The 55,382-nt window shown below is 54.4% G+C and carries 56 protein-coding genes and 1 pseudogene (1 of these 57 only partly in view); 31 read left to right on the top strand and 26 right to left on the bottom strand.

The genetic code is table 11. From position 1 onward, the window contains the following. Window positions 1-4: 4 nt before the first annotated feature. The 7 genes from AADEFJLK_RS19005 to AADEFJLK_RS19035 form a co-directional block, all read right to left on the bottom strand. Window positions 5-571 (bottom strand): IS1595 family transposase, encoded by a 567-nt coding sequence (locus AADEFJLK_RS19005; protein ID WP_088619416.1) that lies wholly within the window; start codon window positions 569-571, stop codon window positions 5-7. Window positions 572-582: 11 nt separating this feature from the next. Next, window positions 583-963 (bottom strand): transposase, encoded by a 381-nt coding sequence (locus AADEFJLK_RS19010; protein ID WP_103975375.1) that lies wholly within the window; start codon window positions 961-963, stop codon window positions 583-585. 146 nt (window positions 964-1,109) lie between these two features. After that, on the bottom strand, window positions 1,110-1,490 hold the full coding sequence (locus tag AADEFJLK_RS19015) for a hypothetical protein (RefSeq protein ID WP_103975376.1): 381 nt from the start codon (window positions 1,488-1,490) through the stop codon (window positions 1,110-1,112). Between the two features lie 58 nt (window positions 1,491-1,548). Next, complete coding sequence (locus AADEFJLK_RS19020) at window positions 1,549-1,761, bottom strand: hypothetical protein (protein WP_103975377.1); 213 nt, start codon at window positions 1,759-1,761, stop codon at window positions 1,549-1,551. 406 nt (window positions 1,762-2,167) lie between these two features. Beyond that, entirely contained in the window at window positions 2,168-2,611 is a 444-nt protein-coding gene (locus AADEFJLK_RS19025) for a hypothetical protein (protein WP_103975378.1), read from the bottom strand. 228 nt (window positions 2,612-2,839) lie between these two features. Further along, window positions 2,840-3,463, bottom strand: coding sequence for an SMI1/KNR4 family protein (locus AADEFJLK_RS19030; RefSeq protein ID WP_103975379.1), 624 nt, complete (start codon window positions 3,461-3,463; stop codon window positions 2,840-2,842). A gap of 34 nt (window positions 3,464-3,497) precedes the next feature. Then, entirely contained in the window at window positions 3,498-3,665 is a 168-nt protein-coding gene (locus AADEFJLK_RS19035; protein WP_103975380.1) for a DUF2281 domain-containing protein, read from the bottom strand. Window positions 3,666-3,928: 263 nt separating this feature from the next. Here AADEFJLK_RS19035 and AADEFJLK_RS19040 point away from each other — a divergent pair, with 263 nt between their 5' ends. Next, window positions 3,929-4,480 (top strand): hypothetical protein, encoded by a 552-nt coding sequence (locus AADEFJLK_RS19040; RefSeq protein WP_146054667.1) that lies wholly within the window; start codon window positions 3,929-3,931, stop codon window positions 4,478-4,480. A gap of 196 nt (window positions 4,481-4,676) precedes the next feature. Here AADEFJLK_RS19040 and AADEFJLK_RS19050 read toward each other — a convergent pair whose 3' ends face one another. Then, window positions 4,677-7,523, bottom strand: coding sequence for a hypothetical protein (locus tag AADEFJLK_RS19050; RefSeq protein WP_103975383.1), 2,847 nt, complete (start codon window positions 7,521-7,523; stop codon window positions 4,677-4,679). Window positions 7,524-8,162: 639 nt separating this feature from the next. On the opposite strand from AADEFJLK_RS19050, the gene AADEFJLK_RS19055 reads away from it, so the two are divergent. Continuing rightward, entirely contained in the window at window positions 8,163-8,468 is a 306-nt protein-coding gene (locus AADEFJLK_RS19055) for a DUF3240 family protein (RefSeq protein WP_088621643.1), read from the top strand. Window positions 8,469-8,695: 227 nt separating this feature from the next. On the opposite strand, the gene AADEFJLK_RS19060 is transcribed toward AADEFJLK_RS19055, so the two are convergent. The 3 genes from AADEFJLK_RS19060 to AADEFJLK_RS19070 form a co-directional block, all read right to left on the bottom strand. After that, complete coding sequence (locus AADEFJLK_RS19060; protein WP_103975384.1) at window positions 8,696-9,742, bottom strand: NAD(P)-dependent alcohol dehydrogenase; 1,047 nt, start codon at window positions 9,740-9,742, stop codon at window positions 8,696-8,698. A gap of 145 nt (window positions 9,743-9,887) precedes the next feature. Continuing rightward, window positions 9,888-10,865, bottom strand: coding sequence for a tRNA 5-methoxyuridine(34)/uridine 5-oxyacetic acid(34) synthase CmoB (gene cmoB / locus AADEFJLK_RS19065; RefSeq protein WP_088620169.1), 978 nt, complete (start codon window positions 10,863-10,865; stop codon window positions 9,888-9,890). 321 nt (window positions 10,866-11,186) lie between these two features. After that, the gene (locus AADEFJLK_RS19070; protein ID WP_088620170.1) at window positions 11,187-11,831 is read right to left on the bottom strand and encodes an MlaC/ttg2D family ABC transporter substrate-binding protein; all 645 of its coding nucleotides are present in this window, start codon (window positions 11,829-11,831) and stop codon (window positions 11,187-11,189) included. Between the two features lie 242 nt (window positions 11,832-12,073). Between AADEFJLK_RS19070 and hemB the strand changes: the two genes are divergently transcribed. From hemB to AADEFJLK_RS19090, 3 genes are read left to right on the top strand one after another with little or no spacing between them, the layout of a single operon-like run. Further along, window positions 12,074-13,081: a porphobilinogen synthase gene (hemB, locus tag AADEFJLK_RS19080; RefSeq protein ID WP_088620171.1), complete on the top strand. Its 1,008-nt coding sequence runs from the start codon at window positions 12,074-12,076 to the stop codon at window positions 13,079-13,081. Next, complete coding sequence (gene aroE, locus AADEFJLK_RS19085; protein WP_103975386.1) at window positions 13,078-13,908, top strand: shikimate dehydrogenase; 831 nt, start codon at window positions 13,078-13,080, stop codon at window positions 13,906-13,908. Before hemB ends, aroE begins: the two co-directional genes overlap by 4 nt. Then, complete coding sequence (locus tag AADEFJLK_RS19090; RefSeq protein WP_103975387.1) at window positions 13,905-14,399, top strand: SixA phosphatase family protein; 495 nt, start codon at window positions 13,905-13,907, stop codon at window positions 14,397-14,399. Before aroE ends, AADEFJLK_RS19090 begins: the two co-directional genes overlap by 4 nt. 185 nt (window positions 14,400-14,584) lie before the next feature. On the opposite strand, the gene AADEFJLK_RS19095 is transcribed toward AADEFJLK_RS19090, so the two are convergent. Beyond that, entirely contained in the window at window positions 14,585-15,301 is a 717-nt protein-coding gene (locus AADEFJLK_RS19095) for a YebC/PmpR family DNA-binding transcriptional regulator (protein ID WP_088620174.1), read from the bottom strand. 121 nt (window positions 15,302-15,422) lie between these two features. Beyond that, entirely contained in the window at window positions 15,423-15,833 is a 411-nt protein-coding gene (locus AADEFJLK_RS19100; RefSeq protein ID WP_103975388.1) for a hypothetical protein, read from the bottom strand. Window positions 15,834-16,128: 295 nt separating this feature from the next. Between AADEFJLK_RS19100 and AADEFJLK_RS19105 the strand changes: the two genes are divergently transcribed. Beyond that, window positions 16,129-17,100 carry a type II secretion system F family protein gene (locus AADEFJLK_RS19105; protein WP_103975389.1) on the top strand — a complete coding sequence of 324 codons (972 nt, stop codon included), beginning with the start codon at window positions 16,129-16,131 and terminating at the stop codon, window positions 17,098-17,100. Window positions 17,101-17,158: 58 nt separating this feature from the next. On the opposite strand, the gene AADEFJLK_RS19110 is transcribed toward AADEFJLK_RS19105, so the two are convergent. Further along, a complete protein-coding gene (locus AADEFJLK_RS19110; RefSeq protein ID WP_146054668.1) occupies window positions 17,159-18,289 on the bottom strand; it encodes an FG-GAP repeat domain-containing protein in 1,131 nt (376 codons plus the stop codon). 170 nt (window positions 18,290-18,459) lie between these two features. On the opposite strand from AADEFJLK_RS19110, the pseudogene AADEFJLK_RS25685 reads away from it, so the two are divergent. Both AADEFJLK_RS25685 and AADEFJLK_RS19125 read left to right on the top strand, forming a co-directional pair. Further along, a pseudogene (locus AADEFJLK_RS25685) lies at window positions 18,460-19,731 on the top strand (IS1634 family transposase). Between the two features lie 69 nt (window positions 19,732-19,800). Beyond that, window positions 19,801-20,040 (top strand): hypothetical protein, encoded by a 240-nt coding sequence (locus tag AADEFJLK_RS19125; protein ID WP_103974467.1) that lies wholly within the window; start codon window positions 19,801-19,803, stop codon window positions 20,038-20,040. A gap of 51 nt (window positions 20,041-20,091) precedes the next feature. On the opposite strand, the gene AADEFJLK_RS19130 is transcribed toward AADEFJLK_RS19125, so the two are convergent. Further along, window positions 20,092-20,982, bottom strand: a complete 891-nt coding sequence (locus AADEFJLK_RS19130) for an IS982 family transposase (protein ID WP_103974466.1) — start codon at window positions 20,980-20,982, stop codon at window positions 20,092-20,094. A 697-nt stretch (window positions 20,983-21,679) separates the two neighbouring features. On the opposite strand from AADEFJLK_RS19130, the gene nhaD reads away from it, so the two are divergent. From nhaD to mtnC, 11 genes are all read left to right on the top strand, one after another. Further along, window positions 21,680-23,137 carry a sodium:proton antiporter NhaD gene (gene nhaD, locus AADEFJLK_RS19140; protein ID WP_103975392.1) on the top strand — a complete coding sequence of 486 codons (1,458 nt, stop codon included), beginning with the start codon at window positions 21,680-21,682 and terminating at the stop codon, window positions 23,135-23,137. Continuing rightward, the gene (locus tag AADEFJLK_RS19145) at window positions 23,137-24,306 is read left to right on the top strand and encodes a porin (protein ID WP_103975393.1); all 1,170 of its coding nucleotides are present in this window, start codon (window positions 23,137-23,139) and stop codon (window positions 24,304-24,306) included. Before nhaD ends, AADEFJLK_RS19145 begins: the two co-directional genes overlap by 1 nt. 102 nt (window positions 24,307-24,408) lie before the next feature. Further along, window positions 24,409-25,422 (top strand): FAD:protein FMN transferase, encoded by a 1,014-nt coding sequence (locus AADEFJLK_RS19150; protein WP_170065185.1) that lies wholly within the window; start codon window positions 24,409-24,411, stop codon window positions 25,420-25,422. Continuing rightward, the gene (locus AADEFJLK_RS19155) at window positions 25,422-26,984 is read left to right on the top strand and encodes an ATP-binding protein (protein ID WP_103975394.1); all 1,563 of its coding nucleotides are present in this window, start codon (window positions 25,422-25,424) and stop codon (window positions 26,982-26,984) included. Before AADEFJLK_RS19150 ends, AADEFJLK_RS19155 begins: the two co-directional genes overlap by 1 nt. Beyond that, on the top strand, window positions 26,981-27,685 hold the full coding sequence (locus AADEFJLK_RS19160) for a response regulator (protein ID WP_103975395.1): 705 nt from the start codon (window positions 26,981-26,983) through the stop codon (window positions 27,683-27,685). Before AADEFJLK_RS19155 ends, AADEFJLK_RS19160 begins: the two co-directional genes overlap by 4 nt. Next, on the top strand, window positions 27,682-28,095 hold the full coding sequence (locus AADEFJLK_RS19165; RefSeq protein WP_103975396.1) for a hypothetical protein: 414 nt from the start codon (window positions 27,682-27,684) through the stop codon (window positions 28,093-28,095). Before AADEFJLK_RS19160 ends, AADEFJLK_RS19165 begins: the two co-directional genes overlap by 4 nt. 281 nt (window positions 28,096-28,376) lie before the next feature. Next, complete coding sequence (locus AADEFJLK_RS25255; RefSeq protein WP_103975397.1) at window positions 28,377-28,598, top strand: hypothetical protein; 222 nt, start codon at window positions 28,377-28,379, stop codon at window positions 28,596-28,598. 495 nt (window positions 28,599-29,093) lie between these two features. Next, a complete protein-coding gene (locus AADEFJLK_RS19175) occupies window positions 29,094-30,764 on the top strand; it encodes an ATP-binding protein (RefSeq protein ID WP_103975398.1) in 1,671 nt (556 codons plus the stop codon). Between the two features lie 259 nt (window positions 30,765-31,023). After that, window positions 31,024-31,644, top strand: a complete 621-nt coding sequence (locus AADEFJLK_RS19180) for a methylthioribulose 1-phosphate dehydratase (RefSeq protein WP_103975399.1) — start codon at window positions 31,024-31,026, stop codon at window positions 31,642-31,644. A gap of 95 nt (window positions 31,645-31,739) precedes the next feature. Further along, complete coding sequence (locus tag AADEFJLK_RS19185; RefSeq protein WP_103975400.1) at window positions 31,740-32,300, top strand: 1,2-dihydroxy-3-keto-5-methylthiopentene dioxygenase; 561 nt, start codon at window positions 31,740-31,742, stop codon at window positions 32,298-32,300. Further along, window positions 32,297-32,986 (top strand): acireductone synthase, encoded by a 690-nt coding sequence (gene mtnC, locus AADEFJLK_RS19190; RefSeq protein WP_103975401.1) that lies wholly within the window; start codon window positions 32,297-32,299, stop codon window positions 32,984-32,986. Before AADEFJLK_RS19185 ends, mtnC begins: the two co-directional genes overlap by 4 nt. A 6-nt stretch (window positions 32,987-32,992) precedes the next feature. Here the strand turns inward: mtnC and AADEFJLK_RS19195 are convergent, their stop codons facing one another. Further along, complete coding sequence (locus tag AADEFJLK_RS19195; RefSeq protein WP_088621087.1) at window positions 32,993-33,217, bottom strand: hypothetical protein; 225 nt, start codon at window positions 33,215-33,217, stop codon at window positions 32,993-32,995. A 626-nt stretch (window positions 33,218-33,843) separates the two neighbouring features. On the opposite strand from AADEFJLK_RS19195, the gene AADEFJLK_RS19205 reads away from it, so the two are divergent. Genes AADEFJLK_RS19205 through AADEFJLK_RS19220 form a run of 4 tightly spaced genes read left to right on the top strand, consistent with a single transcriptional unit; the run spans window position 33,844 to window position 36,644 of the window. Beyond that, window positions 33,844-34,353, top strand: a complete 510-nt coding sequence (locus tag AADEFJLK_RS19205; protein WP_103975403.1) for a hypothetical protein — start codon at window positions 33,844-33,846, stop codon at window positions 34,351-34,353. A gap of 15 nt (window positions 34,354-34,368) precedes the next feature. Then, a complete protein-coding gene (locus AADEFJLK_RS19210) occupies window positions 34,369-34,662 on the top strand; it encodes an HPr-rel-A system PqqD family peptide chaperone (protein WP_103975404.1) in 294 nt (97 codons plus the stop codon). Window positions 34,663-34,665: 3 nt separating this feature from the next. Next, window positions 34,666-35,580: an HprK-related kinase A gene (locus AADEFJLK_RS19215; protein ID WP_103975405.1), complete on the top strand. Its 915-nt coding sequence runs from the start codon at window positions 34,666-34,668 to the stop codon at window positions 35,578-35,580. After that, the gene (locus tag AADEFJLK_RS19220) at window positions 35,577-36,644 is read left to right on the top strand and encodes a nucleotidyltransferase domain-containing protein (protein WP_103975406.1); all 1,068 of its coding nucleotides are present in this window, start codon (window positions 35,577-35,579) and stop codon (window positions 36,642-36,644) included. Before AADEFJLK_RS19215 ends, AADEFJLK_RS19220 begins: the two co-directional genes overlap by 4 nt. A 69-nt stretch (window positions 36,645-36,713) precedes the next feature. Here AADEFJLK_RS19220 and AADEFJLK_RS19225 read toward each other — a convergent pair whose 3' ends face one another. Continuing rightward, complete coding sequence (locus AADEFJLK_RS19225) at window positions 36,714-37,442, bottom strand: hypothetical protein (RefSeq protein ID WP_103975407.1); 729 nt, start codon at window positions 37,440-37,442, stop codon at window positions 36,714-36,716. Then, complete coding sequence (locus tag AADEFJLK_RS19230; RefSeq protein ID WP_103975408.1) at window positions 37,439-38,278, bottom strand: DUF2167 domain-containing protein; 840 nt, start codon at window positions 38,276-38,278, stop codon at window positions 37,439-37,441. The genes AADEFJLK_RS19225 and AADEFJLK_RS19230 overlap by 4 nt, the downstream gene beginning before the upstream one ends. A gap of 949 nt (window positions 38,279-39,227) precedes the next feature. On the opposite strand from AADEFJLK_RS19230, the gene AADEFJLK_RS19235 reads away from it, so the two are divergent. Next, window positions 39,228-40,790, top strand: a complete 1,563-nt coding sequence (locus AADEFJLK_RS19235; protein ID WP_103975409.1) for a tyrosinase family protein — start codon at window positions 39,228-39,230, stop codon at window positions 40,788-40,790. Here AADEFJLK_RS19235 and AADEFJLK_RS25260 read toward each other — a convergent pair. Further along, window positions 40,783-40,971: a hypothetical protein gene (locus AADEFJLK_RS25260; RefSeq protein WP_146054669.1), complete on the bottom strand. Its 189-nt coding sequence runs from the start codon at window positions 40,969-40,971 to the stop codon at window positions 40,783-40,785. The two genes, AADEFJLK_RS19235 and AADEFJLK_RS25260, sit on opposite strands and share 8 nt — an antisense overlap. Before the next feature lie 242 nt (window positions 40,972-41,213). Between AADEFJLK_RS25260 and AADEFJLK_RS19245 the strand changes: the two genes are divergently transcribed. Beyond that, complete coding sequence (locus tag AADEFJLK_RS19245) at window positions 41,214-42,188, top strand: endonuclease/exonuclease/phosphatase family protein (RefSeq protein ID WP_249028087.1); 975 nt, start codon at window positions 41,214-41,216, stop codon at window positions 42,186-42,188. A gap of 267 nt (window positions 42,189-42,455) precedes the next feature. On the opposite strand, the gene AADEFJLK_RS19250 is transcribed toward AADEFJLK_RS19245, so the two are convergent. Beyond that, window positions 42,456-42,851, bottom strand: coding sequence for a winged helix-turn-helix transcriptional regulator (locus AADEFJLK_RS19250; protein ID WP_103975412.1), 396 nt, complete (start codon window positions 42,849-42,851; stop codon window positions 42,456-42,458). A 91-nt stretch (window positions 42,852-42,942) separates the two neighbouring features. On the opposite strand from AADEFJLK_RS19250, the gene AADEFJLK_RS19255 reads away from it, so the two are divergent. After that, window positions 42,943-43,794 (top strand): SDR family oxidoreductase, encoded by an 852-nt coding sequence (locus tag AADEFJLK_RS19255; protein WP_103975413.1) that lies wholly within the window; start codon window positions 42,943-42,945, stop codon window positions 43,792-43,794. Between the two features lie 102 nt (window positions 43,795-43,896). Here AADEFJLK_RS19255 and AADEFJLK_RS19260 read toward each other — a convergent pair whose 3' ends face one another. Beyond that, on the bottom strand, window positions 43,897-44,331 hold the full coding sequence (locus AADEFJLK_RS19260; protein ID WP_088621139.1) for a hypothetical protein: 435 nt from the start codon (window positions 44,329-44,331) through the stop codon (window positions 43,897-43,899). Between the two features lie 225 nt (window positions 44,332-44,556). Further along, on the bottom strand, window positions 44,557-45,291 hold the full coding sequence (locus AADEFJLK_RS19265; protein ID WP_103975414.1) for a hypothetical protein: 735 nt from the start codon (window positions 45,289-45,291) through the stop codon (window positions 44,557-44,559). Window positions 45,292-45,927: 636 nt separating this feature from the next. On the opposite strand from AADEFJLK_RS19265, the gene AADEFJLK_RS19275 reads away from it, so the two are divergent. From AADEFJLK_RS19275 to AADEFJLK_RS19290, 4 genes are all read left to right on the top strand, one after another. Then, window positions 45,928-47,256: a cytochrome P450 gene (locus AADEFJLK_RS19275; protein WP_103975415.1), complete on the top strand. Its 1,329-nt coding sequence runs from the start codon at window positions 45,928-45,930 to the stop codon at window positions 47,254-47,256. A 122-nt stretch (window positions 47,257-47,378) separates the two neighbouring features. Further along, window positions 47,379-49,073 (top strand): multicopper oxidase family protein, encoded by a 1,695-nt coding sequence (locus AADEFJLK_RS19280; RefSeq protein WP_103975416.1) that lies wholly within the window; start codon window positions 47,379-47,381, stop codon window positions 49,071-49,073. Window positions 49,074-49,264: 191 nt separating this feature from the next. Further along, window positions 49,265-49,561, top strand: coding sequence for a type II toxin-antitoxin system Phd/YefM family antitoxin (locus tag AADEFJLK_RS19285; RefSeq protein WP_249028085.1), 297 nt, complete (start codon window positions 49,265-49,267; stop codon window positions 49,559-49,561). Further along, the gene (locus tag AADEFJLK_RS19290; protein ID WP_249028086.1) at window positions 49,558-49,935 is read left to right on the top strand and encodes a type II toxin-antitoxin system RelE/ParE family toxin; all 378 of its coding nucleotides are present in this window, start codon (window positions 49,558-49,560) and stop codon (window positions 49,933-49,935) included. Before AADEFJLK_RS19285 ends, AADEFJLK_RS19290 begins: the two co-directional genes overlap by 4 nt. On the opposite strand, the gene AADEFJLK_RS19295 is transcribed toward AADEFJLK_RS19290, so the two are convergent. The 3 genes from AADEFJLK_RS19295 to AADEFJLK_RS19305 form a co-directional block, all read right to left on the bottom strand. Further along, a complete protein-coding gene (locus AADEFJLK_RS19295) occupies window positions 49,867-50,961 on the bottom strand; it encodes a tryptophan 7-halogenase (protein WP_103975417.1) in 1,095 nt (364 codons plus the stop codon). The genes AADEFJLK_RS19290 and AADEFJLK_RS19295 overlap by 69 nt on opposite strands. Before the next feature lie 416 nt (window positions 50,962-51,377). After that, window positions 51,378-51,785 (bottom strand): hypothetical protein, encoded by a 408-nt coding sequence (locus tag AADEFJLK_RS19300; protein WP_103975418.1) that lies wholly within the window; start codon window positions 51,783-51,785, stop codon window positions 51,378-51,380. A gap of 97 nt (window positions 51,786-51,882) precedes the next feature. Continuing rightward, window positions 51,883-54,171, bottom strand: a complete 2,289-nt coding sequence (locus AADEFJLK_RS19305; protein ID WP_103975419.1) for a LodA/GoxA family CTQ-dependent oxidase — start codon at window positions 54,169-54,171, stop codon at window positions 51,883-51,885. A gap of 63 nt (window positions 54,172-54,234) precedes the next feature. Between AADEFJLK_RS19305 and AADEFJLK_RS19310 the strand changes: the two genes are divergently transcribed. Then, entirely contained in the window at window positions 54,235-54,618 is a 384-nt protein-coding gene (locus AADEFJLK_RS19310) for a hypothetical protein (protein WP_103975420.1), read from the top strand. Here AADEFJLK_RS19310 and AADEFJLK_RS19315 read toward each other — a convergent pair. Continuing rightward, window positions 54,615-55,382 carry the 3' end of a tyrosinase family protein gene (locus tag AADEFJLK_RS19315; RefSeq protein WP_103975421.1) on the bottom strand. The gene runs 1,320 nt beyond the window's last position, so 768 of the gene's 2,088 nt are visible here — the last part of the coding sequence; its start codon lies off the right edge, out of view; it ends in the stop codon at window positions 54,615-54,617. The two genes, AADEFJLK_RS19310 and AADEFJLK_RS19315, sit on opposite strands and share 4 nt — an antisense overlap.

The following is a 55,382-nucleotide window of genomic DNA, read 5'->3' on the forward strand; positions in this document are numbered from 1 at the left end:
GGCTCTATATGGGTTTCGGGGTCTTTTTAACTAAAACAGCCAGTAACGAAGACAGCAAGCTTTTCCCGCGTTTTCTGACATTATGGACAAACTCAAAAAAGCTCAGGTACAGGGGCAACTTGGCCTGTGATATGCCGCGATGCGGGCGTAGCCAGGAACGCAGCAGCGACCAGAAGCCTTCCATGGTGTTTGAATGGACTTCGCAAAAACTGTCGCCGTCCTCGTCACGGGCATATTCCCCCGCCGAATGGTTGACCGTCTTATGCGGGTAACCCCAAGCCTCCAAGCGGCTATAGATGTTGTATTCGTCGGTATAGATTTGTGTGCCGGGCATAATGGTTTGTAAGATCAAGGGTTTGATGGTGGGCTGTTGCACGTTTTCGAGCATCCTGATGACGACTTCACCTGTGCGCTGGATCATGCCGAAGACGGGCGGCTTCTCGGTCTCCGCCGTGCCACGCCCCGGTGCACCTTTTAGGCGGCGGCAACGGGGCTTCCTTCCGGCTTTGGCAACTTTGTCCGGCTGGCCTTTATGGCCCGCCACGATGTAGACTTCGTCGCATTCGACCACGCCGGACAGGGTTACCCGCTCTTTTTTTTATCCAGACCTAAGCGCAAGTGTTCTGTCATATACTGCAAGTCGTCCTTGTTCAAATCCAATTCTTGGGCGATCTGCTGGTTGGACAGGTTCAGCCCCATGAAATACAGGCATAGCACCCAGGCCGACAGCGGCTGATGATGCCCTGACAGCACGGTTTCGGTCAAGTCGTCGAAACGTTTGTTGCAAGCCTTGCATTGGTAACGCTGGCAAAGGCGTTGCGGACTGTCGAAGCCGCGCCGGATCGTGTCGCCGCTGTCGCAATGGGGGCAGGTGACACCGTCTGCCCAACGTAACTGGCGGATGGTCGCGTAACACTGGGCTTCGCTGACTGGTTGTTTGATGGTTATGATTGAAGTTTCCATCCGACCATTTTATCAAAAGACCTCAAAACCCATATTGAGCCATACATTATTCTCTGAACGCGATTTATAGGGGTCATAGTTTACCTTTGGGTTTTATTCTTAGCCCATTGATAGGCATAATCCAAACTTTAAACGGGCTATGGCCCTTAAAGGGGATAATCGGTATTCCAAGGTTCAGAAAAACCATTATCATCAATGCCGCGAGATTTCAGAAAATCCAATACCGCTTCAAATGAATAACAAACGTCAAAAAAATCCATAATCAACTCACCAAGATCCCAGTCATTTTCTATACATTCAGCGTCAACATAAACCTTTCTTACCGTATAAAATTGCTTAGCATCTTCCGGAATAAGCCGGAGATTAAGGTTTTTTATATAGGGTACATTGTCTGGGTTCTTATACAAATAAGAAACAGGCACTGCGGATATTGCAACCCAACAACGATAGCCATCCCGACATGAAGGTTGTTCGCTTACGATGGTGCCAGAATTCATAAGCAACTGATTTTGTATTTTTATTTGCATACTTAGCTTCCAGCATAATCAATGGCATACAATGCGGATGAATTTGATGATGCAGTGGTTACCCTTTTTCTGATAAAACCATTTCATCAAGCAGTAAATGAAATTCTTTCAATAACGTAGCAACATAATTACGATCTGCACCAATCCTGGTTTCGAACTCAAACACTGCAATCCCATTGCAAATCTCGTTTAAGGCTGCATTCACTATCAAAAGCTCAGCACGGCTAAGGCTAACCAAAGACTTTTCACGACCTATTTCTATAATTTCCATTCATGTCACTTCAAGCTATTAAAGTAATTTATGCCAGTGGGCGGCTGAAATTGTATTGATTCAGATGAACATGGACTTCACCCCCTCTATCAATAATGGAATTACACGGCATCGGCCAAGAGCCGAGAAACCGCCAATCCCACGTTATTTGACCGCATTTCTTTCCTGGCTGTATTGAGCTGTGTACTTACATGGTGTTTTTTATTTCAATAAAAACATGTTCGGCGTGATTTACGCCAAAATGTTCTGATAAAATATGGCAGACATTGTCTAATAATATATCTATATATTTTTGAGCCGCTGTATCATGCATGAATATTTTCTAGGGGGTAAGGGCGGCGATGAGTGATAGCGCATCCGGCATTGGACGGCAACGTGTCAGACATAAACAGCAGCCCCACCCAGCTTACGCTGCAAGCCGTCTAGCTTTATGCCTTAGGCTTTGCGGCATAGATTTTTTCTGAGCAAACATTTTAAGAATTGGCTTTAGTAATGATTGAAGAGCCTTATCATGTGATACCCATACCAATGCCAGCTCTGGCCAGTACTCTGATACCGCGAATTCAAAGACATGCCGTATTAAATACGCCTTTGGAAAACTATCTATCGCTTCGGAATAAAAGGGGTTTGATAACTTTATTTCCGCCAGAAAATCGAAAAATAGTTGATCATCCATCTCAAGAATTGGCATCAATGGCATACAGGTTTCTAACGAATCACAAATGATAATCCTATCCCCATTTTGTACGCACCAGCCATTTTTCTGGTGAACACCGCATCTGAGCGCTCCGAATTCAACCAACCAACAATAGGGTAAGGCCTCTATGGGAGGTTTAAGCAGATGTTCCATTACAGGCACCCTATTGCTGATGATTATCTGTTACACAACTTTGACAAAAATGTCAACTACATAATAAAAGTAGTTTTATCCATGATTACTTTCCCACCATAACATCCTTTAAAAATCTAAATGTACCCGGTAAAGCTGCGGCTACCGCAAGCTGTTGAAACCAGAATAGCACCATCAACTGCTATTCTGGCCGCGCCGGTGTCGTTTATAGCTACTTCGGATTGAAAATTATCTTGGCCTATCTGCATCTTCTTTATTGTGCAAAGCCATATAGCCATCTTTTCCATACTCCAAAATTAATATCTCTCTTGCTTCATCAAGATCGAAAGCTTCCACAACCACACGCTTTCCAAAAAGTCCGGTTTCTTTATTAATTATTGCAATAGCCTTAAATATTCTTTTCTCTCTTGCCATGGGTTGCGCAGGCGGCGTTTCGTCCTTAAGCGATAGCCAAAACTGTTCAAATCCAATCTCTAAAGAAAGCAAGTGATCATCATTAACGGAGTCGCTGCTATAGAAATAAACTGACCCTTCTGGAGTTGAACAATCAACGAAGAAGTAATCACCGCCTCCATCGACAGCGAAGGGGAAAAGGTGAAGAGGCACCAGCTTTTTCTCCTCAACCAATCGCCTATAACACTGGATAGCCGTGCCTTCATGCTCGCCAAGGGGAAGGAATTCAGAAACAACAGTATCCAAATCTTTATTTTCAAAAACATAAGGTTCTGGAATACCGCCGTTGCTTGAAAGATAGAGGTCACGCACAGCCAACGGCAGCACTATTCCAAGTGTTGTTTCTGCATTCAAAATATCTTGATCTGTCAAAGGCTGTGCTGGTTTTACAAATTTCATAATCGCTTACCTCTATTTTTGCTTGGTTGCTTGCTCATCCCGCTATCGCCGCGAGAAACGCTTCGGTATCGCCCTGCTGTTTTGTGTCGGCAGGTTTCGGCGCATAACGTTGTTCCAGAAATCCGATGAAATCCAAGGCTTCACGCGCCGCAGTTTCAGGGAGTTTGAGGCTGTGTTGATAAATGGTTTCGGCCAGATTCATGGGTTATTCCTCAGCGAATCAAAATGGGTAAGCTTAGGCCACTTCTTTTTCCTTATTGGAGCGCGGGCAAGATGCCCGCGCTCCAATACCCGTAGCCTTTAGCGTTTGTTTGAATTATTCCTAATGGATTCATGCCATCAGTGAATTTTTAACCACCTTATTAATACGGTACAATCAGGTTTTTTCTTTGCCAGGCTTGACTCCGATTTCTCCTAAGTTTATAAGAGAGATACGTTCAAGTCACTAAACCATTACACCAGCCTATGCCTACAGTGATATTACCCCCCTCTGTCCTGCCCGCACTGCTTAGCCTTCAAGAAATGCTGCAAGTGTTTTGGTTTCAGGATTTGCCGGATGAAGAGATTCCGCCGGCATTTTGGGCCATTAAACACGATGACATATTTTATGACGCGCTCCAATATTTGCCTTCTTGCCTGTTCACTGAAGGCGGGCCGTCTGGGCGGGGGCATTCTTATGAGGATATCGCCAGCTTACCCGAAGGTTTTTGGCTGGCTACCATCATGTTTCAACTGGAAGAGGGTTTTGATACTGAGGGTTGGATAGCGATTGGTAATATGGAGGAAGAGCCATTAAGATGGGTTGTCCAAGCGTATCTGAGGATTGGCCTGACCCAACGTGCCGCCGCGTTGGAACGCGTCATCGCCGCCTATATTGCCGACCCTTATGACCCTGATGGCTATGCAAAAGCTGCCGACGGCCAACTGCCGGATCTGCGTGATGATGAAGCTGCCGTTAGCAAGGTCATAGCCTTTTTTCGCGCCGATCCTGATACGCTGTTTGGCAAAATTGCTTAGTGCCGATGATCTCCCAAAAATCCTCTTTGTCTTCCTCGGCCACGGCATTGCTGGGGCCGTAGAAAATTTCAAACCCCGCCCCGGCTTGCCCGCGCAAAACACAGGGCGAAAAACCCCTGTCCGCAAACGGGGTAAACGGTTTGCTGGGCAGTATGACAAGGCACACCATTTCTGATGGCGTACCAAGGCCTTGAGCTTACGCCACCAGAAAATCTGCCGCCGTCATCGCCAGACCTTTGCCCAGTACGGCGACCAGCACCGCCGCGTCTGCGCCGTTGCCGTCGGCATCATAAAATAGGCCACCGGATACCGTGTTGTATAAGATACGGTCGCTGCTGTCTGCCGCCCCGCCGTTGCCGAGGATTTTGAATTGATCGGTGGCCAACACGCCGATGTGGGGCAGGGCGGTAAAGATGGCGTTTTCTAGGCGGATAGTGTCGTCGCTGACCTTAAAGTCGCTGAGGATGTCTTTGTTGTTGGGGCCTAAGGCGGTGTCGAAGACAAAAATGTCCTGACCCAAGCCGCCCTTAAGAAAATCATTGCCTAAGCCGCCGTCCAGCACATCATTGCCTGCCCCACCCCATAAGCTGTTGGCGGCGGCATTGCCAATCAAGGTGTCGTTAAAGGCGCTGCCGTTGACGGCCTCAATCGCGAGCAGGGTGTCCGTACCTGCGCCCACCGTGTTCTGAGCAGTGGTCAGCGCCAGATTGACGGTTACGCCCGCACTGGCGGCGTAGTATTGGGCGACATCCAAGCCGTTACCGCCATTCAGGACATCGTTACCTAAGCCGCCGACCAGGCTGTCATTGCCGTCGCTGCCGCTGAGCCGATCATCGCCCGCGCCGCCATAAAGGCTGTTATTGGCGGCGTTACCTAATAATATGTCGTTATAAGCGCTGCCGTTAAGGTTTTCGATACCGCTTAGGCTATCTGTGCCCGCACCGATGGTGTTTTGGGCGATGAGCAGCCCCAGATTGACGGTGACGGCGGCGGTGGCCGTGTAATACTGGGCGATATCTGTGCCGTTGCCGCCGCTTAAGGCATCGTCGCCCGCGCCGCCGAGCAAGCTGTCATTGCCGTCGCCACCGCTCAGGCGTTGGTTGCCGCTACCGCCCCAGATAACATCATTGCCGTTCGTGCCTTGGATGCTGTAAACGCTGGTTTGGAAACCCTGGTCATCGGTATAGGAGGCGGTCAGTTTGAGCAGGTGGTTCAGTATGGTTGGGTTTAACACCAGATCGGTGCTGGTGGTCAAGTTGCCCCAGGTCTGGCTGTCGGTGCGGCTTTGCCATTGGTAGCTGATGGTGCCCAAGCCATCGGGGTCGGTGATGTTGTTGCTGGCGCTTAAGGGTTGGCCTAGGGCAAACGTGCCGTTAATGAACACAAAGCCGTTCGGGGCATCATTGGCGGGGGTGATGGTAAGGGTGGTGGAGCCAGTGGCCGTTAACGGCTGGCTGCTGTTGCCGTCGTTAAATGTCCAATCCAGTTGGACGGCGGTGGGCGGCTGTTCGGAGCCATTGCGGTAAGCCAGTTGGTGTAAGGTGTTGTTGACCTGTTGGGTAGTGGCGGCGGCGAAATGCAGGCTCAGTTGCCCGGCATCGTTCTGGTAGCTGCCGATAGTTTGGCCGTTAAGGGTAACGCTGCCGTTGCTTAGGCGGAGTGTGCCTGCGCCGGAAAACAGGTCGTCTGGGTTGGCGCCGCCGTGGCGCAGCAACGTTAAGCTGGCGCCGCTGTAATTGCCTTGGCGGAAATTTAAGGCATCCAGTTCGGCATCGCTAATCTGGACATGGGCGGCAATAATAACGGGCAAGGCGTTTTCTTGGGTGGCGACGGTGTTGCCTAAGGAGTTTCTGGGTGTGCCAAAGGTTTTGTCTAGGGAACCGTCGCTGTTATAACGCGCTGTAGCAAAATCATGGCTAAAATCTTCCATGTTCATAGGGCCGTTACCGGCAGCGATGATCTTGCCGTCGGCCTGGAGGGTGATGCGGGTAATGTTGAAGCTGCTGCTGGCTTTGCCGTCGCCGCTAAAGCTTAAGTCCAGGCTGCCGTCGCTGTTGTAACGCGCCAAGCTGTAGCCGCCTGCGACTACCAATTTGCCGTTGGCCTGTAAGGCGGCGCTGGTAATGGCGACGGCGCTGATGACTTTGCCGTCGCCGCTAAAGCCAGTATCTAAGCTGCCGTCGCTATTATAGCGGGCGATGGTGGTGTCGCCTGCGGCCAACAGCTTGCCGTTAGGCAGGAGCGTGGCGCTATTGACCGAAAAGCCGGTGAGGAGCTTGCCGTCGCCGCTAAAGCTGGTATCCAAGCTGCCGTCGCTGTTGTAGCGCACGATGCCGGTTGTGCCGCCAACAACAATCTTGCCGTTGGCTTGCACCAAAATCGTGGTGGCCGCATCGGCATCAAAACCCAAGTCGGTAGTGACTAGGCCGTCGCCGCTAAAGCTGGTATCTAAACTACCGTCGCTGTTGTAACGGGCCAAGCCGAAATCATAGCTGCCCACACCTGGGTCATTGGGATCATAGCCAATTTTACCGGTGGCCAAAATTTTACCGTCACTTTGTAAGGCAACACAGTAGGCCATATTGAGTGAGCCGATAAACGTGGTGGCCACTAGGCCGTCACCGCTAAAGCCGGTATCTAAGCTGCCGTCAGTGTTATAACGCGCCAAGGCAAAATCGTACTGGTTACCGTTAAAATCATTAAAGTAACCGGTAGTGCCAGCCACTATGATTTTGCCGTCAGGCTGTATGACGGCGCTGTCGCCAAATGAATTCTCGGACATTGTCGTCAGCAGTTGGCCGTCGCCGCTAAAGCTGGTATCTAAGCTGCCGTCACTGTTATAACGCACCAGCGCGACGTTCGCGGTATACCAGCCCGGCCATATCCACTGGTCAAAAAGGTATGTGCCCGCCACCACTATTTTGCCGTCCTTCTGTATCACGACACTGGATGCGGTGTCATCCGCGCCGAAGTCGGTGATTATTGGGCTGGTGTGGATAATAAAGCTGGGGGCGGTGTTAACGGGTGCGGTTTGCTCATTCATAATAACCTCGATACAGTGGCTGGTTTCCGGTCTGGTTTCTGGCTTTCAGTTTAATCGGGCTAACGGCAGTGTGGTTGGTGCGGCTCTGATAGTATGGTTTTGCTGGCTGGAGTTGTCCGACACTCAAAATCCTAATAAGTCGGTATGAAAGTATTTTTTGCCGCCATTATTGAGTGGTGTGCGGCTATTTTTGCCATCGGGTGCTTAGAATGGCACTGCGAAAACCGTTAGGGATTCGAGTCGTTTTACCCTAAAATCCATGCTGGTACAAGGGTTTTTTAGACAATGCCGCTTTTTTTCTGGCAAATCGCCTGCTTTCCCTAATCATCGGCGCTTTAACAAGGAATGCCGTTGCCCTATGCTTTAAGCGGTCAAGTTTTCGGTTTTTACAATTCACCGTAGGGTACGCTGTACCCTACCAAAAAAACCGAAAACTTGGCTGTTTGAAGTATATACTTGAGGTTAAGGGCAGGTTTAAGATAATTTTAGGCAAGCACGGGTCAGGCCTTACGCGCTTAAAATGCCTGAAAAATTTGAAGCGGCGGCTCCTTCCTGAGCGATATTAACGCGTCATACGGATATTTTTCCTTAAACCGGGGTCTACCCCCTGCATTTTTCCAACCCACCCAAGGTAACATCATGACCCACCAAGAGTATCTGCTCACCCTGAACGTTCCCCCCAGTTTGGAGGAGAGTATGGTTGACTGTTTGTTGCTGTTAGAGTCCGCGCACGGTTTCAGCAGTTTTCCGGTTAACGCCCACCACCATGAAAACAAAGGCTTGTCCTTGGCCGAGCAGGTCAGCGGGCGGCAGAAAAAAGTCCGCTTCCAAATGCCCGTGAATGCTGAAGGGCTGGCGGTGTTGTTGACGCGCTTAAAACAGGATTTTGCCGGGACGGGCATCCAGTATTGGGTGTTGCCGGTGATTGAGCGTGGGGAGATTTGAGGGGTAATATAGACTTTGAACGGTCAAGTTTTCGGCTTTTACAATTCACCGTAGGGTAGGCTGTACCCTACCAAAAACCCGCAAGCTTGACCATTTGAGCATAGGGTCCGGTATTGGGCAAACGCTGGGCTAGGTGTTGATGCATTCGGTCAGGCTATCGTGCAATGGCTAAAGACCATTGCACTCCACTTACTGTTGCGGCCAAGCTGGCCGCGCTCTTAGGGGGTTTAGCTGCGCAAACTCGCCAAATCAATCACGAAGCGGTATTTCACGTCGCTTTTCAGTACCCGCTCAAACGCGCTGTTGATGTCTTGGATGGCGATCAGCTCAATATCGGAGGTGATGTTGTGTTCGGCGCAAAAATCGAGCATTTCTTGGGTTTCTTTAATGCCGCCGATGAGTGACCCGGCGATGCTGCGCCGTCTGAAAATCAAGGCGCTGACCGATGGCGAGGGGTGCGGTTGGTCGGGTACACCGACCAGGCATAAAGTACCGTCGCGTTTGAGCAGCAGGGTATAGGCATCGAGGTCGTGCGGGGCGGCGACGGTATTGAGGATAAAGTCGAAGCTGCCGTTATGCGCGGCCATTTCATCAGGGTTTTTGGACACTACGACTTCATCCGCGCCTAGGCGTTTGGCATCGGCGATTTTGCTGGGCGTGGTGGTGAACAGGACAACATGCGCCCCTAAGGCTTTGGCGAATTTAACGGCCATGTGGCCTAGGCCGCCCAAACCGACCACGCCGACCTTATCGCCTGCGCCGACTTGCCAATGGCGCAGCGGCGAGTAGGTGGTGATGCCGGCGCACAGTAGGGGCGCGGCGGCGGCGGGGTCGAGGCTGTCGGCGATGTGCAGGACAAAATGCTCGTCGACGACGATGTTGTCGGAGTAGCCGCCGTAAGTCGTGCCGCCGTTTGGGTCGGGGCTGTTGTAGGTAAACACGGGGTTGTCGCAGTATTGTTCCAAGTTGTCTTGGCATTCGCTGCAAATGCGGCAGGAATCGACCAAGCAGCCGACCCCGACCGTATCGCCGATTTTAAACCGGGTGACAGCACTGCCGACGGCACTGACTTTGCCGACAATCTCATGCCCCGGCACCATCGGAAACGCCGCGTTGCCCCATTCGTCCCGCGCTTGGTGGATGTCGGAATGGCAGACCCCGCAAAACAGGATGTTGATATGGACATCGCCGGGCTTAAGGGCGCGGCGTTGGAATTGGAACGGGACTAGCGGCGAGGTGGGGCTATGGGCGGCGTAGGCTAAAGTAGGGTGCATGGGTGGCTCCTGGGTTAATGGATGGCGGTCAGGCCAACAAAGCGTGCTGCTTGGATAGGGCTGGCGGTGTTTAAGTTCAATGGTCAGGGAGCGCGGGCATCTTGCCCGCAAAGGCGGGCAAGATGCCCGCGCTCCCAGGAGAATTTTACGCCGGGTTATTGGCGATCACTATCGCCCGTTTCGGGGCGGGCAGGCCTTCGGCGGTCAGGTTGGGGTTGTTCGGGTCCAGGTAATCTTGCAGGGAGTTGAAGCGCATCCAGGCGGTGCTGCGCTGTTCGGCGACGCTGGTGACGGTGACATCGACGACGCGGACGTTGGTGTAGCCGCAGCGTTGCAGCCAATTGACCAAAGTCGGGCAACTGGGCAAAAACCAGACGTTGCGCATTTTTGCGTAGCGGTCGGGGGGCAGCAGGGCTTCGCCTAAGCCGCCGTCAATTACGAGGGTTTCTAGTATCAATTCGCCGCCCGGTTGCAGGCAGCCTTTCAACTCCAGCAAATGGTCGATGGGTGAGCGGCGGTGGTAGAGCACGCCCATGGAAAACACGCTGTCGAACAGTTGCAGGTTGGCGGGCAGGTCTTCCATGCCCAGCGGCAGCACATACACAGGGGCGGTGCCGTGGAGTTTTTTTATGGCGTGGAACTGCATGACGTTTAACAGCATGGGGTCGATGCCGACCACGGTTTTTGCCCCGGCTCCGAACATGCGCCAGCAGTGGTAGCCGTTGCCGCAGCCGACATCAAGGACGCGGCGGTGGGTGAGCGGGGCGATGTGGTCTTGCAAACGCTGCCATTTCCAATCCGAGCGCCATTCGGTGTCGATAAAAATGTCGAACAGTTGGTAAGGGCCTTTGCGCCACGGGTGCAGGGCTTGCAGGTGCTGTTCCAGGTTTTTGCGCTGGAGGGCGGTCAGGTCTTCGGCACAGCCGATTTCTATGGCATCGGTGTCAGTGCGGGTATGGCTGTGCGAAAATTGCGGGATGGCGGCAATGGCCGCCTGCCACTTGGGCAAATCGCCGTGGCGGCTGGGGTCGAAGGCGGCCGCCAGTTGGGTTTGCAAAACCGCCACCCAAGCGTCGGCGTTGGCGGCTAATAAGTCGTGGAATAAGGATTGGTAGTCGGGCATTAGGGGGTAAAGGGTTGGTGGGCTGGGTTCGCCGTCGGCTTAGGCCTTCGGGGTGGTGCGCTTAGCCGGGAGGGTTGTGGCTCCGGGCAATAGTAGGCATAAACAGCTGTTATACACGCCGGATATGTAATGAATATTAAAATCGGCGGCTCAAAGCGTATTTTTTCGTGATTTTTTTCTACTTAGGATGCTTATGCGGCGCGTTTGACAACTGATAGTTTTTAAAGCCGTACCCTTCACCCCGTACCCTTCGGCTTCGCTCAGGGAACGGAGTGAAGGGCACGGGCGAACCGTCCGACTGACCGTTACGCGCTTTCCGGCTTAAGATTTTTTCCCAGGTGCCGCCGCCAAGGCTTCGGTGTTGCGTTTTGCCAAGCTGTCGATGACCGCGCTTAACGAGCCTTTGGTCTGCATTTCATTATTAAAGGTGGTGCGGTAGTTGGTCACTAAGCTCACGCCTTCAATCATAATGTCGTAGGCTTTCCATTCGCCTTCGTGCAGGGCCATGCGGTAATCGATGGCGATAGGTTGGACACCCGGTTGCAGGACTTCGGTTTTGACGATGACTTTGGTGTCGCCAGGGGCCATTTCCAAGGGTAAAAAGCGCACCGACCATTCTTTAAACTCGACAAACGCGCGTGAGTAGGTGCGTACCAATAAGACTTGGAACTCCTGTTTAAAACGGTTGCGTTCGTCCACCGTTGCGGTTTTCCATAATTTACCCAGCACTAAGGCGGCGATGCGGTCGAAATCGACGCGCGGATAAATGACCTGATTGACAAAGTCGTTAATTTTGGCAAAGTCTTTGGTAAAGCTTTTATCCTGCATTTGCGATTGCAATTGCGCCGAAGCCGTTTCAATGGCTTGTTGGGGCGCTTGCAAATCGGCGGCGAACAGGGGCTTTAGGGGGGCGAGGGTTAACAGTAATGCGAAAAAAGTAATCTGTATGGTATGTTTGGCCTTCATAAAATCCTCTAAGATACGGCGGTTGAAATTTACGACTTTTGAAAATGGGTTTAGTTTCTTAAGCAGGGTGTCGGCAGTAAAAATGTTCGGGTGCTTAGGGGTGGGGTTTGGGTTTACAATAGGGGGTTATGGCAAGGTTCTTTATCTGAATGTTAAAAATTTGAACATCGGGTTTACTGTCACTGATGATTACCCTTTCCTCGGTAATACCCACGCCCGCCCAACTGCATCAACGGAGTAAAATGACGTATCATAACATTACCTTACCCACACGCATGAGAAGAATGCGTTACCACGATTTTTCCAGACGCTTGATGCGTGAGCACCGCTTAGGCGTGGATGATCTGATCTGCCCGCTGTTCGTCACCGAAGGCGAGGGGTTGCGGGTGGGGGTGGCTTCCATGCCGGGGGTCGAGCGGCTGTCTTTAGACCTGCTGCTGGCTGAGGCGCAAGCCCTGTATGCCTTAGGCATCCCCGCCATTGCCTTGTTTCCGGTGGTCGCCGCCGAGCAAAAATCCTTGGATGCCGCCGAAGCCTATAACCCCGACGGTTTGGTGCAACGCGCTGTCCGCGCCCTAAAACAAGCGGTGCCGGGCTTAGGCATTATCACCGATGTGGCGTTGGACCCTTACACTGTCCACGGCCAAGACGGGCTGTTGGACGCGAAGGGTTATGTCGTCAATGATGCCACCGTCGCGGTGCTGGTCAAGCAGGCCTTGTCCCATGCCGACGCGGGCGCGGATGTGGTCGCCCCGTCCGACATGATGGACGGGCGTATCGGCGCGATCCGCCAAGCCTTGGAAGCCGGGCAGCACCACAACACCCTAATTTTGGCCTACGCCGCCAAATACGCCTCGGCGTTTTACGGGCCGTTCCGCGATGCGGTCGGTTCGGCGGGCAACTTGGGCAAGGGCAACAAATACAGCTACCAAATGGACCCGGCCAACGGCGACGAAGCCCTGCGCGAAGTCGGGCTGGACTTGCAAGAAGGCGCGGATATGGTCATGGTCAAGCCGGGTTTGCCGTATCTGGACATTATCCGCCGCATTAAGGACACTTACGCTGTACCCACCTTCGCTTACCAAGTCAGCGGCGAATACGCCATGCTCAAAGCCGCCGCACAAAACGGTTGGCTGGACGAACGCGCGGTGGTGCTGGAGTCCTTACTGGCCTTTAAACGCGCGGGTAGTGACGCTATTTTAACCTATTATGCCAAGGCCGTCGCCCAATGGCTGAAGGAAGCCGAATGACCGACTGTTACGCCGTGTTCGGCCAGCCCATCAGCCATAGCAAATCGCCACGCATCCACGGCTTTTTTGCCGCCCAGACAGGCCAAGACCTCAGCTATACCGCCCAGGAAGTCGCCCCCGAACACTTTACCGCCCGTGTCGGGGATTTTTTTGCCGCTGGTGGCTTGGGGCTAAACTGCACCGTACCGCTGAAAGAATTGGCGTTTGATTATGCGCAGGTAAAAACTCCCCGCGCCGAACGCGCCAAGGCCGTCAACACGTTAAAACGCTTGCCGGACGGTGCGGTATTGGGCGACAACACCGACGGCGGCGGCTTGGTGACGGATTTGCTGGACAACCACCATCTGACCTTAGCAGGCCAGCGGATTTTGCTGTTAGGCGCGGGCGGGGCCAGCCGGGGTATTCTCGCGCCGTTGCTGGAGCAGTGCCCGCACAGCCTGCGCATCGCCAACCGCACCGCCGCCAAAGCCGAACAACTGGCGGCGGAATTTGCCGATTTGGGCGCGGTGTCCGGCGGCGGTTTTGCCGACTTGGCGGGGCAGTGCTTTGACCTGATCCTGAACGCTACCTCGGCCAGCCTCAGCGGCCAATTGCCCCCATTGCCAGCAGGGCTATTAAGTCCTGGCGGGGTCTGTTATGATTTGGCTTACGGCAACCAACCCACCGCCTTTGTGCGTTGGGGGCAAGCCCAAGGCGCGGCGCACAGTTTGGACGGTTTAGGGATGCTGATCGAGCAGGCTGCCGAAGCCTTCCGGCTCTGGCGCGGCATCCATCCCGACAGTGCGCCATTAATTGCATTATTTGACCATGAAAGGACATCTTTATGAGCCGCGAACTCTGGTTACTCAGGCATGGCGAGGCCGAACAATTCACCACTAAGGCGGACGTAGACCGCAACCTGACCCACCACGGCGAACACGAAGTCCGCCATATAGCCAAAACCCTCCATAAAACCGGCCTGCGCCCCGATGCCCTCATCACCTCGCCCGCCGCCCGCGCTTATCAAGCCGCCCGCCTCGTCGCCCCCACCCTAGGCTGGGATGAAACCGCCCTGGCAGCAGACAGCCGCCTGTATTTCCAAGGCCTGGTGGCGGTTAAAACCCTTTTGGCCGAACTGCCGCCGTCTTTAGGACGGGTGCTGCTGGTCGGCCATAACCCGGATTTTGAAAACCTGCTGCTGGAGTTGGTGGGCTTTGATAACCTTCGCTTCCGGGGCGATTTGATGCCTACCGCCACTTGGGTGCGGATAGAACTGCCGGATGACTGGCAGCACTTGGCAGCGGAGTGCGGGACGCTGTTGGCCAGGGAAGTTCCGTAGGTCCCTGCCCGCTGTTTTGCCTGACGTAAGCCCGTGCGGTTTGCCAGTCCTTTAGCTACGCCATAGACCGTACAGCGGGTGTTGTGCTGGTTCCCAAGCTCCGGCTTGGGAACCAGCGTCTGTAATAGTGTTCAGGGCGAGTTTTATGAAAAACTTGACCGTTCAGAGTATAAATGAACGCCTACTTAATATTCCGCATCATGATAAACGTTTTGGACATCGTCCAACTCATTGAGCATGTCCAAAAAACGTTCAAATAAGGCGATGTCGTCGCCGCTGAGTACGGTCGAGCTTCTGGGCAGGAATTGGATTTCGTCCACCTCAAAATCGACTTCGCCTAAACTGTCGGCTAAGGCCTGCTTGGCTTTGAAATAATCGGCGGGCGGGGTGAAGACGGTAATCTTGCCGTCATCGCTTTCCACGTCGGAGACATCGACATCCGCCGACAACAAGGCTTCCAGCACGGTATCTTCGTCGCCATGTTTAAACGCCAAAATCACCGAATGGTCGAACATGTGGCTGACCGCGCCTTGGATGCCGATTTTCGCCTTGGTTTTGGTAAAGCATTGGCGGACATCGTTAAACGTGCGGTTGGGGTTGTCGGTCAGGCAATCGACAATCACCATACAGCCGCCGGGGCCGAAGCCTTCGTAACGGGCGGGGGCAAAATCTTCGCCGCCGCCGCCTTTGGCTTTGTCTAGGGCTTTTTCGATAACATGGGCAGGCACTTGGCTTTTCTTCGCCCGTTCAATCAGCCCGCGCAAGCTTAAATTACCATCCAAATCCACCCCGCCGGACTTGGCGCAGACATATATTTCCCGACCATATTTGCTATAAACCTTGGCCTTAGAATCCGCCGTTTTGGCCATGGACTCTTTACGGTTTTGATAGGCTCTACCCATTTCGCTGTGGCTCCGTTAATTTAAAGATAAATAGACGGATTTTACAGATAAGTAATTGGTGAGGGAAATTTTTTCTGGCGTTGGGTTCGGACAATAGGGTAATAATAGTGCAGGGCGTTCACTAAATATCTATTTGCAGATGCCATTTCGCGCCAATCTCCGCCGCTTGCTCCAAGACACTAATAAATTCGTCCAAATCTTCGCTAATGCCCTCGGCGTTTGGGGTCGTTGCGCCGTCGTTTTCAAAATAGGCTTTCAGCGTCCCGAAGTAACTGATGCCCTCGGCGGGGTCGAACCAGACATATTTGCTGGGGTCAAACGGCGGCCAGTTCTCTTCATCTTCGTCGTATTCATCACCACCTTCGCCGAACAATGCTTCGGCATCGCCGTCTACATAGCTATAGATATCAGCGATCCCCAGCTTTTGGGTTATCTCTTCCAAGGTTTCGCAGTGGGCAAAATCCTTGCCGTTGACAAAAGTGTCAAACCCCGGTTCTTGGTTATCCAGCACGATAAAATACGCCAAACTCATTAAGTCTTTCCTTCTTTGTGTTAACGGTTACGGAACGGTGCTGTCAAGCAGACCTTACCACTTGGGAATGTGCAATAAGCGGAACCAATAATACCCGTAAATACTGGAAGTAATCAAGTGGTGCTAGGTAATAAATAGCGGAGCCGCCTAGGTTGGATTTTTGCGGCGGGGCTTGCCAACAGTGCGCTAATGCGGCAAGCTGTCCCCGCCTACTCTACGCACTGGCGGGAGGGGACAATGTCGGGTAAATAAATCCCTTGCCCGACCGACGATAATTTACGGCCAAGCCGCTATTATGCCCAAAAAAATCACCCTCACCCTAGACCAGCAAGCCCAGCTTTTCCAGCAATTGGCGCATTTGGAGCAGGCGGGTTTGCCTGCCGCCGAGGCGTTCGCGTTGGTCGGCAAAAATGCCCCGTTGTTGCGCAAGGCTTTAAACACCCTGCCGACGCGCCTGAGAAGCGGCCAGAAAATCAGTGAGGCGGGTTTTCGGGCAGGGTTGTTTGACGATAACCAGCGGCTGGTGTTGGCGGCGGCGGAGCAGGGCGGCTGTTTGGCGGCTGTGTATGCAAAGCTGGCGGCGTATTATGCCGCGACAGCACGGCGGCGTAAGCAGATGTTGTCGCGGCTGTATTTACCGGCGGCGGTGCTGGTGATCAGTTTGTTTGTCCAGCCGTTGCCGGATTTGGTCGCCGCGCGGATCAGTGCGGCGGACTATTTGGCGCAAAGCGCGGGTACCTTAGCGATGCTGGCGGTGGGTATTGGCGCGTTGCTGAAACTGCCGACAGTGTTGGTGGCTTTGGGGGTGAGCGGCGCTTGGCATTCCCTGCAACTGAGGCTGCCGCCCGTTGCGGCGTGGTTGACGGCACGCCAGCTTAACCGTTGTTATTTTCTGTTGGCGTTGCTGTTGGAGGCGGGTTTGCCTTACGCGCAAGCCTTGCCGCAAGCGGTCGCCGCGATACCGAACACGCGCTTAAGGGCGCAGTTCCGCCCGGCGTTGGCGTTGTTGCCGACTGGAGCGAGTGTCTCGGAAACCTTGGCGGCGGTCAGTTTGGTCAAACCCGCGACCTGGCAGATTATCAATACGGGGGAGTACAGCGGCCAGTTGGCCGAGACCTTACAGCATTTTACCGAGCTGGACGCGCAAACCTTGGCCTTGCAGGATGAGGCGTTGGCGGAGTGGTTGCCGCGTTTGGTGTATACGGCGATAGGGCTGTGGATGGCTTATGGGATTTTGTCGCGCGGCTTGCCGTTGCCGCCGGTTTAGCTTAAGGGCGGCACGGGGCTACCGTGCCGCTGGCTGTTAAGGCCGTAGGTAAGGCGGCTTACGGTGCGCCGTTGTACAGGATGCTGATGTTATTGAAGAAGCTGTCGGGGCTGACCAGATCGGGTTTGCCGTCCCGGTTTAGGTCGCTGACCATCAAGGTGCTTGGGTAGGCAAAGATGGCATAACTGGCTTTATTGACAAAAGTGCCGTCGCCGTTACCTGCCAATAGGGTAACATTGCCGTCATAGCGATTACCTACCAATAAATCGGCTTTGCCGTCGGCATCCATATCTGCCACCTGTAAACCTGACGAATCGTTACCTGTGGGGTAACTGGCTTTACTGACAAAGTTGCCGTCGCCTTGGCCTAAAAAGATGTTGACGGTTTTATGTAACGAATCTGTCAGCACCACATCGGTGTAGGCATCGGCATTTAATTGCGCTAACTCAATGGCCGCGCTATTGAAGCGCAGGGTGAGCGCGGTTTGGATTAGCTCAAATTGTCCGTCGCCTTTGCCTAACATCACCTGTAATGCCGTGCCGCTCGGAATCACCAGGTCTGTCTTGCCATCGTGGTTGATGTCGCCTAGCCCAAACAGGCTGGTGCCGATCAATAGGTCGGCTTTAGGCATGAAGTAGCCGTTGCCATAGCCTAAATAGATGCTTAGCGTTTTTGTGTTTGGCGCAAAAGCCAACAAATCGGTTTTGCTGTCATTATTGAGATCGGCCATTTTTAGTACATTGGTATAGGGACTGATGGGGTAGCTGGTCTTGTCGGTAAATGTACCGTCACCGTTGCCTAAGGAAATGGCCAAATGCGCGCCCAATACCGCCACATCGGGCTTGCCGTCGTTATTGAGTTCGCCGACCAGCGCCGAGTCCGGGAACGACGTGGTGGGGTAGTCCTGTTTATCGGCAAAGCTACCGTCGCCGTTGCCCATTAAGACGCTCAGCGTGTTGTCTACCAAATTTGCCGTCAGCAAATCTGTTTTACCGTCATTGTTAAGGTCGCTGGCCGTTATGGATAAGGGGGCATCGCCTACTGTAGGTTGTACAGGCGTTTTAAGCTTCCCTCGCTGCGAGACAGGAGTCGAGTAGTCCCCAGAAGCGATAGTGCCTGAGTTTTCACGAAGCGAAGCGGAAGTGAAAATGCAGGCTATACGAAATCGCGTCGAGTCATTGGAGAGCATGTGAGCCACCCCTTGTTGGGTGGCGAGCGAGTGACCAGGACGGCTGGGGCAGCCGAAGGCATAAGCGGTCGCGTGATTTTTGCTGATTGACCGGCAAGGATGCCGAAGCAATCTTTCGCAAAAATAGCGACTCCCCTTCTCCTGCCCGTCAAACCGGGGCGGCCTGAGGCATGGCCCGGTTTGACGGAAATCAACGGCGTGACTTTGGCTGTTTACGCAGAAGGGGGTGGAGGGTAAGAAAACCTACACTTGTAAGGGGGGAGGAGGGCGTCATCCGCATCACGAAAGGCTATAGCCGCGACCACCGCCCCGACCTGAACCAGGCCGTGTTGCAGCTGGTCTGCGAACGGCAGGCAGGGATCCCGATCCTGATGCAGGCCTTGGACGGCAACAACAGCGACAAGGCCAGCTTCCGCGAGATGGCCCAAGCCCATACCGGACAGATGCGGTCGGGCTTTGGCGTGGAAATCCTGGTGGCGGACAGCGCCCTCTACACCGCCGGGACGCTGAAAGGCCTGGAGGGGATCGGGTGGGTCACGCGGGTGCCGGAAACCTTGGAGCTGGCTTGCGCCGTCATCCGTGACGTGGCGCCCGACCTGATGGCCGACCCCTCACAAACGGCATACCGCGGCGTTTGTACGGACTATGCGGGGGTCAGGCAACGCTGGGTGGTCGTGTATTCGCCCGAAGCCCGCCGGCGCGCACTGAAAACGGTCGGCAAGCGCTGCCTCAAACAAAGCACGGACGAACTCGGGCGTTTCGGCAAGCTGTACGGGCAGGATTTCGCCTGTGAGGCCGATGCGTGCAAGGCATTGGCGGCGTTCGAAAAAAACCTGAAGATGACCTGCGTCACCGACGCGCACATCCAAGCGGAACCCCGCTTCAGCAGCAAAGGCCGCCCCGCCCAAGGGCGCGGCTCCGACTTTTTTGTTTACCGCATCGGCGGCGGCATGACCACCCTTTTATAGGAAAGGGTGCGCCGCCTGGAGCGTAAAAGCTGCTTCATCCTCGCCACCAACCAACTGGACGGCGGCCTCTTCCCGGGCGCGGAGCTCATTGCCGCCTACAAAGACCAGCAAAAGGTCGAGCGGGGCTTCCGTTTCCTCAAAGACCCCTTGTTCATGGCCTCCACCCTGTTCCTAAAATCCCCCAAACGGATCATGGCGCTCATGATGGTCATGACCCTTTGCCTGCTGGTCTATGCCGCCCTGGAACACCGCATCAGGGCCGCGCTCAAGGCACACAACCGGACATTCCCGAACCAGGCGGGCAAGCCCGCCAGCAACCCGAGCGTACGCTGGGTGTTCCAAGCCTTTGCGGGCATCCATGTGCTGGCGCTGGATGAAACACAGGCACTGGTGCTGAATTTGGGCGGGCACCATCGTACCTTGTTAAGCTTGCTTGGCAACCGGTATGAGGCTATTTATTCCGAAAGCGGGTAAAGGGTATGCGGAATGTCGGCTTTAGTATACGCCGTCCTTTCGCGTAATACTGGGTTTGGCTGAAGCATCTTGCTAATCAGGAAAAAAAATGCCGAAGGGACGTATGATGTCGTTTGGCGTGTCGCCAAAATGCGCATCCCCGAAAAATTGGAAAGGCACCGTCAGGACATACTCGAAATGGTCAGGGAGGCGTTGGCCGCACATAAAAGCCGCGGATTTATTGAGTGGGATCATGAAATAAAAACCGTCCACGTTGAGTTCGGCAACAGCATCATCAATTATAAACCCGGAGACATTATATGGATGTGAACAGCGCCCAATTCAAGCAACCATTTACCCATTTACGCGATGTTCGACTTTTTAGATTTGTACCAACCCCTCAAATTGGAGGGGTTGGTGGCGGCCCAGGCAACAATTCAGAAACACCCCTACGGTATGGGCAAGCAGCTTGCGGATGACACGGTTTGCCAAGTGCCAAAGGTTACGCGCCCTGATCCGTTCGATGTGGAACCTTTCGGTCAGTTGCCCGATAACGGTTTCAACCAACCTTCGGGTGGCCGTCAGTTGCCTGACGAAGGCCTTCGGGCGCGGGCCGTCCATGTTTTTCCGTAAGGGTGTCTGCAAGCTGATGCCCCGTTTTGCCAATTCTGAGTTGAGCCAAGGCCTGATATAGCCTTTGTCGCCAATCAGCCACCCGCCAAGCCCTTCGGCAAGTTCGGGGACGACATCGCGTTCGTCAATGGGGGCGTTGGCGAAGGCAAAACCGCAGATGATGCCGTTGCTGTCGGTCAAAAGGTGGCCTTCAAAACCGTAATACTTTTCATCCTTGGCGGCGCAGTAACCGTAACCCGCCTCCGTGCGGAAACAGCGGCTCCGGGCGGCGCGGGTGATCTTGCAAACGGGCATCGGGAAACCGTCAACCAAATGGACGGTGTTCGTGTCCGCCCCAAGTTGTCTGGCCAGTTGCCCAAGTATACGCCCCTTCACCACCCAAAGGTTCGCGGCTTGCTTGACAAAACTGCTGCGTGACCCTAAGTTAGGAAACAGGCCATGCCAATGGTTGCGGAAGTATTCCCAAATCCCTTTGTCTTGGTCTTTGCCCATAAATTCGCCGACAATCTCCATCGTAATGGCTTCGCAGTCACTCAGTTTGGTCGGGAAGCCCCGCTTCCTCAGCGGGTGGGGGGCCACTTTTTCATAGCAATCGCATACGCAACAATACACATAAATGATGAAATCTTCGACGGGCATGACGGCTTCTCCGGTAAGGTAGTTCGATTAACCTGAACCTAAGACAAGAATGTCACCCTTAAAATTTCACGCCCTAAAAAGTCGAACATCGCGTAAGGTAATTGTAGTTTTGAGAGCTTTAGGTTTTATGCTTTGGCATCACCGACTCCGCCAGACTTTGCTGGTTTTAAAAACCTGCAAGGTCTTAAGCCATGCGCTACGATAAAGGCTGTGGGTAGGGCGAGTGGTTCTGCCCAGACCTATACTGTGAACGGCCAAGTTTGCGGTTGTCCAAAGGCGGTGCTTTAATGATAACCAACTGCCTGGAATTATCAAGGTAATTGTGCTTGGGCGGGTTTTGCTTAAAGACTTCGGCCAAGGCTAAAGGCCTTTGCCCGCCGCCGGATGGGCTTGCGTCATTAGTCAACTCTTCTTGTCAGTTAAGTCTTATCTTCTGTGCCGCTCAATGCGTGACGGTATCTGTAAACAGCCAAGCAACAGACTGTTGAGAAAAACAGCGCAAACCTAAACAGAATCTTTATCCGCTAAACTCTACTATGCCCGCCAGGGTAGCGTCTGGGCTTTCGGCCCCATCGGCGATTAGTCCTAAGCAAACCTGTGTTTCCTGTTTTGGCATTCAGGCTGGGCAAGGGTGTCTCCATCACTGCGCCGCTGCAATGTCTTGGCTGGCCCTTATTGAAGAGTAAAGCGAGTTCAAATGAAAAATTCCCCCCCGCCCCTCCTTACGCGCTATGGCTTAGTCTTGGCTTTGGTGTTGCTTGTGCCGTCGCTGGCTTACGCGGACGACATTGCCGCTACCGTCATGCAACTGGACTTGAAGCGGCATGTTGTCGGTTATCTGGCGGTCGCCATCACGGTCATGGCTTATGCCATCGCCATGACCGAAGACCTGCATCAAATGAGTAAGGCAAAACCCATGGTCTTGGGTTCGGCGCTGATTTGGTTTGCGATTTTTATGTATTATTCCTCGGAATACGGCACGGCGAAGCATGTCGCAGTCGTTTTTCAAAGCAATTTGACGGCTTATGCGGAATTGTTTTTGTTTATCACCGTGTCGATGACGTTTTTAAACACCATGACCGAGCGGGGCATTTTTGATGCCTTACGCATTGTGTTGGCCAATCGGCAGTACAGTTACCGGCAATTGTTTTGGATTACCGGGGTGCTGGCGTTTGTGTTGTCGTTGGTGATCAGCAGCTTGACGGTCGGTTTGTTGATGGGTTACATCATCTTGGCGATAGGTAAGGACGATGCCAAATTTGTCGGCTTGGCGGGATTGAATGCGGTGGTCGCGGCCAATGCGGGCGGGACGATGAGCCCGTTAGGCGGCATTTCGACATTTTTTGTCTGGCAACAAAATATGTTGCACTTTACGCAATTTTTCGCCTTGACCGTGCCGTGCATCGTCAATTTTTTGGTGCCTGCCATTATTATGCACTTTTCGGTGACCAAAGGGACACCGCGCTTTTCTAAAGAACAGCCGCTGTTAAAGCGTGGCAGCAAGCGGGTAATTTTTATCTTCGTGCTCACGTTTAGCATCACTATTTTGTCGAATGTGTTTTTTGATATGCCTGCGATAGCCGGCATGATGCTGGGCTTGGCGTTGTTGCAGTTTTTTGCCTATTTTTTGACCAAAACCGAAAAGTTAAGCCATGTTTCGCTGCCCGATAGCCAAGAAACCCCGGATTCGCAAAAAGGCTTTGATGTGTTTAAGTGTATTGCCGGGGTGGATTGGGATACTTTGCTGTTTTTCTACGGGGCGATGATGATTGTCGGCGCCCTCAATTTTTTAGGCTATTTAGATGCCATGGCGCAGTATTTGTTTACCGAGATCAACGCCACGCTGGCGAATATTATGATCGGCTTGGCTTCTTCATCTATTGATAACGGCACACTGATGTTTGCGGTGTTAAACATGCACCCTAAGCTGCCTATCGGGCAATGGTTGTTGTTAACGTTAACGCTGGGGGTGGGCGGGAGTCTGTTGGCGATCGGTTCGGCCCCGGCGCTGCATGTCTTGGGTTTGATGAAAGGGGTGATGAAAGAGGGCGAAGGCTATACCTTCACCTTGCATTTGCGCTGGATGCCAGCGATATTATTAGGCTTTTTTGCCAGTATCGGGGTGTTGTTTTTGATGAACGGGGGGCAATTTTAATGTCGGGGCGTAAGGGGTTATGGGGTGTTTGCAGTATTTTGCTGCTTAACCCGATGGCAGGGGCGCAGGAGTCGCCTTCTGGGTTGGTTGCCGCGCTGTCCGGTCAAGAACCGGCCAGTTGGGCGGGGTTGCAAGCGGCTGGTTTCACGTTGGGGGGCTGGGCGGCGGCGGGGCTTAACCATAATATGGACACCCCCGCTGACCGCAGTAATGGCCCGGTGTCCATGACCGACCGGAGCGATGAGTTTAATCTGTATCAGTTGGCGCTGTTTATGGAGAAGGCCGTTACCAAGACGGCGGCTTGGGATATAGGCGGGCGTTTTGAGGTGATGTTCGGCACAGATACCCGCTATACCCAAGCGACCGGGCATTGGGATATGGGCTTGTTTAGCCCAAGAGATGAGCGTTTTTATCGTCTTGCCCTGCCTCAGGCTTATGCCGAAGTGTTTGCGCCGGTCGGTAACGGTTTGAGCGTAAAGCTAGGGCATTTTTATACGATTATCGGTTATGAGTCGGTGCCGTCCGCGCTGAATTTCTTTTCTTCGCATACTTATAGCTTTAAGTCTTCGCCCTTTACCACGACCGGTGCGTTGTTCAGTTACGCGCTGAACGGGCAATGGCGCGTTAATTTGGGGGCGGTGACCGGGGCGGATAATGTTGACCGCGATTTTGGGGCATGGAGCCAGATGGACGGCCTGACCTGGACAAATGCCGCCACCGACACCAGCGTGTCTTTTTCGGTGCTACAGGGCGATGTCTATCTGCACCAAGCCTCGGATTTGTTGTATTACTCGGCGATTCTCCAGCAAGGCTTCGGTAAGTGGCGTTATGTGTTGCAGCATGATTTTGGGGCGCAACAACAGGCATTGGCTAACAACCACGATGCGCAGTGGTATTCCGTTGTCCAATATCTGACCTATCAGGCAACCGATAGCTTGGGGGTGGGGGTGCGCGGCGAATGGTTCCGCGACCAGAATGGTTTCCGTTATTCGGCAGGAACCGCCAATTATTATGCCCTGACGGCGGGTCTGAATTGGCAGCCTAAGCGGTGGTTGATGGTACGCCCAGAAGTGCGTTATGACTGGAGCCACGCCCAATTGGCCGCGTTCGATGGCGGTCAGCGGACGGATCAGGTTTTGTTGGGGATTGATGCGGTGGTGCAGTTTTGAGAGGGTGTCTTGCTGCTATAGCTTATCAATGGAATGGCTTATCAGCGGTAGGCTCTGCAAGCGGTTTTTCCCGAAACGGTCGGCTTTTATTTAGAGGATGCGATGAAAATAAAATCTGTTTATGGCTGGTTAAGCATAGCCCTGCTGTTGGGTTGCCAACCGCCGCCGCCGTCTGAGACCGCGTTGTCGGGTGAAGCTCAGGGGACGACTTACCATATTAAATTGGTCATGGCGGGGGTGGCTACGCCGCTGGCGGAAATCAGGCGGCAAGTCAGCGGCACATTGGCTGATATTGATGCGCAATTGTCCAATTATCGGGACGATTCGGCAATTTCCCGGCTGAATAACCAAGAAACACGGGAGTGGTTGCCGGTCTCGCCGGAGATTAGCGGTTTGTTGCGTATTGCCCAACACGTTTATGAGCGCTCCAACGGCTGCTATGACCTTACCGTGAAACCGTTGTTTGATTTATGGGGCTTCTCGCGCCATCAGAACCGGGTGCCGGATGGGCAGGAAATTGCCCGGCTGTTGCCGCATATCGGCATGGCGTTGCTGGAAATCGACCCGGTTCAGCCTCGGATCCGCAAGAAAGACCCGCTGCTGAAAATTGATTTGTCGTCCATTGCCCAAGGTTATAGTGTCGGGGTGTTGGCGCAGCGCCTTGATGCGTTGGGGGTGTCTAATTATTTGGTGGAAATCGGCGGCGAAATGGTGGTGAAAGGCCGGAAAAGTAACGGCAAAGACTGGCGGGTCGGCGTGGAAACCCCGACCCCGCTCAGCCGCGAATTAGGCAAAATTCTGGATATAACCGAGCAACGCGGCACGGCGGTGATGACGGCAGGCACTTATCGACACTATTTTACCGACCATGGCAAAACCTATTCTCATATTATTAACCCTAAAACGGGTCGCCCGGTCACCCATCATTTGTTGTCGGTGACGGTGCTGCATGACGATCCGGCTTGGGCGGACGCTTGGGATACGGCCCTGCTGTGTGTGGGCGAGGCGGAGGCGATGCGTATCGCCGAAGCGGAACACCTTAAGGTATTGCTGATTTATCAACAGGGGCAAACACTGGCCGAATATGCCAGCAAAGCCTTTGCGGCGGGCCAGTAATGGCCGGGACTGCTCTGCCAGTGCTGCCCAAGCCTGCGCCGCGCTGGCCGCTGCTGAACGGCTTATGGGGTGTTGCTGTGCCGTTAGGCTTGACGGCGCTCGATTGGCCGGTTCGGGCGTTGCTTACGCCCGGCAATATTTTGCTGTTTTATTTGCTGGGGGTGTTCTTTGTCGCCATTCGCTTTGGCTTGTGGCCTTCTATTATCGGGTCGTTAACCAGCGTCGCCGCGTTTGCGTTTTTTTTCGCGCCGCCGATTTTTTCATTTGCCATTGCCGATCCGGAAAATTTGGTGGGCGTGTCGGTGATGCTGGTGGTCGGGATTGTCACCAGCAAATTGGCGGAAACTTTGCGTAGCCAAACCCAGGTGGCCGAACACCGCGAACGCCGCGCCTCGGCGTTGTACCGGCTCAGTAAGGCCTTGGCGGAAGCGCGTTTGGGTACTGAGGTTATTGCCATTGGCGTACAGCATATCCAGGCCGAGTTTGGTGGGCGCAACACGCTGTTATTGCCCGGCCCTGATGGCAAGCTCTGTTACCCCGATGCCCCGGCTTTGGCTATGTCGTGGCGGGGTGCCGATTTGGGGCTGGCGCAGTGGGTATTCGGCCATGTCCGCTTGGCCGGGCGCGGTACGGATAATAATGCCGACAGCCCGGCAGTGTATGTGCCGTTGCAAGGCGGCGGCGGGATGCTTGGGGTATTGGTGTTAGAACTGGCCGATGTCCGGTTGCTGCATGTCCCGGAACAGCGCCAGTTTTTGGACACTTTTGTCGGGCAGATTGCCCATAGCCTAGAACGTGCCCAGTTGGCGGAACACGCCAAATTGGCGACTTTAAAAATGCAGGAGGAAACCCTGCGCAATTCCCTGCTCAGCAGCATTTCCCATGATTTGCGGACACCGCTGGCGACGATTATCGGTGCGGCCAGCACCTTGGAAACGGACGGGCAGTTGGCCGAGGCCAGCCGCCGGAATTTGGCGGCGGCAATCAGCGAAGAGGCGTTGCGCATGTCGGAGCTGATGGTGAAAATTCTCGATATGGCACGTTTGGAGGCGGGTGAGGTGGTGCTGAATCGGCAGTGGTACGCGCCTGAGGAAATTGTCGGCAGCGCCTTGCGCCGCCTCGACAAAAAGCTGCACGCCCGGCAGGTGAATGTCAATATGGTGGATGGCTTGGCGCTGGTTCAGGTTGATGCGGTGTTGCTGCAACAGGTGTTGGTGAACCTGTTGGACAATGCCGCCAAATACTCCCCGGCAGGCCGGCCCATTGATATTGCGGTTGAAACCCAAGCGCAGGGGCTGACGATTAGCGTCGCCGATAATGGCCCAGGGATTGCGCCGGCCTTGCAGGATAAGGTTTTTGAGAAGTTTTTCCGCCTCCATCCTGAGCGTGCGCAAGGTGGGGTCGGGTTGGGTTTGTCGATTTGCCGCGCCATTGTCGGGGCGCATGGCGGCGACATCCACGTCAGTAACCGGCGCGGCGGCGGGGCGATGTTTCAGATACATTTGCCTTTGCTGTCCGCACCCCCAACGATTACCCCGGAAGAAAAAGGCCTGCCGCTATGACTGAGCAAACTCCCTTATTGTTACTGATTGAAGATGATCCACCCTTCCGGTCTTTGTTGGCCACGACGCTGGAAGGCCAGGGTTATCGGGTGCTGGCCACCGACACGGGGCGGGAGGGCTTGTTGGCCGTGCGCAACCGCTCGCCTGCGTTGTTGCTGCTGGATTTGGGGTTGCCGGATATGGATGGGCAGGATGTGATCTGCCGCCTGCGCAAATCGTCTGAGTTACCGGTCATTGTGTTGTCGGCGCGTCACCAAGAAAGCGATGTGACCCAGGCCTTGGATAACGGCGCTGACGATTATCTGACCAAGCCGTTCAGCAATGCCGAGCTGATGGCGCGGATAAATGCCTTGCTCAGGCGGGTCGCCAAGTTGCCGGGCGGGGTTCAGGAGGTGTTTCAGGTGGGGGGGCTGAAAGTGGAACTGACTAAACGCCGGGTGTTTACGGACGGGTGTGAAGTCCATCTGACCCCTTTAGAGTTTAGCCTGCTGAGTGTTTTGGTGCGCCATGCCGGTTTTGTCGTGACCCATCGGCACTTGCTGGAAAAGGTCTGGGGTGCGTCTTATGTCGAGCATAGTCATTATTTGCGGATTTATATGGGGCAATTACGCCACAAGCTTGAGGCCGATCCGGCCCGCCCGCGCTATTTGCTGACCGAAGCGGGTATCGGCTACCGGCTGTTTACGGACGATACGCCATGATGCGTTCAGGCTATTGCGTGTGCCCGCATTGCGGTAGGGCCACTACCGTCACCGGACGCTTCGGCACGGCTTTGCAGTGCCGGTGCGGCGCATGGTTGCCGCCCGCGCTGCTGGACAGGGTGAGGCATTATTGGCTGGTGCAGATTGCTTTGGCTTTTGGCGGCGCAGCCTTGCTTTTCGCGGTGGCGGTGTTTTTCCCGGACTTGCCGCGCGGGCCTTGGCAGCGGTTGTTTAGCCCTTTAGTGCAAGGGCCGGCCATTAGCGCGTTCCTGCTCAGTTACCTGGTGCTGGTATGCCATAAGCGGCGTTGCGGCCATGACCGGGGCATCTACCGGGCTTTTCTGGGGGCGGTTCTGCTAATGGCCAGCGGTTTTCTTGCCGCTTTGGTGCGGGCATTCATCCGGGTTTAAGGGGATAGGTATCTTGCCTGCCTTTTACTCGATCATCAAGTTTTTCATAAAGTCACCTCTAAATAGTGGGGAAGATTAGCGGAGAGCTAAGGCTTGTTAAGGTGGGCAGCCCCCTCCCCTGATGGGGAGGGTTGGGGTGGGGAGAATAAAATCAATGACTTATGCTCATGGCTAAGAGATTTTAATCAGACTGTTTTTATTTCGTTTAATGAAAAAAGCCTTATTTAGATTCTCCCCACCCCATCCCTCCCCATTGTATGGACCGGAGACATAGGTAACACATGTTCGGGGACATGGGTGACGGTTTTTTTGGGCTTATTGAGACCAAAAAAAGTAATCCGGTATTGACAAAAATAACGCCTTGTTGGCAGTTTAAATTTATATGGCTAGAGCCATACATGGTTATGAAAAAAAATCCAGCTAAAATTTTATATGCTAGGTTAACGGCCAATTTTTGCGTGCCTGTACGCTTTGTATTAGATGTTATTATGAGCTTCATCTAATGGACGGCAGGAACCCAGAAAATCAGTACCAAAATGTGTTACCCATGTCCCCGAACATGTGTTACCTATGTCCCACGTCCATACACCCATCAGGGGAGGGGGATAGATTCCATTGCAACTTGTTGTTTTTACTTAATTAAAATACTAATCCAATATCTAATGGCTAAGTTGCTTATTCTAATATTAAAAACTTGATGATCGAGTTTTAGGTTTAGCCCCGGCCAGAAACCTTTATTTCAAGTATCTTAACCCTGCAAGACTTCCCGTTTTGTGTGGCGTTTCTCCGTGCCTTGCGGTTTTCTTTGGATAAATGGGCATTAACCAAAAACTACGGCTTTCAACAGGGTTAGGTTTTGCCTTATAATTATAGGCCTTAGGCTATCGGCAACGGCGAGTGGTTCTGAAAAATAAACTTGCCCATGACTTCAAACCCTCATAACTTTACGTTATGCTGGCAGACCCTTTGCCCCTTCCCTTTATTAATCCTTTAGTATAATGTCCGAACCCGATAACGAATCTATCCTTTTAGCGTATTTAACCGAAGTGCGCGGCAATGGCATGGCGGCCAGAGTCACCGAAGCATACACCAACAGCAAGCCGTTAATTAGCATTGGCGATGAAACGATGCTGGCCGCCCATGTCGGCTCTTATGTGGTGATCCGTCAGGAAGAGATTGCGGTGATGGCGTTGGTGTTTAAGATTTGGGAGCAAGACCGTTATAGCGACCGTAATGTGCGTTTGGTCGACCGCTATATTTCGCTGATTCCGGTCGGCGAAATTGGCGCGGACGGCACGTTTATCCGGGGGATGCGCCATTACCCTACCCCTGGGGCGGGGGTGTATGCGGTGGGGATGAAAGAAATCAACGCGATTTTTTCGCGCTTTAGGGCTTACGAGTTTTACATCGGCCAGCTCTCCACCCATAAGGAATACCAAATCAGCTTAGACCCTAGGGCATTCTTTGGCCGCCATTTCGCCATTTTGGGGCAATCCGGTTCGGGTAAGTCGTGGACGGTCGCCAGTTTGATCCAAAGCACCATTAAGGCGATGCCCAACAGCCACATGATTATGCTCGACCTGCACGGCGAGTATGCGTGGAAAACCCCCGGCGGCTTGGTCAAGTCGGCGTTTCCTAGCCATCAGGTCAATTATGTCGAGGCCACGGAAATGGAGATGCCGTATTGGATTATGAGCTACGCCGAGCTGGTGGATTTGTTTGTCGACCGCGACGACAAAAATGCCTCGATGCAAATGTCGTATATGCGTGAGGTGATCCAAGTGCTTAAGCGCAAGGAAGGCCAGCGCATCGGTTTGCCGACGGTGTCGGTGGATACGCCGATTTATTTCTCGTTGGCGGAAATGTATATGCACTTTAAGTCCGCGAATGAGGAGCGGCGTGATTTCGGTAAGGTGCAGGGGGCGTTGTTCGGGGTGTTCGACGAATTTCTGATCCGAATGCAAAGCCGCTTTAACGATGTCCGTTATGACTTTTTGCTCAAGCCGAAAATCCGCAACACCTCGGAAAGCATGGCGGGCTTGTTGCGCAAGTTTGTCGGCTTGGGCGAGCATAAGGCCAATATTAACATTGTCGATTTAAGTTCGGTGCCGACCGACATCCGTCCGGCCATTTCCGCGCAAGTCGGGCGGCTGGTCTATGAATTTAACTATTGGAACCCGCAACGCCGGGATTTCCCCATTACGCTGATTTGCGAAGAGGCCCATGCGTATATCCCTAGGGAAAAAGGCGGCCAATTTGACGGCACGAAACGGATGATGGAGCGCATCGCCAAAGAAGGCCGGAAATACGGGGTGTCCATCGGCGTGGTCAGCCAACGGCCTACCGAGTTGTCGGAAACCATGCTGGCGCAATGCAGTTCGTTTATTTGTCTGCGCACCTCCAACCCTGACGACCAGGCTTATATTAAGCGGCTGATGCCGGAGGCGGAGGGCGATATGGCCGATGTGCTCAGTTCTTTAGGCCGGGGCGAAGCCTTGGTGCTGGGCGAGGCCGCGCCGTTGCCGACCCGTGTACAAATCTACCGACCCAATCCTGAGCCGAAGAGTAACGACGTGGATTATTATGAAAGCTGGCGCGGCGGGGCGCATGATTTGGATATGGATGAGATTATCCACTTATGGCGGACGCAGACGCGTAAAAGCAAGTAAATGGCTTGCCGTTTGTGACCTGCTGGCAGGTGATCGGTATAGGCTTTTACGCTAAGCTAAAAACCGTGTGCGTTCTTGTGGCAAGCCTTGTATGTGGTTATAAAAGGCTGTATCGACAAGACCTTAGGGTTAATTGGCGGGAAAATAATAACGGGGCGGTTAAGCGGGCAAAACCATAATAAAATTAGCAAATTCCCCCTAGCATTTGGCCGATAATCTGCTACAGTGAGCCTCTTTTGTACCATTTTGCGACACAGCCATGACTGCCACTTCTACTTTTTACCAAGCTGCGCAACAATTGATTGCGGCGGGTTGTTTTATTGACGGCAAAGGCTGGGTACCTGCCACCAGCGGTAACTTTTCCGCCCGCTTGGCCGACGGTTCCATTGCCATTACCGTATCCGGTAAGCATAAGGGCTATTTGCAGGTCGATGACATTATGTTGATTGATAGTGAGGCGAATTCCTTGGACGGCAAAAAGCCGTCGGCGGAAACCGGCCTGCATACGGCTTTGTACCGCCGCTTCCCTGACATCCATGCCGTGCTGCACCCGCACCCGTTGAATGCGGTGTTGGTGTCTAGGCTGTTTGGTGATGAGATTGTCTTGGAAAACTATGAGTTGCTGAAAGCGTTCCGGGGCATTACTACCCATGCCTGCCGTGTGGTCATCCCTATTTTTGCCAACGACCAAGACATTTCCCGCCTCGCCGCCCAAGCCGATGCCTATTTGGATGCCCATCCCGATTGCCAAGCTTACATCATTGCCGGACACGGTTTGTATGTGTGGGGGGTCGATGTCAACGAAGCCCTGCGCTATTTGGAGGCGGTGGATTTTTTGTTGGCTTGTGAGTTGGCGTTGCGTTTGCATCGGGCGGTTTGAGGGAGGGTGTCGGTAAGCCCTGTCTACAAACACTTGAAAAGAACCTGAAAAACTTTAACCGCTAGCTAACGCTTTACCCCATAGGACGACATGCTATGAGTTTATTGACCATTTCCCCTGAACATCAGCCCGACCAAGGCTTGCGTTACGCTGAGTTTGCCGACATCAGCGCCCAGTTGCAAACCATAGGCGTGGTGTTTGAACGCTGGGAAGCCAGTTGCCAATTTGCCGCCGATGCCGATCAGGCGACGGTGTTGGCGGCTTACGCCGAGCCTATCGCGCGTTTGCAAAACCAGTATGGTTTCCGTTCGGTCGATGTCATCAGCCTGACCGCCGCGCACCCCGATAAGGTGGCCTTACGGCAAAAATTCTTGGCCGAGCATACCCATGACGATTTCGAGGTGCGGTTTTTTGTCGAGGGCTGCGGCTTGTTCTATCTGCATGTGGGCGATAAGGTTTATAGCGTGTTGTGCTGCCAGGGCGATTTAATTAGCGTCCCCGCCCATACCCGCCATTGGTTTGATTTGGGCGCGGAGCCGCAGTTAAAGGCGATCCGCCTGTTCACCACCCCTGACGGTTGGGTCGCCACTTTTACCGGTAGCGACATCGGCGCGGGGTATCCTACTTTAGACCAAACGCTGGCCGGCTTGTCATGATTAAGGCGATTATCACCGATATAGAAGGCACCACCTCGTCGCTGGCATTTGTGCAGGCGGTGCTGTTTCCTTACGCCCGGCGGCACTTGGCCGAGTTTGTCCGTAGCCACGCCGATGACCCGGTGGTACAAGGGTTGTTGGCGGACACCGCTGCGGCGGCGGGGCAGGCCTTGGACACGGAAGCGGCGATCGGGCAATTGCTGGCTTGGGCGGATGCCGACCAAAAAATCACCCCGTTAAAGGCGTTGCAAGGGCTGATTTGGGAGGCGGGTTATCGGCAGGGCGATTTTTACGGGCATGTTTATGCCGATGCCGCCGCGCAGCTGCAACACTGGCGGCAACAGGGGCTGGCTTTATATGTCTATTCGTCCGGTTCTGTCCATGCGCAAAAATTGCTGTTCGCCCATACCGAATACGGCGATTTGACACCGCTGTTCAGCGGTTATTTCGATACCCTGGTCGGTGCGAAACGCGAGGTGGCGGCTTATCAAAACATTGTTGCCCAGTTGCCTTTTCTGCCGAGTGAGCTGTTGTTTTTATCGGACATTAAGGAAGAGTTGGACGCGGCGCAGGCGGCGGGTTTGCAGACGGTGTGGCTAAAGCGTGACGGCGGTTTGGACGGTATGGGCCCGCATCGGCAAGTTGGCAGCTTTGCCGAAATTAGCGGGGCAATGCTGGCGGCTTGAGGGCGTTCACCGCCAATGGCCATGCCAGCCGCCCCAGCGGCGATAACCATAGCCACCCCACGGACGGACGTAGCCGGGACGGACGACAACGGCGGGCGGGGCATAATAAGGCCGCACCACTGCCACCGGACGCGGGGCGACATAGGCCGGATACACCGCACAGGCGTTTAAGCTAGCCGCTAAAGGGATTAATAAGATTAACAAGGCTTTTTTGGGGCTTAATAAGGTCATGGCAGACTCCTGGTTAAAGCAGGTGGTAGATGCTGGGTATCATAAGCCGCTATTGCTGAATAAGGGATGAATTTTAGGGGCGTGCAGGAAATAAAATCTGTTGTAACTGCACCCAGCCTCCGCGCTCCCTGAGCGAAGCCGAAGGGGACACGCTGAGGCGCTTAACTTTATGCATGTTCCTTAAATGGGCGGTTGGCCGATTTTTCAGGTTTGGGCGGGCAAAAAAACGCGGGGGCCTAACGGACGGCAAGCGTTTAAAGTCACTCTAATCCTTAAGTAAGCGAGGGTGGACGCGCTACACTATCGCTGTTACAATGCAAAAGATGCGTGGCAATACAATATGTTCTTGTTGATGGGCGGCAGCTTAGGTACAGCGGGCAAGTCGCTTGGGCTGGCATGGGCATAACGGGCAATAGCCCGCGTCGTGGGTGGTTTTGCTAAAGTTACCACCGCAGGCGGGATGGTTAACCTTAAACCTATCGCGGCCTTACCTGGTTTGGGCATAAACCTTTAAAGGCAGCTTAAAGGTTTATGCCAGTAAAAACGCGGCCTTAATAAAGCGGCCCGTGCTTGTCAAATGCTGTTAACATCCCTTTTTAGCAATGAGTTTTCCCTGGTACACTAACATGAACAATCAAAATGTTGAGACACAACCTACCGAGCAGGCCAAAGTCACTGGCAGACGGCGCTTTTTGCAAAAAGCCGGGGCTATCAGCCCTGTGCTGTTGACGTTTACCAGCCCGACCGCTTTTGCCAATGCCCCGGCTTTGTGTATGTCGCAAACCATATCGGGTAATATATCCCATACGGTGACCGGTAACTGTAAGATGGGCACTTACAACCCGACCATGCTGACCGCCGTCTTTTCCGGCGGTGGGGTTTTTGGCTCTATCACTGCCTCTACGCAGGTTAAGGTGCTGTTTGGCGGTTCCGATACCACTACTTTGCTGACGGCGATGGGGACTACCAGAAAGGCCATTTATATTACCGCCTATATCAACAGCATAACCCCGGCCATCAGCAACAAATATCCCCGGACAACGGCAGAAGTGGTCACCATGTACAACGGCAACCCCGCGCCGTTTGCCGACGATGCCAGCGCCCAGTATTACTTTACCCATTCGACCTTCCCTTAACCGGGCCACCGCCGCGTGGTTCAGGACTATACGGTCGGCCTACCCGAAGACGGCAGCGTTTTGTGCCGTTTTTGGGGCGACGAATGTGTCGCCTACCATGACCTTATCGGCGCAACCCATTTAATCGCCGACGCGGGCGCGGTGCTGTTTAAAGCCGTTAGTGCCCACCCCATGAACCGTGCGCAATTGCTGGCCGAACTCAGCGCCGCTTTTGAGTTCCCCGATGATTTTGTGGTGGCGGATTTTTTCGACACCTTAGTCAGCAATTACCGACAACTCGGCCTCTTGGCAGTGACGCAACACCCTTAAACTGTGAATTTATCCGCACTATCAACAGCAGCGGTGCATCAGGCACTGACCGGGAACGGTTTAGCCTTGCGCATCGGCGCGTTTAACGTCAGCGTGGTTTCGCCCATCGCCAGCGTCGCCGAACATATCCTTTGCCTGTATCCCGATTTTGCCGTTGTCGAAGCCGGGCAGTTTATTGATTTTCATGTCGGACTCACAGCCCCTTGGTCGCCGCGCCGTTATTGGCACCCGCAGGTAAATTTTAGTTTTGACGGCCACCGCCCTTTTAAGCCCTTGCCCTACGCCCAAGCGGCGGCGTTTTTTGAGTGGGGGCTGAACTGGTGCATCGCCAGCCAATCCAACCAATACCTTATCATCCATGCCGCTGTCGTCGAACACAACGGCCAGGCCTTTATCCTGCCCGGCAGCCCCGGCAGCGGCAAAAGCACCCTGTGTGCCGCCTTGGTGTGCCGGGGTTGGCGGCTGTTGTCGGATGAAATGGCGTTGCTGAGCATGGCCGACGGCCTGATTTACCCCGCCCCGCGTCCGGTCAGCTTAAAAAACCAGTCGCTGGACGTGATCCGCGCCTTTTCTGCCGAGGCGGTCATCGGCCCCATCGTCAACGACACCTTAAAAGGCACGGTCGGCCATTTGCGCCCGCCCGCCGCCAGCGTCGCCGCCAGCGCCTACCCGGCGCAGGCGGCGCAGATCATTTTCCCCAAATACTATGTCGGCTCCACAACCGTGCTGGAACCGTTGTCCAAAGCCCGCACCTTGTTGGAATTGGCGGAACATTGCTTTAATTATTCGGCCTTAGGCAAACTGGGTTTTGCCGCCTTGGGGGATTTGTGCGACGTTTGCGCTTGCCACCAATTCCAATACAGTGACTTGGAAGAGGCCATCGCCCTGTTTACCCGCCTAGCCACGCCCAGCCCATGACCTTGCCCTTGTTAACCCGCGTTTATAGTAACCCCCAGGCGGCACTCGGCTTGGCGTTGCCGGACTGGAGCCTGCTCATCCGCCAAGCCCGCAACGCCAATATGCTGGCGCGGCTGGGCTATGTGTTGGCGGCGGTGGCCGTGCCTGCCCCGGCTTTGGTGCATATCCAATCCCAACTGACCTTTGCCCGCCGCTTTAGCAGTTCGCTGCAATGGGAAATCGACTGTATCGCCACGGCCTTGCAGCCTTTGGGTATCCCCTTGGTTTTACTCAAAGGCGCGGCCTACCATGCGGCGGGTAACACGGCGGCGCAAGGGCGGATTTTTTCCGATGTGGATATTTTAGTTCCTGAAGCCGAGTTGGCGCAGGTCGAGTTGGCGCTGATACGCGCGGGTTGGTCGTCCGGCCCTATTGACGCTTACGACCAAAAATACTACCGCCAATGGATGCACGAAATCCCGCCCATGCAACATATCAAGCGGCAAACGTCGATTGATGTCCACCATAATATCCTGCCGAAAACCTGCCGGTTTTGCCCCGATGCCGCCAAGCTGCTCGCCCGCGCCGTCCCTACTCCGGGCGGCTATTGGGTACTGGCTCCGGAAGACCGGGTTATCCACAGCGCCGCGCATTTGTTTTTGGGCGGCGAATTTAACCACGGTTTCCGCGACTTGACCGACTTGGATTTGCTGCTGAAAGAGTTCTCCGCCCAGCCCGGTTTTTGGGAAGTTCTGCTCAGCCGCGCCGCCGAGCTTAAGCAGACCTTGGCGGTCAGTTTGGCGTTGCGCTATACCGGAAAAATCCTCCACACGCCTATTCCTGCCGCCATTCTTGAGCAGGCAAATTTGGCCTTAAGCCCCGTGCGTTGGTGGTTGTTCGACGCGCTGTTTCTCAGTGCCTTGCAGCCCGACCACCACAGTTGCCGCACCGCGTGGAGCAACTGCGCGGAAGCCGCGCTGTTTATGCGTTCGCATTGGCTGAAAATGCCGCTGCACTTGTTGGTGCCGCATTTGTTGCGCAAGAGCTTGAAGCCGCTGGAGGTGTTGTGGGAGGCGAAGGAGTAGGGACTTGGGTGGTATCGTTACCCTCGGCATATTAGTGCGGTAGGCAGAGCCCCGCAGGGTTTACGTCTGCTAATGGCTATATGGACGCATTTCCATAATCCTATTATGATACGCTTGAAGCTGGGCATACTTAGGGCTTGCTTCGTCCTCAAACCGCATGGCTTTATCGACTTGCTGGCATAAGGATTTGCGCAATTGCTCAAAGGTTATGGGGTCAAAAGACTGATGGGCAAAAGCTACCGGATCGCCTATAAAACAGGATTGCAAACTGATTTTACGGAGTAAGTTTAGCGCGAGCGGTGGGCAGGCTAGCGAATCAAACGCTAATTTTGCAACCCCCTTCTTTGATAAGCCAAGTGCCGCTCTGTATCGGTAAACCTGTACTGACAGGACTGCTATGTTCAGGTAAACCGCCCCAAACAATATCAACAAACCTAAATTCGCCCCCAAACCGAACAGCACGGCGGGCAACCCGACTAGCTGCAACACCAGCAGGCTATACAGCGGGTAACGTAAACGCTTAAGTGCCGACAGAAAATGCCGGAAGGCCACCGGATCATGGGGGCGGCTATCCGCCGCCGACCAAAACACCCGGAACAATGGCCGGGCAGGCGTGAATGGGTTTGGCCAATAGAGGTGTTTCCTTAACAGTTGCCAGTTCGTTTGCGGCAAGGCAAACGCCCACTTCCCATGGGTTTGTGAAAATACCCATTCGTTCGCATACAGCAACATTATGGAGTCGGATAAATAGAACCCGACCACCCCTAAAAATAATAAAACTTCAAATGATAAGGTCACGATTTTTTCTTAAACAACGAGCGTAACCAAGAGAACAAACCTACCACGGCCACCGCTACGAATTTCCATGTGGCGGCTAAAAAGCCGAGAATTGCCGTCAAAAAACCTTTTTTGGTGGCGACTGCGGCGGCGCCGCCCGCAATCAGCGCCGCCAAGCCCAATTCCGCTACCCGGTCGCCTTCTTTAAATTCTGCATACCGCTCTCCAGGATTGAAATCAAAACCAGGAAGGGATTCCTTAAACGTCCGTACGTCTGTATCCAGCGTTTCCGGGCTGGAGACTAGCGTGGCGTTTATCACGCCCGTCCTGCCTAATATCCGAATGGTATAGTTGAGCATTTCTTTCCCTTCGCTGCGTAATTTAAGCCCCCATTCCAAGCGTTTGGTCGCTTTATCATAATGGGGCAACACATACCATCCTTCAGTATACAAAGGCGCTATGCCCAACCGCGTCCGTTCCCCGTTTGCCGGCTCATCACTGTCTTTTATTTGCTTAAGCAGTGCGTCCGCGTCTATTTCTTCATCATCCTTAACGTAACCGAGGGGATTAAACGAAAAGCTAGCCCACCAATTATGGTCAATGGACAGCAGGATAAAATTGCCCATTTCAGGAATATTGCCCGTCAGTTCCAAATACTTCTTACTGTTCGCTTCGTCAAGAAAGGCAAAGCCTTGTGCCGTTTTTAAAGTCGCCTTGGCGGCGATAGTCTCTGTCCGGGGGCCAATATGCCAATCTAACTCTCTGATGGCGCTAAGGGGATCGTCGGGGTTCGGCGTTGTGTCCGCACTCGCCATAAACGGCAAAAACAAGATAAAGAATAGCGGAATGAGTTTCATAGTGGGATTTCCTATAGATCAGTTAAGCTTGCGATGGGCAGGGCAGCCGTCCTGCCTAAGAAATAGGCGTAATACGTTCTTTAAGGGATTTGTTCAAATTGCCATAAATTGTTGCCTGGCCTTCTTGGTTGCCTAAGCTTTTGTTTATCTTGAAGGCACTTTGATAATTAAGCATCGATTGGTAAAACTACACGTTTGGTGTGGGCTTGGCGAAGGCGCGATATTTTGGTTAAGCGGTTGCTTATGTAGGGCAAGCCTTAACCATAAGAAGCGGCCAAAAAGCGGCAGAAGCGGTGTTTCAAAGGCGTTGAGGTCAGTGCACATGGACAGTGTGGGGTGGCAGGTGGATACTTAAGAACGGTTTAACAATAGCTTTAGCCAAGTAATTTGGCAAGTTTTTTCTTCTTTAGGTAATGGATATTGAATGTATTTACAGATCTCTGTCCCTATTTGAAATATAATATGCCGTATAGGTGTTAATAGCAGGGGCTGAATTTAGCGGGTAGGCCAGGCAGAGCAGCTTGCCGATGAAGTTACCGGGCTGTGGCGTTCTGTGCTTCGCCCTGTTTTAGCCATTGGCTCCGTTTAAATGCTTAAGTCGGCATTGTTTGCCGACTCAGCACGCGGATTTGTGAAAAATCGCCTTAGTGGTTGGAAATGCTGACTAAAAAGCTAGGAAAAGCATTCCGACGGCTAAGGTAAAGTGTCTTTTTTATCAATGGCTTGTGTTGTCTGTATGGCGATGTGTGGAATAGTGATGTTTATTTTAGGTAATCGTTAATTTTATTCGCTCTCTGATTTTGCTTAAATGCTGTCCAAGGTTGCGGTCTTTTGCAACCTAAACTGCTCTGCCCTGATGAAGCCGTTCAGGGCAGAGCGCCGCACCGGCCCCATCATAATAATAGCCCGCCGTGCGTCTGAGAGATGATATAACCTGAGAGAAGCCCCTATGAAACCTTCCTTAACCTGTTTGTTTGCCGCTGTTGCCATGGTCTGTAGCTCCCTGGCTTATGGCGGTTCCGTGCGCATCAGCGCCGCCGAGTTTGTCAAAGATCCCGCCAAAGTCGCGGCCTTACAAAAGGCGGTCGCGGCGATGAAAGCCAATAACAGCGCCGACCCGACCAGCACCGCCTACCGCGCCAGTTGGCAATACTGGGCGAACACCCACGGCTATCTGGGCCTGGGCAGTAATTCGTCGGGTGTTGTGGCGACGTATGTGCCGACCCAAATCGCCAACCGTTGCGGCGGCAACCAAACCTGCGCCAGCTATTACAGCCATCTGACGGATACCCCTGTGCCCGCTGACGGTTTTACCGATGCTATCTGGGGGACTTGCCAGCATGGTAACCTGAGCTTTTTGCCTTGGCATCGCCTTTACCTGCATTTTTATGAGCGGATGTTACGCAAACAGTCCGGTACGGACGACTTTAACCTACCGTATTGGGATTACTACCAAGAAACGGGCGAACACGATGTCGGTGTCGCGTTACCTGAGTTGGTGCGTGGCAAGTCAACCGGGCCGCTGTATGACGAGTTCCGCACACCCGGCCTGAACGACTATAAAACCGCCATTCCCGCCAATACCGCCAGTGCGGAACAAGCTTTTGATTTTACCGACTTTACCTCTTTTTCTAATCAGCTTCAAAACCAACCGCATGGGGCGATGCACTGCGGCACGGGCTTTGGCTGTAGGGCGCCCGATATGGGTTTGGTGCCGTTGGCGGGCTTAGATCCGGTATTTTATATGCACCACGCCAATATCGACCGCTTCTGGCAATGCTGGCTGAACCGTCAAGCGGGTGGCCAAACCATTGATTTGGCGTGGGCGAAAAAGAATCTGGGGATGCCTGACAGTTGGTATGATACTAAGTACCAGTTTGTCGATGAAAACGGCCAGCCTGTCACGGTGACGATTGCCGATGTCTTTACGCCGGGGAAAATCGATACCCATTATAGCCAAGAAAACAATTGTCAAACGTCTATGCCGAAAGCCACCCCACCGCTGACCGCCGCCGCCAAATCCGCCGCCAGCTTTAAGTTGACCGCCCCGCTGGCCAGCACCGAAGCCACCGTGTTAACCGGAAAAGTTGTCAAACGTGGCCTAAAAGCGTTGGGCAATATAAATTTATTGGCCGCCAATGCGAAAACCGCTGGGGTTAAGGCCGGCCATGCCTTGTTGGTGATTGAGAATGTTAATGCCAAAACCCTGCCCGGCGTGACTTATGAGATTTATCTGAGCAATAAAAAATCTCCTGACCGCAAGGTGTATATTGCCACCTTCAACTATTTTGGCCTGTTTGATTCCGCCCACCCGCACGGCGACGCGGCCGCGAATATCGGCACCTTGAAATATGATGTCCAAAGCGAGTTGGAGGCGTTGGGGTTAACTTCCGCCGCCGATTTGGAAGTGCAGTTTGTGCCTAGCGAAGCCGCTACCGCGCCGGAACAAGGTGCGGCGGGTGAGGTGACGGTCGGCAATATCTTGCTGCTTAACGCTGATCCGGCTAAATAAAACGGTGCCGCCGCTCAGGCTTAGTTGAGCTGGCGTTGCTGAAGGTATTTTTTTCGTGCAGGGCGCGGAGTTTACTGGGCAACAGCCCGGCAGGCTTCGCGCCCTGTATGGTTTTAGTGGTGTGGGTTGGGATAAGCCTGGAGTTTAAGGGGGTGAAAACTTGAAAAGCTTGGCGAGCCATGACCGAAACGGTTTCGTAGCCATTTTCTAGGAACTTGCATGAGATAGCCTTGGCAAATTTGGAGCGCGGGCATCTTGCCCGCTCTTGCGGGCAAGATGCCCGCGCTCCAAACCCCATGCCTTAGCAGATAGCAGGGCGTTAAGGGCAGGGAGGTGGTTTGCTTAATTTCCCGTGCAACTTTAATGGCTTTTGCCGTGCCAGTCAGGCACTATAAGCCTTTTTTGTTTGAGGGTTGTCCATTGGTGTGGTTAAAACGTATCGCGGTGTCTTTGGTGGTGGTGCTGGTGGCGGTGTTCGCGGTGTTGCGTTATCAGGGGGTGCAGCGGTTGGCGGCTTATACGGGCGGCGGCTTGGCGAGGCCTTTGCCGGATGCCGCCCGCTGGGCTGGGCAAAGCTGCACCGTAGCGCCAATGCAGGTGTTGAGCTATAACGTGATGTACGGGTCGGCGTTTATTGAGGCGATGGCGGCGCGGTTTAAGCATGGCGAGACCGGGAAGGGCGAGTTGCCGTGGTCGGTGCGCTTGCCGGAAATCCGGGCGCGTATCGCCGAATATAACGCCGATCTGATTGGCTTGCAGGAGATGGGCACGGCGGCGGATGTTGCCATGATTGTGCCGCCGGAGCAGTACAGTTTGGTCAGTTACCGTCAGGGTAGTGTCGAATACGCGGATTCGGCGCTGTTATACCGGACGGCGCGGTTTGAGCAACTCGATGCCGGGCAGTTATGGTTGGGCAATGACCCGGAGTTGCCGATGTCTTTGGGGTTCCGGCGTTTGTCGATGATCCGTTATGTCAATTGGGTGCTGTTGCGCGATAAGGCCAGCGGCTTTACTTTTTTGTATGCCAACACCCATTTTGATAATGCGGGGGTGAATAAAGACCCCAGTTCGTTGCTGTTCCGTGCGCGGGTCGCGGGTTTGGCGAAGCAGATGCCGGTGATTGTGACGGGCGATTTTAATACGACGGCGCAAGAGGCGCGTTATCAGCATATTATCGGCGCGAATGTGCAGCCGCCGTTATTGGCGAATGCTTATAGTTTGGCGCATAACCCGCCCGTGCCGCCGCAACTGCATCCCGATAAGCGTATCGACCATATTTTTGTCGGTGGGCCGTGCCATGTTGAGGCGGATAATTGGCTGTTGGATACCCGGCCTTTGCAAAACGGCCTGCCGATGTCCGACCATGATTTGCTGACGGCGCAGGTGCGGTTTTTTTGAGGTGAAGTAAGGAACGTGCATAAAATTAAGTAGGCGTTCCATTGCACCTCAGCGTGTTAAACCCCACCCCAGCCCTCCCCTTGGCAGGGGTGGGAGCTTATGCCTTCCCCATCGTACAGGCGAAAATCAGGGGAAAAAAGCCCCTCCCCCTGGCAAGGGGGAGGCTGGGAGGGGGTTGCCGTACTTTCGCCTGTACAACAGATTTTATTTCATGCGCGTTCCTAAGCGGAATTGGGTGGGCGGCCCTGTAAGAAAACGCCTATGGCGTTATTCGGCTTTTTGCCGTTTCGCCGCGAGAATGTCTGGGAGATTGACTTCAATCCAATCAGCCAGAGACTCCACTTTTTGGGCTATTTCTTGCCCTAAGGGGGTGAGCCGATATTCGACGTGGGGCGGGATGACGGGGTAAGCAATGCGCTCGACAAAGCCGTCGCTTTCGAGCCATTGTAGGGTTTGGGCCAGCATCTTTTCACTGATGCCGCCCACCTTTCGCCTTAACTCGCTGAATCTATGGGTGCCGCTTAACAGCGCCACGAGCAGCAGAACTCCCCAACGGCTGGTGACATGGGTCAATATGTCGCGGGATGGGCATTTTTCTGCAAACAGGTTGCCGCGTTGCAGGCGTTCGGCCAGGGTGGTGGGGGGGTTGGGGATTTCTGTCATTTTACACTTACCTTTAGGTGTGTACTTACTATTGGTAAGTATATGTTGTATTCTGTTTGCTCTTTCTCAATAAAGCAAAGGATATTTTATCATGATTGTTATCACCGGGGCCTCTGGCCAACTTGGCCGCTTAGTTATTGACATATTGCTTAAATCTGTACCCGCCCAGCAGATTGTCGCTGCGGTGCGCGATCCGCAGAAAGTGGCGGATTTAGCGGCTTTGGGCATTCAAGTCCGGCAAGCCGACTATGATCAGCCCGCTACCTTAGTGAAGGCATTTGCAGGTGCCGATAAGCTGCTGTTGATTTCCGCCACCGAAATTGGCCGTCGTCTGCCCCAGCATCGGGCGGTAATCGACGCGGCACAACAAGTGGGCATCAGCCTATTGGCCTATACCAGTATCTTACATGCCGATAGTTCGCCGTTACCGCTGGCGACGGAACACCGGTTAACCGAGGCTTTGATCCAGGCTTCGGGCATTCCTGCTGTTGTGTTACGCAATGGTTGGTATTCTGAGAACTATCTGGCCAGTATCCCGGCGGCTTTGACGTATGGGGTATTGCTTGGGAGTGCGGGTGATGGCCGCATTGCTTCGGCGGCGCGTGCCGATTATGCGGCGGCTGCGGCAGCAGTGCTGACCCTGGACGGTCAGGCCGGACGGGTTTATGAGTTGGCGGGCGATGCGTCTTACAGTTTGGCGGAATTTGCGCAAGAGCTTTCTCAGCAGTCCGGCACCTTGGTCGGTTATCAGAATCTCCCGGAGGCCGAATTCAAAGCTGCACTGGTCGGTGCGGGTTTGCCGGAAGGTATTGCCACATTGCTTTCGAAATCCGATATTGGTGCGTCCAAAGGCGGATTGTTCGATGACAGCCACCAATTGAGCCAACTGATTGGCTATCCGACCACGCCAATCGCTGTGCAAATACAGGCTGCGCTCCCCTAAAATTTAGCTATTGCTGTCAGCAAACAGGTGCTTGGGCATCTGTTTGTTGCGGTGGCTAAGGTACGCGCCAGAGCTAAAGCTGCCCTTAGTTAAAGGCTACGCTTAACGTCCCAGTTCCTCACCAAAAATCGCCCCCGCCGCCGCACCGACCCCGGTCGCTAAGGGGTCGCCACCGCCCAGTTCATAGCCCGCCACGCCGCCGATAACCCCGCCCGCCACCCCGGACATTAAGCCGTTATTGTTACGGTAGTAGCGTTGCGGACGCGGTTGTTGATAATACACGGGCGGCGGTGGGGGTGGCGCGTAGATAATTTCTTCGCGGTAGATGGGGCGCGGTTGCGGGTAGACGTTAATCACCTCGCGGTAGATGGGGCGTGGTCTGTGGTGGTGGTGATGTTCGTGCCATTCGCCGCGCCCGTCGCCCCAGCCGCCGCCACCCCAACCGCCCCGGCGACCCCAGTCGTCGTCATCGGCATGGACAGGGGCTGCCATTAAAGCACTCAAGCCTAAGGCAACCATCAGCATTAATTTGTTCATAACAGCCTTCCTTTATTGGGATTGTTAATTGATTGGCGGAAAAGCCGCCGTACTTTGCCCTTATTGGACAGTGTGGCGATAGCATAAAGCAACGTGGCTTAATGGCAGCTTAACGGCGGCGGGGGGAATTGTGGAAATAAGCGGTTGGGCTTTAGGGGGGTAGCCTTTCAGGCCATTGGCAAACCTGAAAGGCCGTAAGTGATAGGCTGAACTTAGCCGCGTTGCCTAATAATGCCAGCCAGGGATACCCAGGTGGGCATCGACATCGGCGGCGGAGGGGCGGACGGTGACGGTGAAGCCGGCGCCGCAGCCGTTGGGCAGCGGGTTGGTGGTCAAGTTGCGGGTGACTTGGAATATAGGCGGTTCGCCGATGCCGTCGATGTTTTGCGGGCCGCCTAAGTTGGCGTATTGTGAGCCGTTGTCAGGTATCCATAGGTTGACTTTGCCCGCTTGGATGGTCGGGGCGGTAAAGTCGCAGATGTCGGCGATGGCCACTTCAATTTTTAACGCGGTGGCGCAACTGGTGGCGGCAAAGCCCGGTGCGGTGAATTGGAACGGGACGCGGCCTTGTAATGTGGTGCCTAAGCGGCCATCCATGCCGTAAAAGCCGATGGCGTTGCCGAGTTTGTCGTGTTTTTCGTGCTGTTTATTGAAAATGTTACGGTCTTGAATGGTGTCGACTTGCCCTGCATAGACGCTAGGGCCGATGATTTCGCTCAAGTCGGTGATGGTGTGGCCATCGGAGGCGATCAGCTCCGGGTTTTTGGTGGGAAACACCACGCTTTGGGCGCGTATCGGCAGGTGGGTGTCTTCGCAGCCGTGGCCGATGGCGATGGCGTTGTCGCCGCCAGTGTTTTCTACGACCGCTTTGATAAGGATTTCATCATGGGCAAACGCGGGGGCGGCTAAGACTAGCCCGACAGCCAAGCCGCAAGCCGATAATTTTGGCAATAACATCATGAGGTGTCCTCCTGAGGACAAGGGTTAAGAACAAGGGGCCGTCCGCAGGGGGTGCGGATTGCCTATAGTAACGCCCTTTGGCTGTGGCGGCGAAAGGGTTTTTGCCGTGTGTGTTGAAGGATGCGGACGGGGTGGTAAACCGTGACCGTAGGAGTGGGGGATTTTATCTGTGCGGCTTGGACTTAGCGGGGTAGCTGGAGGCTCGGCCCTGTTAAGGCCAGTGGTAAAATCCTTAATTTTTGTGCCAAGGCTTGGGGGCGTTTGCCCTGGTAGTGCGGGTGCTTGTTTTGATGCTAAAGGCGGGCTGGCTGTTAGTGCCGCTTATTTTGTCCGTTTGATTATTTTCTGCCTGCCGCTAGGTCGGGCTTTGCCGCCGTTTTGCCGTAAAGCCGCTATTTTTTGGGTTAACCTGCCCTAAAGCCTGAAAAAATCCTGTCACTATAAAAATAAGTGCCTAATAAAATCAAAGCATTATCGATGAACTACTTCAAATGTGAAGCATTGACTTTTTATTAGGTAGTAGTTAATTTCCCCTCTCTTCCGATCTTGTTATAACTATGCCCCAAGGCGGTGCTGCTGCCGACATATTAGCCTGGGGCGGCTTGCGCCCTGACACTCTGACTAAGGAGATGAAGCGTGACTGCCACTACTGATTATCTGGCGCAATACGATGCCGCCGCCGAAGCTGACAAATTCCCTCTGGTACGGCACTGGTTGGATACCGAACCGCTGCCGTTTTTTAAACAACTGCGTGAGCAGCGGCCTATTCTGGTCACGCCGGTCTGTACCTTGCTGGCGCGGTTTGACGACATCACCGAAGTGCTGAACATGCCGAAGGTGTTTACCGTTGAGCTGTATATTGCCAAGATGGGCGATTATCTGATGGCGCATGATGACGATGCCCTGCACACCCGCGAAAAGTCTCTGATGCAAGGCCTGCTTAACCGTGATGATTTGCCGCAGGTGCGGGCGTTGGTCGCGCGGATCGGTAAGGCGATTCTCGACGGCGCGGGAACGGGGATTGAAGTCGTTAACGACTATTGCCGCATGGTGCCTGCGACTTTGGTGCAGGATTATTTTGGCCTGACGGGGTGTGATAAAAAGGACTTGATCGAATGGTCGTATTGGAACCAGTACGATAATTTCCATAACCACCCTTTCGACCTGATGCCGGAAGAGAAGCGCCTGTATATCGTCGAGCGCCATAATGCCGTAGGGCCGCCGCTGGGGGCGTATATCGCCGAGTTGATGGCGCGGCGGCTGTTGGCGGTGAAGGCGGAACAGGCGACCAGCAGCCTATTGGTGCTGTGGTATGGGCTGAAAAAGTTGTTCCGGCTGTTATCCGGCAAGAAAAGCGAGCCGCTCACCGATGATATGGTGACGCGGATGTTACGCACCAATTTTCCCGATGCGGTCAATTTTGACTTGACGCGGGTCGGCATCAACGCGGGCGGCTTGCTGATCGGGGCGATAGAAACTACCTCGCAGGCAGTCGCCCAGATTCTGCAATTTTTGCTGGACAACCCCGCTTGGCTGGACAAGGCCGTTATCGCCGCGCACCGTGATGACAATAAAGAATTTGACAGTATTGTTTGGGAGGCGTTGCGCTTTGTGCCGATTGCCCCGTATTTGTTCCGCAAAACCGCTGGCCCTTATACGGTCGGCAAAGACACGCCGCGCGAGACGATGATCTTGCCCGGCACTTATGTGCTGACCCTGACCCAATCGGCGATGTTCGACCCGCTGATTTTCGCCAACCCCGACGACTTCGTCCCCGAACGCAATTGGTACCATTATTTCCACTTCGGTTTCGGTAGCCATGAGTGCTTGGGCAAGTATGTCGGTATGGTGATGATCCCGGAAATGGTCCGGCAAGTGTTACTAAAACCTAATGTCCGCGCCTTGGGGCGGATTGATTATAAAGACGGGCCGTTTCCTGAGCAGTATGAGTTGGCTTGGGGTTGAACACCGTAAAAAAGGGGCTTGCGGCCCAGTTGGCCGCGCTCCAAGGCAAACAGCCTAAACCTGTACCACCCAAAAAACTAAAAAAAGCGTTACCCACCACTATCGAGAGAAGGACGTAGACTATGCAACACTCCCCTGTAAAACTGGCTTTGGCGATTGCCTGGGCGTTGGCCACCCCATTGGCGGCTCAGGCCGACACTAACCCTTTGTGTGCTTACGATAAGATTGATGTCAATAAATACGGCCATCAGCCGTTCCAAAACCCGCCGGAGATCCGCTCTAGCAACGGTGTGTTGACTACGCCGCTGGAAGTGAAATTTACCGACCCCAAAACCACCAGTATCGCCGGGTGTCCGGTGACGTTGCGCACTTATAACGGGCAATTGGTCGGCCCTACCTTGCGGGTTAAACAAGGCGATGTGATTAATCTGACGCTGAATAATAATTTGCCTTTAGAAACGCCGAACGAAGTCCAGCAACAGTTTGACCAAGAAAAAGACAGCGCGTATCTGGACACCAAGCCCGCGTCGTTTAACACCACCAATATGCACTACCACGGCCTGCATGTTTCGCCGACGGGTAACAGCGACAACGTTTTGCTGGCGATCAGCCCGCAAAGCCATTTCCCTTACGAAGTCAAACTGCCCAGCACCCACCCCATCGGCTCGTATTGGTATCATGCCCATGCGCACGGCTCGACTTCCATCCAAGTCGGCAGCGGTATGGCCGGGGCGATTGTTATTGAAGACAATGCCGACGCGCCAAAAGCCTTGCTGGCGGCCAATGCCAATGAGAAAACCTTGGTCTTGCAGACTATTCTTTATAACGAAAACGGCAAGCTTAACAATATCACCAAGCTGTTTCCGGGGCCGTCCACCCCCACCGCCAAAGATTGCAAGAAGGCCAATAAAGGCACTTGGCCGTGCGCTAACCGGGCGATTACCATCAACGGCCAAATCGCCCCCATCATTACCATGAAGCGCGGCGAGGTACAGCGTTGGCGCTTGATTGACACCGCGTTCCGCGAATCGATTTATTTCGCCGTGCAAGACCATGACCTGCATGAGATTGCCCTGGACGGCAATTATTTGGGGCATGTCGACACTTGGAAGGCGGGGGTGGCCATTGATTTGGAGCCGGGCTACCGCAGCGATGTCTTGGTGAAGGCCAGTATGAAACCGGGCGATTATGAAATCCGCGATATGGCGACCCCGGCCAGCCAATCGTTACGCGGCGACGATGAAGGCAGCCATGTGATCGGCATTTTGCGCGTCACTGATGAGGTGAACGAGATGGATTTGCCGACCGATGCGCAAATGCGGCCTTTAGCGCCGTTCGGTGATACCGATTTGAGCAAAACGGCGGTGGGTTTGCAACAAGTGACGTTTAATCTGACCCAAGATTTGCCGGGTAAGAAAAACTATTTCCAAGTCAATGCCCGCGCCTTTAGCCCCACCCATGTCCGCAAGCTCAACTTGGGCGCGACCGATATGTGGGCGTTGACGACGTTGGGCGATCCTGATCCGTCGGCATTGGCCAATCCCGATAACGCCATACCGCCTGTGCCACATTTGTTCCACATCCACGTCAATCCGTTCCAATGGACGCGCCAAGGCCCCGATACGCAATTAGAGCGGGTTTGGAAAGACACGTTACTGGTGCAAGGCCCGGCCACTACGAATGTCTATACCCACTACACCGACTATATCGGCAAGTTCGTCATGCACTGCCATATCCTCGACCATGAAGATTTGGGTATGATGGAAGTGGAGGAGGTGGTTGATCCCAATAGTGGGGCTGCGGCGCATAGCCATTAGGCTTAAGCGGGAGTGGGTAAGGGCAAGCGTTTGGGCTTGCCCTTCGTTTTTAGGGAGTCGTGTTAATTATCCTAAAGCTGAGCTTGTTAACCCGTCAGTGCTGAATCCTTTGGATAATGGGTAAGTCATCAGGCATCGTATAGCTTCTTTCAAATGAAGATTAGCTGTTTATTTAGAATACGGTTAAGCGTATGATTGACCGTATTATTAAGGTCTTATGGAGGCATGGCATGGCGGGTATCAGTGCAAACGAACTGAAAATAAAAGGCGTTATGGCGATACAAACGGCGTTGGAGCAACACGATGAAGCGGTTATTTCCGTGCGTGGCAAAGAACGTTTTGTGGTGATGGATGTCGCACATTACCAGTATTTACGCGAATGCGAATTGACCGCTGCGCTGGCTGAATCCCATGCTGATATAGCAGCAGGACGCTATGTTAAAGAATCCGCCGAGCAACATCTGGCGCGGTTGGAAAGTATGGGATGAGCTATACGCTAATTTTTACTGAGCAATACAACCGCCGGGCTTTACGCTTTATTAAACGCCATCCTGAGCTAAAAAAACCGTATCTTAAAACCCTGCAACTGCTGGAAGTGAACCCGTTCCACCCCTCGTTACGCTTACATGCCTTGCAAGGCAAGTTAGCGCATTGCCACTCTGTTTCCATCAATCTGTCTTACCGCATACCTTGGAGTTGCAAATCAGTGCAGCGGAAATTATTCTGCTTAATGTGGGCGATCATGATGCGGTTTATTGACAGGAATAACGTTTTTTTGGGGCTTTTCCTGGATTTAACCCAGCCGCCGTTGCCAAAACGGCGCGTCTGGCCAGCGTTGTTCTTGGCGGTGGTAGTCGCTTAGGGTGGTTTGGTAGGCGGCGAATTCGCGCTGCATCAGTGCTTGGTAGCGGGTGAAGCCGCTACTGTCTTGGCGGCGGATGTAGTCAGTTAGTGCGTAAGCGGCGAACAGGCCGGAACGTAGGGCTTTGATGATGCCTTGTGAGGACAGGGGATCGAAGCAGGATAGCGCGTCACCTACGGCGAGCAGGTCGGGGCGGGCGGGGCCGTGTAGGTAGCGGGAGTTGGCTGGCCACAGTTGCGGTGGGGCTAGCGGGCGGGCGTTGCCGATGAGGGGCTGGACGTGGCGGGTCTGTGCCAGTTGCTGTTGCCAAGCGGCCAGTTGTTTGGCTTTGAGGCGGCGGGTGAGGTCGGCATCGGTCATTAGGGCGACCACGCGGCGGCCTTCGGGGAGGGCGGCGGTGTACCACCAACCGTCGGGGCAGGCTTCGGTCAGTACGGCATCGGCGTTGGGCAGGTCGGGGTCGGTCTGGCCGAAAAAGACCGCACTGGCGACGAGGCGGTCGTGGTTGATGGGTTTAAGGCCTGCCAGACGCGACGGCAGGGCGGTGCGGCCACTGGCATCGATGAGGTAGGTGGCGCGGTAGTCGCCTGCGTCGCCGCAGCCGATGTGCCAGTATGGGGCGTGGTGGCTGAGGGTGTGGAGTTGGGCGGGCAGGCGTTGGGCACCTTGTTGGCGGGCGGCGTTGAGGAGTGTTTGGTCGAAGCGGGCGCGGTCTAGCCGCCAGCCAGTGTTGTGGACGTTGAGAAAGAATTCGTTGCTGACCAGTTCGGGGCTGCCCCAGGCGCTGACGGTGCGGAATGAGGGGCAATGGTTGTCTTGTAGGAAGGCCGCGCCGACACCGAGTTGGTCAAGAAAGGGCTTGATGAGCGGCGGTACGGATTCGCCGATGCGGAAGGGGGTGCTGCGGCCAGGGTCGGCGATGGCGACGCGCAGGCCGGGCACGGTTTGGGCGAGGGATAGGGCGACCGCACAGCCTGCGGGGCCGGCACCGACGATGAAGACATCAAAAAGGGTGGGCTGGGTCATGCGTTGTTTGGGGAGGTAAGTGATGGTCTGTTTTAGGCAATGGCGTGGTTTGTCAGGTGACGGCGGCTACCTGACAAACTACGCTATTGGGCGGTAAGCTAGCGGCCAGTAATCTGCTAGCTTAGGAACGTGCATAAAATTAAGTAGGCGTTCCATTGTATCTCTGCGTGTTAAACCCCACCCCAGCCCTCCCCTTGGCAGGGGAGGGAGCTTATGTCTCCTCCGGTATACAGTTGAAAATAAAGGGGAAAAAGCCCATTCACCTGCCAAGGGGGAGGCTGGGGTGGGGTTGCCGTACTTTCGCCTGTTCAACAGATTTTATTTCATGCACGTTCCTTACCTCAGCTTGGTTTTTGCTTGGCGGTGGCGGTGTCGGGCAGAACCGCTTGCCCGACCTACTCGACTACGCGCGCTGGTTACAGTTTAACCGCATAAAATGAGGCGACGACACCGGCGGGGGAGATGCCGCCGTTGCTGCTGGCGTGGGGGATGGTGCGGATGACGGAGCCTACCAGGGCGGGGATTTGTTGTACGCCGTTCGGCCAGTGGGCGACCAGGTAGCCTTCGTAATCGTAGATCCATTGTTCGCCGCCGACCACGCCGACCCCTTGGAAGCGTACCCGCATCGGGCTGCCGTATTCGCGGGAGCCTTGCAGTTTCAGCGACCAGCCGTCGCCGCCGATGGTGCCGCTGAGGATTTGCATGGCATCTTCGTGGATGTCGATGACACCTTGGCCGAATTCCAGATCGTTGACGGCGGTGTTCAAGTTAGGGTCGTTTAAGAGGCTGCGGTAAGCCCATTGGCCGACGAAAGGGTTGTTCATGGTGTGCTCCTTGGCGTTATGGTTAGTGTTGGGTGGTGCGTTAAGGGAGGTTGTGCCGGGAGGGCGGGTCAGTGGCCCGTACTCCCGGCAAGTTAGGTCAATCGCTTTTTTCGGTGTCCGGCCCTGAGCGTTCGACGCTGTAATAGCGGTCGTCGGGCAGGCTGGTGGATGGGGTGGCCATCACGTTGCTGCTGGGCGGTAGATGGGGGTTGCGGATGATGAAGCCGAGCCGCCACCAGTCGCTGACCATTTTTAGGTCGCCCGCGTTGGTTTGTTGGATGCCCCGGCTCCAGGTCGTCCATTGCAACTGCGGTTGCCCTTGTGCGTCGAAGCCGACCAGTTCATTGGATTGCAGGGGTCGGTGTGCGGGCCACCAGAGGGTATCCCAGGTTTGTTGTTGTTGCGCCATGCGGGCATCGTCGCTGGTGTTGATGAGGTTCCACTCGGCGTAGGTTATGTCGATGGTGTTGGTGGTGCATTCGTTAAAGTCGGCTTGCCACGGCACGGCCATGGATTTGGTCAGGTCGCCCGGTTGCAGGCCGGTGTTGTAGTCGTTGTTTTGGCTAAGCGGGCTGTCCATGGCGAAGGTGTTGTCGTCGAGCAAGCTGCCGTGTTTGGCGTTGGCTTGGGCGGCAGATTGCAGGAAGTCCGACCAACTGCGGTCGGCTTTGATCCGGTAGGGTTCCAGGTAGATGGAGGGGTTGCGCAGCACCCAGCCGATTTCGCCGCCCGGACAGAACGCCCCGCCGAGCAGGTTGCTCAATACGCCACGGTCGAGTTCGCGGGCGTTTTTGGGGGGTGTGGTGGGGTAGGGTTGGAACACCGGATAGTTGGGGGGTAGGCAACCTTGTTCGATTTCGTTGCTGAAATAGCCCAGCGCCCATTGTTTGAGGACGAACAGTTGGTAGTCGGTCAGGCGCAGAAATTTGGACGGCACGAGATTGCTGAGCGGGTTGTCGCCGCATAATAGCGGCATCAACGGCAGGTTGTGGATGCGGCTGCCGACTTTGTTGCTGATTTTGAAGTCATTTTCTTCACCGCCGCGCCGGAGCAGGTCGAACAGGAATTGCCGCATCGGTGCGTAGGGGTCGAATACCCAGAGGCCGTCTTGCAGGCGTGGGGTGGGCTTGCGGGTTTCGGCTTGGGCTTCGCCTTGGCTGGCGTTGCGGTTTTGGTGGCGGCTGAGGCTGTCGGCGACCGCTGCGTCGTAGTCGGCACGCTCGTGGAAGTAGCGGGGCGGTTGGCTGAGCAGGCGGGGGTCGAAAGTGCCGCGCTGTTCGGGATCGTGGGGGAAGTTGGATTGGGCGAGGATGTCGCTCAGGTATAAAAATTCGTTGGGGCGGAACAGGATCGGCCAGATGTCGCAGTAGAAGCCGGGTTTAAAGGTGGGGTTCCAGGTCAGGCGGCTGGCTTGCCATTGTGCCAGGGCTTGCGCGTTGTGGGGCGGGATGGTTTCGGGGTCGGCAAAGCTGTCGATGCGCCCGTACAGGCGGGTGTCGGCGGCGAATTGGCGTAGGCTCAAGTCGTAGAGTACGTCGTCGGCGGTGATCATGTCGAGGATTTGCGGCACGAAGCGCGGGTAACCGGCCACCACCCAGGCGGGGTATTCGACATCAATGTAGCGGGTCTGGCCGACTTGTTCGGAGTACATGATCAGCCGCGCCATGACCGGGCCGTCTGAGGTGTCGTCGTACCAGCCGTCGTTGTTGGCGTAGTCGCTGATATGCGGCTCGCCGGGGCCGGTTTTTTCGCAGCCGGAATGGCCGTGGCCGCCCAAGACCAGCAAGCGCCCTGCGTCGTCGGTGAGGATTTCGCCCAAGGTGTCGATGTCGTGCGGTTGCAGGCCGCGCGGCGGGAAGGTGGTGGCGTAAGCGCCGTCGCCAGTGCGGTCGAAACGGGCGCGGCGTTGGGTGGTGGTGTTGACGCTGCGCGGGCCCGGGTCAATGACTAGGCGGTCGCGGTCGGTGATGTCGGGGTTGCGGCGGGGATGGTCGCTGTCGTAGCCATGTTCGCCGCGCAATTGTTGGAAGTCGTACCACGACGCTTTTTTGTTGGCGAGGTAGACCCGCCATTGGATGTCGGTCAGTACCCCGTGGTTGCCGCCGCCTTCGACGGGGTCGCCGAGTTGCAGTGGCCGGCCTTCGGGGCTGTCGGCATCGTAGACGTAGACTTGGAAGCGGGCGGCTTGGCGTTTGATGCGCCCGTGCTTATCTTTAAAGGTGTTGACCAATAAGGGGCCGGTCAAGTCGGGGGTTAATAAAGGGTTGCCTTGTGCGTCGCATTGTTGCGGCAGGTTGGCGGGCATTTCGGGGGCGATATAAAATTCGCTGGTGCTGTTACCCAGACGAGCGATGCCGATGCCGGGATGGATTTTGTATGTAGCCACGGTGAGGATTCCTATGGTTAACTGATGTTACGCAGACATATTCTGCGATTTAAAAAATAAATAATGAGTCGCTATCGCGACGGCTTTTTTAATCGGGTTCTCGCACCCGAAGGCGAGATACTTTCTTTTGCTCCGCCAAAAGAAAGTATCCAAAGACAAATCCGCTGGGAGCGGATTTGGATGCACCGCACACGAAGTGCGAGTGCCAGGACGGCACGCGTCAGAAGGCGGCCCGATTGCCGCTTGATCCTGCGCTTCTCGGTTTTGTCGGGGGTCGGCAGAGAGGGCTCCTGCCTTTATGCCCTTTGGGTGCACCTGCCGACGCGCGGCATCCCTGCCTCGCCCCTTTATGCCCTATGGGTATTCGGGCTGATCCCGACAAACCCTGCGATGCTCGGCGCGGCAAACGGGAGAAAAGTGACGTTACTGCGTAACGTCAGCGGTTAATCGAGGAAGTTGAGGGAGACGCCTTCGAGTTTGAGCAGGTCTAGCTCTTCCTCGTAATCGGCACCGATAACGACCAGGGTGATCTGTAACTCGTGGGCGCTGGCGAGCAGGTGCCGGGCGCAGTCGGTCACGTCGATGCGGTGGTTGCGCGGCATGTTATGGCTGCGTGTCCGGTGGTCGAAGTCGCGCGGTTGCGGCGGCGGGGTGGCGCAATGGCCGGGGCCGCCGTAGCAGGCGCCGTGGCCGAAGATGGCCAGATAACCGGCAAAATGCGGGTTGTCGCGCCAGTCGGTATGGGCATCGGCACCGGGTTGGTTTAAGAACACGCGCACGAAGCAGGAGCGTTCCAGTTGCGGTACCCAGTGCAGGCGGATTTCGGCTTTACGGAAGCCTAGGGTTTCTGGCGCGACGGCAATCGGTGCGGACAGGAAGCGGCCAACCGGGGCTTCTAGGCCGACGGGCATGAAGTGGCCGCCGCGCAGGTATTCGTAGCCGAAGCGGGCGATGTTGAGGGTGTCGCGCTGGGTGTAGTTCCACGGCGACAGGATAGCGTCCAGTTCGACGGGGTTGCTGTTGGGGTTTTGCCCTTGCCATTCCCACCACAGCCTGTCGACATTGACGTGGATGCCCCAGAATATCGGGTCGTAGGAGGCGGTGAGGTTGCTGAACATGTCGCCGAATTGCGGTTGGCTGTACATGTCGTTACGCGAGTGGAAGCTACGTCCGCCCGCCCTGACCATGCCGTTGCGCCGTGCCGCCAGCTG

The sequence above is a fragment of the Methylovulum psychrotolerans genome, assembly GCF_002923755.1.
Lineage (GTDB): Bacteria > Pseudomonadota > Gammaproteobacteria > Methylococcales > Methylomonadaceae > Methylovulum > Methylovulum psychrotolerans.

What these genes read in the sequence shown, in the direction of transcription:
- AADEFJLK_RS19010 (WP_103975375.1), bottom strand. Translation starts at nt 963, where the DNA reads ATGGAAACTTCAATCATAACCATCAAACAACCAGTCAGCGAAGCCCAG.
- AADEFJLK_RS19015 (WP_103975376.1), bottom strand. Translation starts at nt 1,490, where the DNA reads ATGCAAATAAAAATACAAAATCAGTTGCTTATGAATTCTGGCACCATC.
- AADEFJLK_RS19020 (WP_103975377.1), bottom strand. Translation starts at nt 1,761, where the DNA reads ATGGAAATTATAGAAATAGGTCGTGAAAAGTCTTTGGTTAGCCTTAGC.
- AADEFJLK_RS19025 (WP_103975378.1), bottom strand. Translation starts at nt 2,611, where the DNA reads ATGGAACATCTGCTTAAACCTCCCATAGAGGCCTTACCCTATTGTTGG.
- AADEFJLK_RS19030 (WP_103975379.1), bottom strand. Translation starts at nt 3,463, where the DNA reads ATGAAATTTGTAAAACCAGCACAGCCTTTGACAGATCAAGATATTTTG.
- AADEFJLK_RS19035 (WP_103975380.1), bottom strand. Translation starts at nt 3,665, where the DNA reads ATGAATCTGGCCGAAACCATTTATCAACACAGCCTCAAACTCCCTGAA.
- AADEFJLK_RS19040 (WP_146054667.1), top strand. Translation starts at nt 3,929, where the DNA reads ATGCCTACAGTGATATTACCCCCCTCTGTCCTGCCCGCACTGCTTAGC.
- AADEFJLK_RS19050 (WP_103975383.1), bottom strand. Translation starts at nt 7,523, where the DNA reads ATGAATGAGCAAACCGCACCCGTTAACACCGCCCCCAGCTTTATTATC.
- AADEFJLK_RS19055 (WP_088621643.1), top strand. Translation starts at nt 8,163, where the DNA reads ATGACCCACCAAGAGTATCTGCTCACCCTGAACGTTCCCCCCAGTTTG.
- AADEFJLK_RS19060 (WP_103975384.1), bottom strand. Translation starts at nt 9,742, where the DNA reads ATGCACCCTACTTTAGCCTACGCCGCCCATAGCCCCACCTCGCCGCTA.
- cmoB (WP_088620169.1), bottom strand. Translation starts at nt 10,865, where the DNA reads ATGCCCGACTACCAATCCTTATTCCACGACTTATTAGCCGCCAACGCC.
- AADEFJLK_RS19070 (WP_088620170.1), bottom strand. Translation starts at nt 11,831, where the DNA reads ATGAAGGCCAAACATACCATACAGATTACTTTTTTCGCATTACTGTTA.
- hemB (WP_088620171.1), top strand. Translation starts at nt 12,074, where the DNA reads ATGACGTATCATAACATTACCTTACCCACACGCATGAGAAGAATGCGT.
- aroE (WP_103975386.1), top strand. Translation starts at nt 13,078, where the DNA reads ATGACCGACTGTTACGCCGTGTTCGGCCAGCCCATCAGCCATAGCAAA.
- AADEFJLK_RS19090 (WP_103975387.1), top strand. Translation starts at nt 13,905, where the DNA reads ATGAGCCGCGAACTCTGGTTACTCAGGCATGGCGAGGCCGAACAATTC.
- AADEFJLK_RS19095 (WP_088620174.1), bottom strand. Translation starts at nt 15,301, where the DNA reads ATGGGTAGAGCCTATCAAAACCGTAAAGAGTCCATGGCCAAAACGGCG.
- AADEFJLK_RS19100 (WP_103975388.1), bottom strand. Translation starts at nt 15,833, where the DNA reads ATGAGTTTGGCGTATTTTATCGTGCTGGATAACCAAGAACCGGGGTTT.
- AADEFJLK_RS19105 (WP_103975389.1), top strand. Translation starts at nt 16,129, where the DNA reads ATGCCCAAAAAAATCACCCTCACCCTAGACCAGCAAGCCCAGCTTTTC.
- AADEFJLK_RS19110 (WP_146054668.1), bottom strand. Translation starts at nt 18,289, where the DNA reads ATGCTCTCCAATGACTCGACGCGATTTCGTATAGCCTGCATTTTCACT.
- AADEFJLK_RS19130 (WP_103974466.1), bottom strand. Translation starts at nt 20,982, where the DNA reads ATGCCCGTCGAAGATTTCATCATTTATGTGTATTGTTGCGTATGCGAT.
- nhaD (WP_103975392.1), top strand. Translation starts at nt 21,680, where the DNA reads ATGAAAAATTCCCCCCCGCCCCTCCTTACGCGCTATGGCTTAGTCTTG.
- AADEFJLK_RS19145 (WP_103975393.1), top strand. Translation starts at nt 23,137, where the DNA reads ATGTCGGGGCGTAAGGGGTTATGGGGTGTTTGCAGTATTTTGCTGCTT.
- AADEFJLK_RS19150 (WP_170065185.1), top strand. Translation starts at nt 24,409, where the DNA reads ATGAAAATAAAATCTGTTTATGGCTGGTTAAGCATAGCCCTGCTGTTG.
- AADEFJLK_RS19155 (WP_103975394.1), top strand. Translation starts at nt 25,422, where the DNA reads ATGGCCGGGACTGCTCTGCCAGTGCTGCCCAAGCCTGCGCCGCGCTGG.
- AADEFJLK_RS19160 (WP_103975395.1), top strand. Translation starts at nt 26,981, where the DNA reads ATGACTGAGCAAACTCCCTTATTGTTACTGATTGAAGATGATCCACCC.
- AADEFJLK_RS19165 (WP_103975396.1), top strand. Translation starts at nt 27,682, where the DNA reads ATGATGCGTTCAGGCTATTGCGTGTGCCCGCATTGCGGTAGGGCCACT.
- AADEFJLK_RS25255 (WP_103975397.1), top strand. Translation starts at nt 28,377, where the DNA reads ATGTTCGGGGACATGGGTGACGGTTTTTTTGGGCTTATTGAGACCAAA.
- AADEFJLK_RS19175 (WP_103975398.1), top strand. Translation starts at nt 29,094, where the DNA reads ATGTCCGAACCCGATAACGAATCTATCCTTTTAGCGTATTTAACCGAA.
- AADEFJLK_RS19180 (WP_103975399.1), top strand. Translation starts at nt 31,024, where the DNA reads ATGACTGCCACTTCTACTTTTTACCAAGCTGCGCAACAATTGATTGCG.
- AADEFJLK_RS19185 (WP_103975400.1), top strand. Translation starts at nt 31,740, where the DNA reads ATGAGTTTATTGACCATTTCCCCTGAACATCAGCCCGACCAAGGCTTG.
- mtnC (WP_103975401.1), top strand. Translation starts at nt 32,297, where the DNA reads ATGATTAAGGCGATTATCACCGATATAGAAGGCACCACCTCGTCGCTG.
- AADEFJLK_RS19195 (WP_088621087.1), bottom strand. Translation starts at nt 33,217, where the DNA reads ATGACCTTATTAAGCCCCAAAAAAGCCTTGTTAATCTTATTAATCCCT.
- AADEFJLK_RS19205 (WP_103975403.1), top strand. Translation starts at nt 33,844, where the DNA reads ATGAACAATCAAAATGTTGAGACACAACCTACCGAGCAGGCCAAAGTC.
- AADEFJLK_RS19220 (WP_103975406.1), top strand. Translation starts at nt 35,577, where the DNA reads ATGACCTTGCCCTTGTTAACCCGCGTTTATAGTAACCCCCAGGCGGCA.
- AADEFJLK_RS19230 (WP_103975408.1), bottom strand. Translation starts at nt 38,278, where the DNA reads ATGAAACTCATTCCGCTATTCTTTATCTTGTTTTTGCCGTTTATGGCG.
- AADEFJLK_RS19235 (WP_103975409.1), top strand. Translation starts at nt 39,228, where the DNA reads ATGAAACCTTCCTTAACCTGTTTGTTTGCCGCTGTTGCCATGGTCTGT.
- AADEFJLK_RS25260 (WP_146054669.1), bottom strand. Translation starts at nt 40,971, where the DNA reads ATGGCTCGCCAAGCTTTTCAAGTTTTCACCCCCTTAAACTCCAGGCTT.
- AADEFJLK_RS19250 (WP_103975412.1), bottom strand. Translation starts at nt 42,851, where the DNA reads ATGACAGAAATCCCCAACCCCCCCACCACCCTGGCCGAACGCCTGCAA.
- AADEFJLK_RS19255 (WP_103975413.1), top strand. Translation starts at nt 42,943, where the DNA reads ATGATTGTTATCACCGGGGCCTCTGGCCAACTTGGCCGCTTAGTTATT.
- AADEFJLK_RS19260 (WP_088621139.1), bottom strand. Translation starts at nt 44,331, where the DNA reads ATGAACAAATTAATGCTGATGGTTGCCTTAGGCTTGAGTGCTTTAATG.
- AADEFJLK_RS19265 (WP_103975414.1), bottom strand. Translation starts at nt 45,291, where the DNA reads ATGATGTTATTGCCAAAATTATCGGCTTGCGGCTTGGCTGTCGGGCTA.
- AADEFJLK_RS19280 (WP_103975416.1), top strand. Translation starts at nt 47,379, where the DNA reads ATGCAACACTCCCCTGTAAAACTGGCTTTGGCGATTGCCTGGGCGTTG.
- AADEFJLK_RS19285 (WP_249028085.1), top strand. Translation starts at nt 49,265, where the DNA reads ATGATTGACCGTATTATTAAGGTCTTATGGAGGCATGGCATGGCGGGT.
- AADEFJLK_RS19290 (WP_249028086.1), top strand. Translation starts at nt 49,558, where the DNA reads ATGAGCTATACGCTAATTTTTACTGAGCAATACAACCGCCGGGCTTTA.
- AADEFJLK_RS19295 (WP_103975417.1), bottom strand. Translation starts at nt 50,961, where the DNA reads ATGACCCAGCCCACCCTTTTTGATGTCTTCATCGTCGGTGCCGGCCCC.
- AADEFJLK_RS19300 (WP_103975418.1), bottom strand. Translation starts at nt 51,785, where the DNA reads ATGAACAACCCTTTCGTCGGCCAATGGGCTTACCGCAGCCTCTTAAAC.
- AADEFJLK_RS19310 (WP_103975420.1), top strand. Translation starts at nt 54,235, where the DNA reads ATGAGTCGCTATCGCGACGGCTTTTTTAATCGGGTTCTCGCACCCGAA.